Raw genomic sequence first — 57,671 nt, 5'->3', positions numbered from 1 at the left:
ATAGAGTGGAAAAAATCATCTTAAATTGAAGAGGAAAATTAATGACGAAAATGGTTAGGTATCCAGACATGAAAATCAATTTAGGAATGGTCACTTATTTATTGGTCTTTTTGTTATTTGAAAAGGAGTATATGGTCTGGGAGTAAGAATCTATTCGCTTGTTAAATTTTAAAAGGCCGCATTAAGGAATGTAAAGGCTAACAATCTTGAATTGTTGGCCTTTTTGACATGAATATAATATTCATAAGCTACTACACATTATGTTCTGATAAAATGGAATAAAAGGAAATTATTGTGAGGTGGTGGTGGAGTGAATAAAAAAAGACTATTTGAGCTATTTATAGTAACGTTTGTTTTTCTATTCCTTCATGTAAGCACATTTACTAATGAAAAATTTAATGATAAATTGGGTTCCTTTACTTTCTTTGTGCTATTTCTTATGGTTTATATCCATGCTAAATTTATAGACCGGTATTTTGATGATATACAAAAGTGGATTCGAAATATCACATTTTGTTTTGCTTTGTTAGTTGTTATTGGATTATCACTATGGATCGGTTACTTTTAATCCTTACTTAAGAGAATGAGAAGTATGTGATTACAATACATTTAACCCGATAATATTCCTTAGCTACATCGGCTTATATTAATCTTTTCTCTCCTCACTCATGATAAAATGTACAATAGGAAATTTTATGTAAGATAAAGGGGGAAGGTTTATGGTCAACTTGAGTACTTTGATAGCTTTTGCAATTGTTTCGCTTAGCATGGTTTGTTCACCGGGGCCTAATATGATTTATCTCATTTCCCGTTCCATTACGCAGGGACGTATGGCAGGATTTATTTCTTTATTGGGCATCATGCTTGGTTTCGTAATCTATATAATCGCAACAATGTTCGGACTTACAGTTCTTTTCCTTGCCGTTCCCGCTGTCTATGAAGCAGTCAAATGGGCAGGTGCCGCTTACTTGCTCTGGCTAGCTTGGAATTCGATTAAACCTGGTGCTACATCTATTATGGAGCCTAGTACGATTTCTAATGAGCCGCCACGGAAATTATTTTTGATGGGACTCATGACCAATCTTCTGAATCCAAAGATTGCTATTTTGTATGTATCACTTCTACCTCAATTTGAAGATCCTGAGAAGGGATCGTTGCTTCTACAAGGTGCAGTTTTGGGTCTTACGCAAATCACTGTTAGTTTTATAGTCAACCTCCTAATTGTGTTGACAGCAAGTCGGATTGCGAAATGGTTTGGCACACGCCCAACGTGGCTACGAGTGCAGCGTTGGCTTATGGCAAGTGTTTTAACGGGGCTTGCAGTACGTCTTGCTTTTGAACGTCGACAGTAGGCGTATCTAAAAAATTGAAGGTCTTTTTTAATGGTACGGCAGGAATGTCGTATTTTTTTATTTTAAGGGAATTTTATTTTGTATTGCTTGATAGCACTATAAAACCTAAAGCAATATGCTTATATTGTTTTAAGTACTTTTTTTATAATATGATCATATTATAAAAAAGGAGGGAGATGAATGCCTAAAATAGTTGATCAAATACAAAGAAAGAATCAAATCGCCACTGCTACTTGGCGTGTAATATTAGAAAAAGGCATTGATAAAGCTTCCATACAGCAAATCGCTGATGAAGCAAATATTTCGGTCGGGCTTGTTCAGCATCATTTTTCGTCTAAAAATGAATTAATTCATTATGCGATGAATTTAGTGTTGAATCGAATGAAAGAACGAGCAAATACTCGTACAAATGAATTTAAAGGAACGAAAGAAGAAGCACTTAGAAGATTAATGAAGTTTATTATTCCTATTAATAAAGAAGAAATGTTGGAAGGAAAGGTTTGGATTACATTTCTGGGTGTATCCTTTAGTTCCCCAGAGCTTATTGAACTTCGGAAGAAAATGGATGACCATACGAGGTATCTTATGGGAATGATCCTAGATGTAATGGAGGAACTAGGCTACGTCAAACCAGGCTATAATAGAGAGTTTGAATTGGAGATACTGTACGGATTTATCGATGGGCTAGTAATTCATGTCCTTCAAACACCAGAATCATATTCAGAAGAAAAAGTAAATCAGCTTATTAAGTATTACTTAAAAGGAAAAAAGAGGGATTGATCGCATGAATAAAGTTTTTATTATTATTCTTGTAGTCGTTATTATATTGATCATTAGGCAGCTTATCCCTAAGAAGGTAGATAGTTTTGATCTTCTTGCTATACCCATCATGGCTATAATTTGAACTTATATGGGTCTTCCAAATAGATTCGATTTTATTATTACAATTGAATTAATTAGTTTGCTTATATTAGGAGCGAATGAAGAAAAGTACATTAGAAAATGTTTAGATTCAATTGCAAAGGCATCAGAGGCATATAAAGAGCAAACGGAAGTTATAGTTGTTTTAAATCGTTGCAAAGATAAAACAGAGGAAATAGCAAAATCTTATAATTGTATTACATTGAAAAATAACGATAAAAACTTATCTAAAATCCGAAATGCAGGGGCAGAAATAGCTAGTGGAGAAATAATCGTTACTATAGACGCTGATACTATAATGACAGAGTCCGTGTTGTCTAATGTAGATAAATATTTATCTTCAGGTAAATACATTGGTGGTGGGGTGAATGGGAAGTTTGAAAGAATATCTTTAGGAATATTCTTTTCTGCAATGTTAATAATAATCCCCTTACTTTTTAAGTATGGAGCTATATCTGTAGGGATTTTTTTGTGCTATAAAAAAGATTTTATGGCAATTAACGGATTTAATGAAAACATGCTTATGGCAGAAGATGCAGATTTTGCTAAACGATTAAAAGAATGGGGAAAGCGAAATAATAAGAAATTCGGTACCATTAAAAATGGAATGATAACTTCATGCAGAAGATTTGATACATATGGAGACTGGGACTTATTTAAAAATCCAAAAGTAATATTAGCTTATATAAAAGGAAATGATCAAAAATATGCAGATAAGACATATTATGATAATCAAGAAAGGTAACGTTGGAGAAAATCGGCAGGAAATAGTGTGAACAGCTGATTTTCTTATATATAATAGGGCACAACTTAATTTAATAGATACTACAAATAACCATCAATTTGATTTGCTCTTCTTCAAATTAATGGTTTTTATTTTTAAAATAAATATCTATTTTTTATAAAAAATATTTTTTGACCCCCATAAAACTATGTATTCCTCCGAATATATATAGTGAAGAAAAATGGTCATGAAACAACATTGAAGCAGTAATAAAATTGCTAGATAAATTTAGGAATCTGAAATAAAAGGTTGAAATTACCAATGATATAGAGAAGAGTTATTTAAGGATTGCAGATAAAATAGAAAAAGAGCAAGAGAAACAAGAGGAAGAAAATAAGAGGAAGAAAATAAGAAAGTACATTAAAATACAAATTTAACTTTAGTGCCGAGAGAAAAGGAAAATCATTAAGAAAAAGGTGGAAAAAGTTAAATTCGAAAAATATAACTAATAGCAAGAAGACAAGCCCAAAGAAAAGTACGAAGAAAATCTGGTTAAATGGTCACTTGTTTAGTGACCATTTTTCTATTTGAAGGAGGCTGGGAGATTACAAGTGTTGAGTTTAGTAATGAAGATCTTAAGAAAACCAAAAATAGAAGATATCGTATGTAACATACAAAACAACGGAGAAGATAAGGAAGCCTTTATCGTACAGTATCAGCCGTTTATTAGAAAATCAATCTCGTCTGTCTGCCACCGATATATTACAGAACAGGATGATGAATATAGTATTGGACTGTTTGCGTTTAACGAAGCAATTGAACAGTATTCATATAAAAAAGGAAAATCTTTTCTAGCGTTTGCTGATCTTCTTATAAAAAGAGATGTAATTGACTATATACGCAAGGAGTCTAAACATAATCGTGTCTTTTTAAAAGAAGATGAGCAAGAGGAAATGTTAGAAATGCAAGTATCGCTTACGGAGTATATGAAGGAAATAGAGAATAGTAATCGTAAGGAGGAAATTCTTCATTTTCAAAGTGTGTTAGCTGAGTTTAAAATCACATTTTCAGAGCTTGCGAAAGAATCTCCTAAGCATCGTGACACGCGTGAGCATTTAATAGAAATTGTGAAGATTATTATAAAAGAAGAGGAAATGATGGAGGAGCTGTTCCGAAAGAAAAAGTTACCGCTTAAACATATTGAACCGCGTGTTAGGGTAAGTCGTAAAACGTTGGAACGGCATAGAAAATATATCATTGCAATGTGTATTATCTTCGCAAACAACTATACATACATTCTTGATTATATAAGGGGAGGGAAGCATGATGAATAAAGGAATTGTGATGGATATAAAACAACATAGCGTAGTTGTTTTAACACCAAATGGAGAGTTTATTACGTGTAAAAGAAAAGGGGATTCTTGCATGATTGGAGAGGAAATTTCATTTGATGAGCAAGAACAAAAAGCATCGCGTTTTTCAATCCCTTATTTCTTAAAGCCAGCATCATTACTTGTTGTTTGTTTTCTATGTGCGCTGTTATTTTTCTACAACCAACCGGAAGAAAAAGTATTTGCTTACGTCTCAGTTGACATAAATCCAAGTTTAGAGGTGAGCGTAACGAAGGACCTTCGCGTTATAGATTTGCAAGCGTGTAATGATGATGGAAGGCGTATTTTAAAAGAATTGAAGCAATGGGAAAATAAACAATTGCAAGACGTAATACGGACTATTATAAAGCAAAGTCAAGAGGATAAGTACTTAACCAATGATAAGCAAGTCATGCTAACAGCTGTTGCAAAGGACAAGTCGCTAGAACCACAGTTGGAAAAGGCTATGCAGGAATTAAAGAAAGAATATGAGATAAAACATGTTACAGTCGAATATCAAAGCAGTACGATGCAAATACGGGAGGATGCCAAGAAAGAAGGAGTTGGAACGGGCGTTTATATAAAACAAGAGAATGAGAAGAAAAAATCGCTTACTCCATCTGAAACGCCGTCTAATCAAGAGCAACAAAAGTCGTCTTCTGATGCATCATCGGACGCATCTCCTGTAAAAGAAGAAAGCAACGAGAAGAAAGAGTATATAGAACAAAAGCAATCTAAGGAACAACAATCGGAGCAAATAAAAGAAAAGAATAGAAATCAGCAAGAGAACAATGGAAGAGGATCGCAAGGGAATAGTGGACATCAGCAGGATAACAACGGAAGCGGATCGCAAGAAAATAGTGGACATCAGCAAGGGAACAACGGAAGAGGGTCTCAAGGGAATAATGGGTACCAGCAAGGGAACAACGGAAGAGGATCGCAAGGGAATAGTGGACATCAGCAGGATAGCAACGGAAGAGGATCGCAAGAAAATAGTGGCCATCAGCAAGAGAACAACGGAAGAGGGTCCCAAGGAAATAATGGCCATCAGCAAGAGAACAACGGAAGAGGGTCCCAAGGAAATAATGGAAATCAGCAAGGGAACAAAGGAAGGGGATCGCAAGAAAATAGTGGCCATCAGCAAGAGAACAACGGAAGAGGGTCTCAAGGGAATAATGGAAATCAGCAAGGGAACAACGGAAGAGGGTCCCAAGGGAATAGTGGATATCAGCAAGAGAACAATGGAAGAGGATCGCAAGGAAATAATGGGCACCAGCAAGAGAACAATGGAAGAGGGTCTCAGTAAAGAAAGTTCCTATCACATAATATAGAGTGAAAGAAAAATCTATAGAAAAGGGAGGATTCTTTCACTCTGAAGAGATTTTTTAATGTTTTTTTAAAATGACGGACACAAAATCGTATATCCTTTCGAATTATATATATGGATATCGTTAATATTTATATAAAAGGGGAGAAAAAATATGAAAGAAATGTATGAAGAAATCACTGAAGTATTGAAGGTATTAGCACATCCTGTGCGTTTATCATTAGTAAAAATAATGCTTGCAAAAGGTCCTATTAACGTAACGACAATGTATGAAACATTACAAATGCCTCAAAGTACAATTAGTCAACATTTATCTAAACTAAAAGCTACTAAAGTCGTTACAGGTACTCGGAAAGGATTAGAAATTTATTATGAAGTAACGGATAAGCGTACAAAATCAATATTAGCATGTTTAGTTTAAATGCTGATTGTTTAGAGATTAAGAGGAGGATGCTAAAGTAATTCTGTGACTGCAATTTTTAAGATTTTATACAAAAGTAATATGTATAAGTGTATGTGATTTTCTTACTAACATAAGTTGTATGTAGACTGGTTATTAATTTGTTATACTTCTTAATTAGATTATTTTATTTATTTATTTATTTAATAATATTGTATAATCTTCACCTTGTTAAATTTAATATTATTTTATTAAAATTAGTAAGGTGAAGGGTTATTTATGTGCACATGAAATATTTTATAAAGAGTACGACTTTACTCCAAAGTTACATTTTTAGTTTTTTATCTATAGATTTAATACTAAAGGGAAAATAACTGAAATATAAATGTAATTGAAAGGAGTGGAGTAATAATGGAGGTAAGCCTTTTTTTAGGATTTTTTTGGGGTTGGATAACGGTTATCATCTCAGGGATACTTTTTGTGCGACCATCTATACTACGTGAACTGAAAAAATTAGTGGTAGAAGACAGAGGATTTGGAATTATGTATGGCTTTCTATCAATTTTCCTCGGGTTAGGTACTGTTATCCTACATAATGTTTGGACACTTAATTGGCAGGGACTCATTACACTTATTGCATGGCTTGCACTATTAAAAGGGATTTATGTAATTGCATATCCTGAACCATCCAAGAAAACCGATTTTGAAGTAAGGGTACTATCTACTCGTATAGTGCTTGCTATCCTTTGTTCTTTATCTTTATGGATGCTTATCATACTTTATATGAAATAGAGACAAATATTTTTGATCATGAGAGTATGTAGGTGGGGAGTTTTGGGTAGTCCTTTGGAACGGGATTTTATAGTTAACTGTAAATGTAGTGTTTCTTCCCTTGTAGATATGTTTTTATAAATAGTGAGATGGGCAAAACGAAGAGAGTCCTAAATAAATAGGATTCTTTTCGTTTTATAAAAGTGAATTTATCTTGTATCACTAATACAATGGATAATCATTTTTCTGGACTATTCGCAGTTATCTACCTTGTTATACTCAATGTCGGCTATGTGACCATCCGGTCGAATCAAAACGGTATCTATATTTTTCAACTTGGAATCTTGTATTTCTCCTACTATCACCTTTATGTGTGAATCAATATTTATTTTATTTATCTTATCTATATAAGAAGGGTGTATTAATAAGATAAATTTACCATCCTGCATTAATTCAAAGAGTTTATAAATTTTCTTATTTAGAGAAGAAATAGTGAGATTTGTACATCTTTTTCCTATTAATGGATGCCTTTCTGTATCGTGCATCGACGAATACCTAACCCCTAAACCACTTACTCTTTCAGATAAATCGTTATTTATCTCGGGGTATGTAAGTAAGTGCGAAAATAACGCCCTTAATTCCATTCCTGCGTTTGAAAAGTTTATCATTAATTGTTCTTGCGCTTGTACTTCTTTGAAAAATTGTTTTCCCACAGCATGTCGTTCAATATGATAACTTTTTAATAGACTTTCATATTTTTTTTGTTTTATTGCGAGTCCTAATTTCCATCCTATATTAAAAGCATCTTGTAGACCTACATTCAAGCCTTGTCCTCCAGCAGGGAAATGAATATGTGCTGCATCGCCTGCTAAGAATACACGCTTATGTTGATAAGCATTTGCTAGTTTGGTTGCATTGCCAAAACGAGAAAGCCATATTGTGCTCTTAATTTGAATGTATTCACCTGTAATACTATAAATACTATCTATAAATTCCTTTTCTGTAACAGCTACATGAACAGGTATTGTCTGATTCTTAGGATCAACAATTGCAAAACGAAATACATCAGTTGTAATAGGTACCATCATTAATATCCCATTTATATTAGAAGTAGATAAAAATGGAGTATCTGGTATATCTTCTAAAATAACATCACCTAATATAGCAGTAGTTGTTGTGTTTGTTCCATTAAACGGTATATTTGATAATTCACGAACTACACTTCTTGCTCCGTCAGCTCCTATTACATATGGAACTTCTATTTTATATATTGTGTCTCTTTGTTCTATTTCTAGTTGTACGAATGTTTCATACTGTTTTAAGTCTTTTAGAGTATGCCCACGTTTAATGTCTACACCTAATTCTAATGCACGTTCTTCTAATATTTCTTCTGTAATAGATTGGGGAATAAAAAGTGTATATGGAAAATCAGTATTTAAATTTTTAAAGTTTAATCTTGTATCTAAGGCAGCAAAATGACTTGTATTTAATTTCTTTCCTCTAGATAAAAATCGATCTGCAATACCTCTCATAGCCATCAATTCTAAGGAGCGGGGGTGTAGTGTGAGTGCTCTAGAATTTCGTACCCGGTCTAATCTTCTCTCTAAAACAACAACTTTTACGCCTTGGATAGCTAATTCACATGCTGCCATAAGTCCAACTGGACCACCACCAACTACCGCTACATCATAATAATTGTCCATATCATGCCCTCCATCTATTTAATTGTTTAAGAGATAATGTGAAAAATTGTAAATAGATTTATAAATGCTATCTATTGTACATATATAATTATACTTCATTTTAGTTTCCTTGGAAACTAAAATGAAGTTCCTATGAGAAGTCTACATAGTAAGTGTGTAGTTAAAGCTATATAGCGTGTCTGCTGCAGTAGCCATTGGGTAGCATTGATATGTAATGGCGTTTGCATTAAAGGCTGCAGCTTCTTCTGCTTGTGCTATTTTTGCTAAAAATGCTACTGCTATAGTTCCATGTGGGAGTTGTAAAGGTCTTTCCGCTATTCGTAGTTTTATTGAAGTAGTAGTGGTTTTAACTCGACTTCAAATAATTCGCTTTCAATTTCATTAAGTGCATACATTGATACAGGATGTGGAGAGGTATTAGATAAGACTTTTGATGAAAGAAGTTCTCCTGATGATGAGTAAAATGTAACAAACACTTGTGAAAATGGAGGGACCATAATGGTTACACGGTCAGTTTTTTGTAACGTATTAACCAACTCCAAAATAATATAGTTTTATAAAAATCAAAAAACAATAGATAAATATAAAGATGTTATTATGGGTACTTTTCCGATAGTGAATTAATAAATTCTTTATTTCATTGTAAACAGTCTAAGAGCACACATATATGCGTGCTCTTAGATTAGAAAGGTAGTTTTCTATGAGTAGGGATTCCCTATATAATAAAATATGCTTGTCCAATTTAAATGTGAGAAGTTTTTTAATAAAAACGCCATTTGGTAAATATATGTAAAAAAACGCCGTGTACAGGCACTCTTTGCAAAGTGTTTTGTCTACTGTAGTAATTTTAAAAAAGCGATGGAAGTTGTTATCCGACTTATAAAACTAGGCAGTAAGCTCCCAAAAAAAGAAACTCCATCGCCCAGTTACTAGGGTGACAGTTAAGACAAAGAGTAGTATTAAAATAATCATTATTAAAGATGTTACTTTATATGAAGTGAATCCCGAAAACAGGACACATATCAAAAAACCTAAACCATCTATTCCCTAAATTCTTTAGGGGATAGGTGGTTTAGGTTTTCTTGAATTCGCACACGAGTGGAGTCCCTTTATCGCCTATGATTACGGCTAATTATATGGAGCATGTAGAACTAGGATTGAAGAAAGCCTCGATATTTGTGCACATTCCCCTTCAGATTATTATACCGGTAATTTTTATTTGTTGTTGCTATAATTCGCAAAAGGATACATCCATAGGGGGATATTTTAAAAGATTAGCGATGATCAATAAAAGTGTCTGAATTAAATATCAGGTAAAAAGTATAGGATACTTTTGTTATAAAGAGTATTTATAGATGAATGTTATTGTTTTTTACTTCTGAAAGATTTGGGGTTCTAAATTACGAGTTGTTGGAGTCCCTCTAATATAAAATTTCAGTAGAAATATTGAACTACTAATATGAATGTAGAAGATTTAATAAAGACGGTAATGTTCTTTTAGTCATGTAATCTTTTGATCTGATGACCTTTTCCCCATTCAAATAGTTCATTCATAATTTTCATTAAAGATTTTCCGTGCTCACTTAGTGTGTACTCAACCTTTGGTGGTACTTCTTGATATACAGTACGATGGATAATCCCATCAGCTTCAAGTTGCCTAAGTTGTTGTGTAAGAACTTTTTGTGTAAGGTTTGGAATTTCTCGTTTAATTTCATTTGTTCGCATTTTTCCATCCATCAAAACACATAAAATATAAACTTTCCATTTTCCGCCGATAACATCGAGTGTCGTTGCAATTGGGCAGTCATCATTTTGATTCATATAACACCTCCACAGGTACTTTAAGGTTCCTATAGCACTTTAAAGTACGTACTTTTCAATTATATGTGACTCATTCATACTAATACGTAAAGGATTGAATAATTTATAAAGGGGATGGAAGATGATGAAAACACTTGTAATTGTAGCACACCCTCATATTGAAAAATCAAAAATTAATAAAAGATGGATTGAAGAACTTGAGAAACATTCAGATGAAATTACGGTGCATGAATTATATAAAGTGGCACCGAATTGGGAGTTTAATATTGAGGAAGAGCAAAAACTATTAGTAGAACATGACAGATATATATTTCAATTTCCGCTCTATTGGTACAGCACACCACCATTATTAAAAAAATGGTTTGACGATGTATTAACATATGGATTTGCGTACGGATCAAAAGGAGATAAAGTGAAAGGGAAAGAATTTGGTCTAGCTATTTCTATCGGTGGATTAGAAAAAGACTATGAAAATAGCGGAATTACGATGGATGAGTTGACGAAACCATTTCAAGCTACGTGCTTATATACAGACATGAAATTTATACCTTCGTTTTATTTATATGGTGCAGAATATAAACTAAGTGATGAAGAGATTGATAAAAGTGCACCTGAGTATGTACGATATGTGATGAATAAGCAGTATTCGAATATATAAGAGGAAATAGCCATTTACTTGTTAAGTAGATGGCTATTTTTATGAATTTTATATTCACTAAGTGTAATCTTTAGTAAATTAATAGTTAATCTGGTAAAATAAAAAACCTAATATATATAAAGGGGAGTTTTACTTGAGAACGATGCAAAAATTATTACAAAAAAGAGCAATGCAATCACCAAATTTGGAAGCGCTTGTAGGGGGAGAGAAAAGGTATTCGTTTCAGCAGTATAATGAACGAGTAAATCAGCTTGCACACTATTTGTTACATAACGGTGTACAAAGAGGAGACCGTATTGGAATACTATGCAAAAATAATCATCCGTTTCCAAGCGTTATGATGGCAAGTTTAAAAATTGGAGCTGTATTTATTCCGCTAAATCATCAGCTTACTGCTTATGAATTAGAAACGATTGTAAAAGAAGCAAAATTAAAAGTGTTAGTTATTGATGAAAAATTTAATGAAGTTTTATTAAAGATTGATGCTGTTAAAGAAATTCCATATGTAATTGAAACGACAGAAGAAGGTTTTGGTTCATTTGAATTAACATTGCAAGAACAGCCAAGTACAGAACCGAATGTAGAAGTTCATGAAGAGGATGATGCGATTTACTTATTTACTTCAGGAACGACTGGGCAGGCAAAAGCATGTGTAATTGGACATAAAAACTTACATCATTATTTTGCTGAGATTGCGGGCCAAAGAGAATTTCCAGCAGGTGAACGCTTTTTATCCGTGCATCCATTGTTCCATATGAGTGGCGTGCTTTCTATTTTAAATTGCATTTATCATGGCGTTACGATGATTTTCTTAGCTGATTCGAATTCTAATCTCATTTGGGATAAGATTGAAGAAGAGAAAATTACGACGATGCTTGCGTTCCCAGCTGTTTATAGCTACATGCTTGAGGAGCTTAATAAAAAGGAACGAAACATTTCAACTTTTAAAGTAGCACAAAGCGGTGGTACAAAAGTACCAGAAACACTTATTCAAAAATATATGGAAAAAGGGATATATATGGTGCAAGGCTATGGGAGTACAGAAGGTTGGGTTGTAACTTCATGGCATCCAATGATGGGAAAAGAAAAGATGTCTTCTGTAGGAAAAACTCTTAAACATGTAGAATTAAAAATTGTTCATCCAGAAACAGGTGATGAACTAACAACAAATGAAGTCGGAGAAATTCATGTAAGAAGTCCATACATGTTTAAAGGGTATTGGAATAATGAAAAGGCGACAAAGAAGGTAGTAAAAGATAGTTGGTTTAACATGGGCGATGCTGGCATGATAGATAACGACGGATTCCTGCATATTATGGGAAGATATAAAGATGTTATCATACGCGGTGGTGACAACGTATATCCAGATCAAGTAGAAGATGTTATTCATGAAATACACGGTGTTTTAGAAGTTGCAGTAGTTGGAGTTTCAGATGACTTTTGGGGTGAGGTTCCGACAGCGTATATTGTAAAAGATATGCAAACGCCTTTAACGGAAGAAGAAATTATAAAGCATTGTAAAGAAAAACTGGCAAGTTATAAAATACCAGAAGTTGTATTTATGAAAGAATTACCGAAAAACGCTTTAGGGAAAGTGCTGAAGAGGGAATTAAGAGAAGTTGTACTTGTAAAATAAAAAGCGATTAGATGATGAGGAATCCAGTTATGTATAAAGCATAACTGGATTTTTTGTTTAGAACATAATAATTTACTAGATTTTGTATTTTGTGTAAGATAATAAAGAATATTCAATCATTAATTAAAGGAAGAGATATAAATGAAGTTGCCGCCATTACAAATAGAGACAGAGAGACTTATGATTCGTCCGTTTCAAAATGATGATTATGAAAGTTGGTTCGATGGATTTCATAAGAGGCTACCATCGCAGTATAAATATGACGATGGCTATCAAGTTATGGCATCATCAACGAAAGAATGGTTCACGGAATGGATTAGAGGGTTTGATGAAGCAGCACATCGAGATGAGATGTATGTATTAGGTATTTTTCGTAAAGAAGGCGGAGCTAATATTGGAAAGCTAGAGCTTATAAAAATTTTACGTATGGACTATCATTGGGCGATGATGGGGTATGCCATACATAATCAACACTGGAAAAATGGGTACGGTGTTGAAAGTGTGAAAGCTGCATTATCGTTATTTTTTAATCGTCTTCATTTTCATAGAATTGAATTACATATACGTGTTGGTAATGAGCCATCCGTTCGTCTCGCGGAAAGAGCGGGTTTTTCTTTTGAATGCAAGAGAAAGGCGTTTTCTTTAGAGAATGGGAAGTGGATGGATTTTCTTATTTATTTTAAAAATAAGGAGATGGATATATGAGAGTGTTTATTACAGGTGGAAATCGCGGATTAGGGTTACAGTTAGTGAAAGTATTTCATGAAAATGGGCATATTGTTTATCCGTTAGTTAGAACTGAGGCTGCGGTAACACAATTGAAGCAAATGTTTAGTAGTAGATGTTTTCCTATATTGGCAGACTTATCGATTGAGGAGAGTACGGAGCAAATTAAGAACCAGCTCGAAGAATATACAGAGTATTTGGATCTAGTTATAAATAACGCTGGCATTACTGGAAAGGAGACTGAGGTTTTACATACGAATTCAGAAGAGTTAACGGACTTATTTAATATTCATTGTTTAGGTGTAATTCGAGCTGTAAAAGGTACATATGTAGCTTTAGTTAAATCGGATCATCCGAGAATAATAAATGTGTCCTCTCGATTAGGATCATTACATAAAATGGCGAACAAAGAGTTTCCACAAGGTCAGTTCTCCTATTCCTATCGAATTGCTAAAGCTGCACAAAATATGTTAACGCTCTGCTTACAACAAGAGTTTGAGAATAAAGGAATTCGTGTAACTGCCATTCACCCTGGAAAATTAAAGACTGACATTGGTGCCTTTGATGCGAATATGACTCCGGCAGAAGGAGCAAAAAATATATATGATTGGGTAATTGATTCAAATGAGGATGTTTCAGGGAAGTTTATTGAGCCTGGGATAGGAGAATTAAAGTGGTGAAGTACGATCTTACAGTTGTTCAAAGTTTATTTGGTCCTTCGAATAAAGTATTAAATGGTTTACCAAATGCAGTAACGATTGAAGAGATAGAAGAAGATGCCTTTTATAACGTACAAACTTATAAAGAAAAGATAAGTAGATTTGAAGAAATTTGTTTTAACTGGGAGTTAAAAAGAGCGAGTATTGTATTAAATAAAAGGTTTAGTAGTTATAACTCAAATGCGAGAGTGTTACTTGATGCGGATTTTTCTTTACATGCAGCAAAGATAGAAGTGTGTAGGGAGTTAGACGATGTAGAGGCGCTTGAAAAACAATTTACATACCGTTCAATAGAAGAAAGATTATCAGAAAAAGAATTTAAACGCATTTGGGAGCAGTGTATGTTGAATTCAGGAAATCAAACTTCCAATTTAACTATTGATGAGCATTTTTATTCAGTGCAAACAGAGTTAGGTAAAGGTTGGGAGAAGTCATGCATTGTTTTTTATGATAAAAATGAGCCAATTGGTTTGTCCATACCGCATATAGAGCATGGAACAGAAAGTGAAGGACGATTATTTTACTTTGGGGTAATGCCTCATTATCGAGGGAAAGGAATCTCTTCTCAACTGCATCTTCAATCTTTACATATATTAAAAGAAATGGGCGCTACTTATTATATCGGAAGCACACATACTTCAAATGAAAAGATGCAGAAGGTATTTTGGAGAAATCATTGTTCGGTGAAAACGGAGCTAGAGCTTTATTATAAAAATTTTAAAGAAAGTTAGGAGAAAAGAAAATGAAGACTATAAACGTATTTCATTATGACGCATTCACGAATAAACCGAATATGGGAAATCCAGCAGGTGTTGTATTAGAAGCGGATGGATTAACAGAAGGGGAGATGCAGCGTATTGCTGAAAAAGTTGGGTTTAACGAAACGTCTTTCGTTCTTTGTTCAGAAGTAGCAGATATAAAAATTCGCTATTTTACTCCCGGTCATGAAATGGATTTATGTGGTCATGCGACAATAGGGACTATATATGCACTTCATGAAAGGGGATTATTAGAAGGGAATCATAATTTAACAATTGAAACGAAGGCAGGGATTTTACCGATACATATAGGTGCGAATGAAAGTGGAGAGACAGTTATTAAAATGAGACAAGCAACACCCCAGTTTCAAGGTTTTACAGGTTCTCAAGAGGCATTAGCACATAGTATTGGTCTTGAAGTAAATGATTTAGATGGAAAATTACCAATTGTCTATGGAAGTACTGGTATTTGGACTGTAATTGTACCTGTTAAAAATCTAGAAGCATGTGAGAAAATGAAACCTAATAATAATGAATTTCCATGTGTGTTAAAAGAAATACCGAATGCCTCTATTCATCCGCTTTGCATAGAAACATATAATGCAGAAGCAAAAATGCACGGTCGTCATTTTTCATCACCTTATTCTGGAACAATAGAAGATCCAGTGACAGGAACAGCTTCTGGTGTAATGGGAGCGTACTATGCGACGTATTTGAAGAAAGATTTCGATCATGAAATGGAATTAATCGTTGAACAAGGACAGGAAATGAATAAAGATGGTCGTGTAACGGTATATGTAACGAAAGATGTAGAAAATGAGAAGTTAAAAATAGATATTGCTGGAACAGCGGTGTATGTGAAAGAGTTTGAAGTTTCGATATAAAAAAGAAAGCCCGGAATACATCCGGACTTTCATTATCTGTTCAACACTTCAATATACGAAGCGTCTCCAGTTGTTCTTAAAGCAGAGCGGAAATTGTTGTTTTCTAACGTTTTAGCGACTTGCTGTAACTGCTGTGCATCATCATGATGGATAAGTAAGCTATCAGCGCCGCTTTCTTCTATATGAATGTGCTCAACATTTCCAATAGCATCATGTACCGCTTTTAAAAATTCAGGTTTCATAGTGACCTCCTATATGTATGTAGCGTTATTGTTATTATCTCCCTATTTTTGAAATATATAAGTAAATGAATTTTTGTTATATTAAGATTTTGGAAGGGGTTTCCTATTTGTTTGTCAAATAATAGTAAAGTTGTCTTTTAAATTAAGGGAATCTTCGGAATTAAAGGATGAGGGAATGGACATTTCAATAATTGCTACACAACTCGTTAAGGAGAAAGTTATTTCACATGATCCAAATAGCATAAAAGCGTTGAACGGAGGAACGACAAGTACTGTGTATTTGTTGGATGAAAAATATGTAGTAAAGCTGAATGAACCGGACGTAATACGTGAAGAAGCTAATTTTCTCTCGTTTTATGGGGGGAATACTTTATTTTCAAAGCTTTTGTATAAGGAACCTTTCCATACATATTTCGTATATTCTTTCCTTGAAGGTAATACTTCGTGCGAACAAGGATATAAAAGAAGTACGCTTCGTACACTTGTAAAAGAAGTGATCAATAAGTATAAAATTGTTCCGGAGGCAGATGGCTGGGGATGGAAAGAAAGTCCGGTTCAATCTTGGAATGAATTTTTAACGGGAAATGTGAAGACAGCTTATGAAAATGTAAAACGTTACATAAGTGAGGAAGAGTATAGAAAAGTTCTTAAACTAGCAAATAGGGATGCCGGAGTAAATCAGCCATTTTTAATACATGGTGATTGCGGATTTCATAATTTTATATTCCGGCAGAATAAGTTACATGGAGTAATTGATCCGTTACCAGTTCTCGGAGATCCTTTGCATGACTTAATTTATGCGTTCTGTTCAACTCCTGAAGATTTAACGAAAGAAACGATTAATTATGTGATGAAACAATGTGTATTTCAGAAAAAAGAGCGGGATTTGTACGACGAAATAGTCATAGGATTATATTTGCGTATAGATACATGTTTGAGACACCACCCGAAAGATTTAGAAGATTATTTACTAGCTTGGCGTTATTGGATGGGCGAAATTAAGCCGGCTTTATAGTACAAATAGTTTTGGGGAGGTAGTGAAATGAACATTTCAGAAGCAAAAAGAGATTTAGCACAAAGAACGAAAAGAGGATTTCCAGTTATAATAGCTGGTATTTTATTTTGGATTGTAGCAAGTATAACGGGTGTTCTTCTTTCAGAAAAGCAAGTTGTATGGGTGTATTTAATTGGTATGGGTTGTGTATTTCCTTTCGGCTTAATGATAGCTGCTATATTGAAAATTGATATGTTTGCGAAAGGAAATCCGCTAGGGACTTTAGCTGGATTAATTGGCGGGATAAATGTATTAAATATTCCGTTTGTATTACTTGCCTATTTTCAATTTCCAGAGTGGCTACCTTTTGTAGTAGCAATGTTAATAGGAGTTCATTTCGTACCGTACGTATGGATTTATGAAAGTACAAGTTATGGTTTATTGGCAGTAGGGACTGTATTCGTAACGTCAGCTTGCGGGATTCTTTTTGCAGACAATGGATTTACTGTCATTCCATTGTCAGTTACAGTTGTCTATTTACTCAGTCTAATTGGTTTATTAATTGAAAATAAAAAATTAGATCAGTATCAACAAAAATCAGTTTCATAAAAATATCGGGGTAGGGGGAATTATGATGAAAAATTTCGTTTGTACAACGTGTGGCGTACAGTATGCAGCGAGTGTAGAAGAACCGGTAAGTTGTGTTATTTGTGATGAGGAGAGACAATATGTGAATCCGAAAGGGCAGTCTTGGACGACTCTAGAAAACTTGCGAACGAGTGATACATATAAAAATGAAGTGATAGAAGAAGAGTATGGACTTTATAGCATTACGACAAAACCGAAATTTGCGATCGGTCAAACGGCATTTGTCATAAAAACGGATGCCTATCGTTTATTATGGGATTGTATTACTTATTTAGATGAAACGACAATTGAGCAGATAAAAGAGTGGGGCGGGTTAGATGCGATTGCACTGTCTCATCCTCATTATTATTCAACGCAAATCGAATGGGCAGAAACGTTGGATGTACCAATTTATATACATGAAGACGATAAGGAATGGGTAGTACGCGCGAGTAGTCGTATTATTTACTGGTCTGGCGAGTCTTTACAATTAGCGGATGGAATTACTATTCATCGTCTTGGAGGACATTTTAGCGGCGGTTCTGTATTACATTGGGAAGAAGGAAATGATGGGAAAGGTATTTTATTAACAGGTGATATTATTCAAGTCGTAGCGGATAGGCAGTGGGTGAGCTTCATGTACAGCTATCCGAACTTAATTCCATTACCAGCGAGAAAAGTGGAGAAAATGGCGAATCGAGTGAAGCCGTTACAGTTTAATCGTTTATATAATGCGTTTCACGGAGTAGTGAAAGAGAATGCAAATGAGGCAGTGGAACGTTCTGCCGAAAGATATATTAAAGCGGTAGAAGGAAAGTTATTTCATACGTAAAAGAAGAGTTAGTTTTTATGAATACGTTAGTATGCTTCGGTGATAGTATTACAGCTGATGAAAAACGCCAGCATAATAGAACCAATAAAGTAATTGGTCAGTATGCAGACGTAGTAGAGGAAGTGGCGAAGGAAACAGGAAGTTATTTTCTGAATTTATATGCTGAGATGATTCAAGAACAGAGTTATAAAAGATTTGTAGAAGATGATGAAAAAGACGGTTTACATTTTGGCCGACAAGGTTATGAATATGTAGCGGAGTTAATTGGTAAAAAGTTAAAAGGGATTTTGTAAGAAGCAAAGTGTGCGCGCTTTGCTTTTTTGTTCGCGTATTTCCTCCTACAAAGTTGCTGTGTTCAATGCAGTAGCTTTTATTATGCTAAACATGTAGGAAAGAAATGAATAAAGTGGAATATAATTTGTTTCGCTAATGGAATGCATCCAAGACTTAACAGTTGATTAATTGAACTGTAAAGTTTAAAATTACAGTATGGTTTTTAGAAGTGAGTTGCCATCGTTTGTAAAAAATAGATAAATTAAATATATTTTGAATAAATAATATAACGTGTATTTCATTCTAAAATGTAATTTTTTTAAATACATTTCAATAATCTATATAATAATTTAAAAAGTAAAGGAGTGTGTAAAATATGGTGATTTTATATACGACAGCAAGCTGTAGTTCATGCCGAAAAGCAAAAGCATGGCTTGAAGAGAATCAAATTGATTATACCGAAAAAAATATCGTATCCAATTCTCTTACAGTCGATGAACTTAAATCAATTCTTCGTTTAACTGAAGATGGTGCTACTGAAATTATTTCAACTAGATCTAAAACTTTTCAGGAATTAAATATAAATATTGAGGCGCTTTCGCTTAATGAATTTTATAAATTAATAATTGAGTATCCTCAAATGTTACGTCGTCCCATTATGCTGGATGAAAAAAGATTACAGGTTGGTTTTAACGAGGAAGAAATTCGTAAATTTTTACCGCGTAGCGTTCGAACATTTTTGAATATTGAATTGCAAAAAATGGCTAATTAATAAGTAATATATTGAAAGGAGGAAACAAAAGTGATTGAAGTATGTGTCACAGTTAATTATAAAGATAGAAACTATCACACAAATGTTATTGTGAGTAAAGATACGATTTGGACAAAAATTAAACAATTGGCAGAAGAACAAGTTAAGAAACAGTGGACTTTTTAAATTTATTTGCAACTTAAAAAGCTAAATGAAGTTAGGAGATATAGGGGAGTTCTGATAGAATATAAAGGAATTTATTTTTTCATGCTAAGCATGCTTCTTTTATATTTTAACGTTTGACTAACCTATCTGTAATATTTATGGCTACAGTATGTTACGAAGCGAGAAATCATATTTTTTATCGTAGGAGGACAACAATGAACAGCGACTTTACCTTGGCCATTCACAGTTTAACTTATTTAGCTTTACAGCCAGATCGGATGTCAACAAGTAATGCTATTTCCGAAAGTGCAGGTGTTCATCCAGTACGCATTCGCAAAGTGCTAAGTTTGTTAAAAAAACATAAGTTTATACAATCAAAAGAGGGAACGGGTGGAGGTTTTATTTTTGCCCGAGATTTAAGTGAAATTAATCTTTGGAATATGTATCAAATAACCTCTGAAGGGGCATTACAGCCGAAGTGTCCAGAATCAAATGATCAGTGTATTGTAGGTTCGAACATGCGGAAAGTTCTTTTTGCTATTTTCTTAGGTGCGGAAGAACATCTAGGTGAATATTTAAAGAATTATACAATGAAAGAAGTTGTTGACCTTATTAATCAAGAACATTAAGCGGCCTAATTATTATGTAGCCGTGAGTTCTTAAAAAATAACTGTAATGAAAAATATTGCAGTTTAAGTTAGTTTTTATATCTTTTTTATCGTTACAAAAAATATGTATAAGAAGGTGAAAAAGTATGATGTCAAATAATAATCATGTTTTAAAAGTGGGAGATTGGATTCGTGGAATATCAAATGAGGGTGAATTCATAGTTGGTTACATTGTATCACTTGATGAAGTGGAAGATGTAGTTACGGTTAGCATTGTGAAACGTGACGACAAGTACACAATGAACGAAGCGATTTTACTCTTTAGTAAACACGTTAACAAACTCCCTGAATCAAAGGTAATAAATAAGGAGCAAATCCTTTATCTTATAGACCTTGCATTATTAACAGGGGATGAAGAATGGTTTATTGAGCTTTCTGCAAAATTAAACTTGATAAAAGAGCTAGTTAATGAGGGGTTTTAATAGAACCAATAAGCAAAGAAGTTGAAAAATATTATAAGGAACCGAAGCTTTGGTATCGAGGTTCTGAAAAAATAGTTGAAATAACAAAAGACGAAGCAAATTATATTTTCTATGTAACTGTGCAAATTCAAACTTTTGAAGGGGCACACAATCCGCCTTATGGAGAGGGCACAATTACTTTTCGTATAAAAGGAAATGAAATAAAACCCATTCAAAACAAACATAGAAGTATCCCTGAAGAAGAGCTGAAAAAACTAAAATTAAGATGACATTGAAGTGATTCGTTTGCCCACTCCTAACAATGATAATGATGTAAATAAGCTGTCCATATGGGCAGCTTATTTTATTTTTTCGTTTAGCGAAGATTTTTGCGAAATGTTAGCGGTTCTCTTATTGTCATCAAGTTAAAATATGTATTTCCCTAAAAATGTATATGAATGCAATGTTGATAATATATAACCTAAAAATTGGTTTATGCATTTAAAAAGAAATTTCTTTTTAACCACGTTAATTATTTATTAGAATATCTTTTTTAAATCAAAATAAAATTTTTATATAAAGAAGAATATAAATATTTTTAAAATGAGTAGCTTAAATAAACAATATTTTACTGTATTTTATGCTGATTAATTTCGTTATAAGTGATAGGGACAAGGGTTACATGCTAACTGTAAAATATTATCCATGTAAAATTATATCCATTTAATATTTCAGAAAATATAAAAATATTAATTTTATAAATATACACGTTATAATGAGGGCGTCGAGAGAAATTATATTATCTCTGGAGAAAATATAAAAAATGCGATTACTAGTCAGAAAGGTGTGTGGTTAGAGGCGAAATGTATGTAAAGTGCTTCAGTGGCTTGTGTAATCAATACCATAAATGCTGCCGAAGCTATTAAAGTGATGTATAGAATTGAGAAAGAAATGCCTCATAAATGAAGAGAGGCCGGTTTAACTAAAATTACTGTTACAAGTAATTCAGAGAAACCATTAAAGTAATACATTGTTATTAGAAATGTTGCAACGTATTTATGAAGTCTATTCAATATTGTTCTCTTAAGCGGTCTTTATATAAAGAGCGGATAGTACGAGTAAACTTTTTTGTGAACGCTAACATTTATGTTAGGACGCTAACTAGAGAATGTTTCAATTTGGATTCATTATGATGAAGGACATACAATGTGGGGCAACTTGTAAGGAATTCATTATCCAAAAAGGTAAATATTTGTTAGCTATAAAGAGAGACGTAGGAATAGATACAAGGGGGAGTTATTATATGAACGGGAATACTGCAAAGAAAATAGAAGTTCAAGCTGAAAATATCGCACTAGAAAATGAGCAATATGCAGATCCGAAAAAGTGGCATAAGCAGGATACTACATGGGCATTGAGCCTATTTGGAACTGCAATTGGAGCAGGGGTGCTCTTTTTACCGATTAATGCAGATTCAGGTGGTTTATTATCATTACTACTAATTACATTGCTTGCATATCCAGTTATGTATTACTCACATAGGGCACTTGCTAAAATGATATACGCTTCTAATTCTGCTGATGAGGGGATCACAGGTACAATTAGAGAGTATTTCGGAAATAAAGCAAGTATCATTTTTAACATCGTATATTTCGGTTCAATTTATACAATCGTACTAATGTATTCGGTTGCGCTTACAAATACTGCAAGTAGTTTTATCGTGCATCAATTGCACATGCCAGAGCCTCCAAGGGCTATTTTATCACTTGTATTAGTTCTTGGTCTTATCGCTATACTGAATTTTGGTCAAGATATTACTGTAAAGATCATGAGTATGCTAGTGTATCCTTTCATAGCTTCTCTACTGTTTATCGCAATATCTTTAATTCCACAGTGGAATACGTCAATGCTTAGCTTTTCAGCTGTTTCTACTGCTTCAACAGGAACAGGATATTTTGGAACGATACTGTTGATTCTACCAATCATCGTATTCTCATTTAATCATTCACCTATGATTTCATCATTTGTTGTGAAACAGAGAGCTACGTATGGAATAGAAGCTACTGATGCTAAATGTGCGCAAATACAAAAAGTTTGTTATATCATGACATTCGCTGTAGTTATGTTCTTCGTTTGGAGTAGTACATTAAGCTTGACTCCAGAGGATTTAAAAATGGCAAAAGAGCAAAACTTATCAATCCTTTCATATCTTGCTAATGAGCTTAATTCACCTGTAATCACGATTGCAGCTCCAATCATTGCTTTTGTGGCTATTACAAAATCTTTCCTTGGCCATTATATCGGAGCATTTGAAGTAATGCGTGACATGATTATTAAGTTCGGTAAATCACGTGGAAAAGTAATTGAAGAAAAAACAATTAAGACAATCGTCCTTACTTTTGTTGTATTATCATGCTGGTTTGTTGCTTATACAAATCCAAGTATTCTTGGACTTATTGATTCTCTAAGTGGTCCATTAGTTGCTGCTATCTTATGTCTATTACCGATGTATGCGATTCAAAAAGTACCAGCACTAGCTAAATACAAAGGAAAAATGAGTAACGTATTTGTTATTATTGTAGGTGTACTTACTGTTTTAGCAAGTATTAAGTCATTATTCTAATTCACGATTGTTAGTTCTAATATTAAATAGAATGATTTTGGGACAGGCTTCTCCGTTTGGAGGGTCTGTCCCTTTTTAATGCGTTACAGTTTTATCTTATTGATTTTCTGAGATACTTCCGCATAATTGTAGTTAAGGGAGATGATTTCAGGTTGAGTAAACAGAATATTAGTATAACGGTTTCGGGATATATAATTGTTACCCATCTTATTGGCAAGATTAAAACAGATGATGTGTATGAATGGTTTAATGGTTTCGAGCGAGTTTGTCAGCAATTCATTTCCGAGGAGCGGAAATACAAATTGCTGGTGGATAGAAAAGGATACACGCCAGATCATTTTTCTGTTCAAAAATTATGGAAAGATAAGTTTTTCAATGAAACGATTTTGAATCACAGTAAGGCAATTGCTTTTCTCCTTGAAGAAGGAGAGATACTGAATTATTTACAACAATCCAATATAAAAGAATCTGTGAAATTTTTTGATAATTATGAACAATCATTCCTTTGGTTAAATGCATATCCTATATAAAACTTTTAGTGAACCAGTTGCTTAAGCAACTGGTTTTTTTATGTTTGCAAGTAGTATCCGGAAGAAAACTTCTATACGAAATGTTTAGCATTAGAGGACATACATTTTTAGTGTGTTAAATATAATTCATAATAGCACCAGGAAGAAGAGTATACGCTTTACAGTAGAAAGGTCGTCCGATAGAGCCATAGAAATTCAAAAATATCAATGTGGCATAAAGTGAGTAAGGGGGATAAACATATGAGTACTTTAAATTTGAATGAAATCAGTAAACAAATTTTAATAGAGGAGGAAACACTTCAATTTTCCTCTTTTACAAATGAAGATGCTTTGCAAATAGGTTTATTTATCGTTGAAACAGCGAGGAAAGAAGGGAAATTGATTGCTGTTGATATAGCGAAAAATGGTGTGCAACTATTTCATTTCAAGATGACAGGGACAACTGCGGAAAATACACAATGGATTGAGCGTAAAAAACGAGTTGTTTCTTTGCATAATCATAGCTCGTATTATATGCAGATACAAAGTGAAATAACGGGCATTCCATATAATGAAAAGTATCTTTTAGATAGTTCGGATTATGCTGCGTTTGGTGGCTGCGTTCCTGTCCAAATAAAAGATGTAGGGGTTATTGGAATGATAACAGTTTCAGGATTACCACCAGAAGAGGATCATGAATTAGTTATAAGGGCAGTTAAAAATCATTTGAAACAATAATAAAAAGGCAAAACCAAACAAGAATATGTTCGGTTTTGCCTTTTTATTATTCAGTTCATGAACATATTTCTAATAAGATGTTACGGAATAAAAATCTTTAATTCGAGACACTTTTCTTGACGATTATAATCTATGTAGTTAATATGGTAGACATAACGTAATTAAATTACTAAAAGTAATTAAGTTATTTTATATAAGTTAAGGTAGGTAAGTAGCATGTGGTAAAAATGCTTTGAATTGCCAATATTAATATTGGGGACAATTAGAAAGCGACAAATATAAAAAATTAGAAGTTAAGAAGTAAGATTGGATCAACAATAGTAGTAGCTTCTGTACAATGCATTTTTACTAAGGTGACAATGACTATACATCACGAGGGGGACTGAAATTGGAATCAATGACCTTTGTTTTATTTGGAGCGACAGGGGATTTAGCTAAAAGGAAAATTTACCCCGCGCTATATAACTTATATAGAGATCAAAAGCTTCCAAAGCCAATATCCGTTATTGGGCTTGGAAGACGTGAAGTATCTCATTTAGATTTTCAAAAAAGAATAAAAGAGTCCATAGAAACTTTTTCGCGTCGCAGAGAAGAAGGTACTCCGAAAATAGAAGATTTTTTAGAGTATTTTCGTTATTGTCCGTTAGATGTAAATAAGCCAGAAGATTATAAAAGGTTATTACAAGTAGTTCGTGAAAGGGAAGAAGAACAAAACATACAAGGGAATAGAATGTTCTACCTTTCAGTTACTCCTGACTTCTTTGAGACAATTGCTTTAAATATTAAAGAAAGTGGACTGGATAAAACGGATGGATGGAAGCGCCTGATGATTGAGAAACCGTTTGGTCATGATCTTACATCTGCTCGAGAGCTGAATGATAGGCTTAGTCGAACGTTTGAAGAAGACGAAATATACCGTATTGATCATTATTTAGGTAAACCGATGATTCAAAACATTGAAGCACTTGAATTTGCAAATCCTGTTCTTCAATCGATTTGGAATAAAGAACATATTGCGAATGTACAAATAACAGCTAGTGAAACGGTTGGGGTAGAAGAAAGGGCAGCATATTATGATCATGCAGGAGCCATTCGCGATATGGTTCAAAATCATATGTTGCAAATATTAATGATGACTGCTATGAATCTGCCCGAAAAGATAAATGCATGTGAAATTCGTGAGGAAAAACGAAAGGTAATGGAAACTCTTCGTAAAGTGAAAAAAGAAGACGTTCAGAACCATATCATTCGCGGACAATATGCTTCAGGGGAGATAAAAGGACAAGAAGTTGTAGCGTATAGAGAGGAGCCAGGAGTAAATCCTTCTTCTCAAACAGATACATATGTTGCGGCTCGCTTATGGATTGATAACCCATTTTGGACGGATGTTCCTTTTTATATACGAACAGGAAAAAGAATGAAAGAAAAGTCTACTCGTATTGTAATTGAATTTAAAAATACGTTAAAACAGCAATATCAAGATAGTAATCCTAATGCAGAGCCTAATTTGTTAATCATTGAAATTAGCCCAAATGAAAATGTTTCACTCCAATTAAATAGTAAAAATCCATTGAACAATGGAGAGCTTGAACCGATCCGTATTCATTTTACTTGTGAGCAAACAGGAGTGGGAATACCGGAAGCTTATGAAAGACTCATTTATGATGCTATATGTGGAGATTCTACATTCTTTGCTCACTGGAGAGAAGTTGAATTGTCATGGGAATGGGTACAGCCAATACTTGAAGCATTCGAAGAAAACTTGTTACCACTTCATGAATATGAGTCTGGCTCGTATGGTCCGGATGCTGCTCATGCTCTATTACAAGAAAGTGAATTTAAATGGTGGTTAGATGAAGGATTGAAAAAATAAGTACATCCTTATAAGTAAAGAAATATGACAAAAAGATATTCATAATTTTATTAATGTGTATTTATGATGAAAGGTAATTCAAGGAGGAATTATATTATGAGAGTAGGATTAATTGGTTTAGGTAAAATGGGATTAAATTTAGGGAAGAATTTAATTGATCATAAACATGAAGTAGCGGCATTTGATTTAAATACGAGTGCGGTGGAAGAAATGAAAGAGTACGGTGCTTCAGGTACATCTAGTTTAAACGAACTTGTTCAATCATTAGAGTCACCAAGAATTCTTTGGGTAATGGTTCCGCACGCTGTTGTTGATTCTGTTATTAATGAGATTACTCCGCTTTTATCAAAAGGGGATATTTTAATTGAAGCTGGTAATTCACATTATAAAGAGTCTATTCGCCGATATGAGCAATTAAAGAAAGATGGTATTCACTTTATGGATGCAGGAACTTCTGGCGGAATGGAAGGTGCTCGTAATGGTGCTTGTTACATGATCGGAGGAGATCAAGAAGCTTGGGACATCGTTGAACCTATCTTCCGTGATACAGCTGTAGAAAATGGATTCTTATATGCAGGAAAAGCTGGTAGTGGTCACTTCTTAAAAATGATTCATAACGGAATTGAATACGGAATGATGGCTGCTATTGGTGAAGGATTTGAGGTTTTAGAGAAGAGTGAATTTGATTACGATTATGAAAAAGTATCAAGAGTATGGAACAACGGTTCAGTTATTCGTTCATGGTTAATGGAATTGACTGAAAACGCATTTTCTAAAGATGCAAAACTGGATGAAATTAAGGGCGTTATGCATTCTTCTGGTGAAGGGAAATGGACAGTAGAAACAGCATTAGACCTTCAAACAGCAACTCCTGTTATCGCAATGTCTCTATTAATGCGCTACCGCTCATTAGACAATGATACATTTACAGGGAAAGTTGTAGCAGCACTGCGCAATGAATTTGGTGGACATGCGGTAGAAAAGAAATAATATAACTCGTTAACGTTAAAAAATGGAGGGAATAAATCATGAAGTTTTTTATTGATACTGCAAATCTTGAAGACATAAAAAAGGCATATAAACTAGGTGTCTTAGCTGGCGTTACAACGAATCCTTCTTTAGTAGCGAAAGAGGGCATTAAGTTTGAAGACCGTATTACAGAAATTTGTCAGGCAGTGCCTAACGTTGAATCTGTTTCGGCAGAAGTAACGCCAGATGCTGTTACAGCCGAAGAGATGATCGCTCAAGCAGAAGAACTGATTAAAATTAACGGTGGCGATGAAAAAGTTACGATAAAACTGCCGATGACACTAGCAGGATTAGAAGCTTGTCGTTACCTTACTGAAAAAGGTGTGAAAACGAACGTTACGCTTATTTTCACTGTGAACCAAGCTCTTTTAGCTGCTCGAGCAGGTGCAACGTACGTTTCTCCATTTTTAGGCCGTTTGGATGATATTTCTGAAGATGGCGTACTATTAGTTGCTAAAATTGCTGAATTATTCGATATTCATCTATTAGATACACAAATTATTGCGGCTTCTGTTAGACACCCAGACCATGTAACTCGTGTAGCGATGGCAGGTGCACATATTGCTACAATTCCTTATAAAGTCATTGAACAACTTGCTATGCACCCACTAACCGATCAAGGTATTGAAAAGTTTGCTGCGGATTGGGCGAAAGCGCCTAAGTTATAAGGAAGTAAAGTTTTCACAAATTGCTTTTTCACGAGAGGACCAATCTCTATGTAACTTCATCCTGTAAAATAAATCTCGAGTTTGGCACCTTATAACGTGAAAGCAGAAATATGAAAAGACACCATGCATTTTCAAAACAGCACAATGGTTATAAAAAGGAGCCCCTTATGCGAGTGAAGTTTATGAAAACATAGCTCTCATAAGGGAGCGTCTTTTTGTATACATCATGGTGCTCTTTTGTTATAGGAATAATTTGAAAGGGGTTACATAGTGAGCTCGAAATATATGATTGGTGTAGATATTGGGACAACTAGTACAAAATCAGTTTTGTTTTCGATCGATGGATCTGTTATTGCAAGCCATGGGATTGAATATCCTTTGTATTCACCCGCGCAAGAAACAGCAGAACAAGATCCAGAAGAGATTTTTCAAGCGGCCATACATACGATTAAAGAAACTATACAATCAAGTAATGTGCAGCCAGTTGATATTCTTTGTGTTTCTTTTAGTTCGGCAATGCATAGTGTCATTGCTGTAGACGAAGCAGGGAAGCCGTTAACGAGATGTATTACTTGGGCAGATAATAGAAGTGCAAGCTGGGCAGAAAAAATAAAAAATGATATGAATGGTCATGAAATTTACCTTCGTACTGGAACACCAATCCATCCTATGTCACCGCTTTCAAAATTAGTTTGGCTTAAAAATGAACATGCTGAGTTGTTTGCAAAGAGCTATAAATTCATCTCTATTAAAGAGTATGTTTTCTATAAGTTATTTAAGGAATATGTAATTGATTATTCTATAGCATCAGCAACAGGAATGTTTAATTTGAAATCTTTAAAATGGGATGAGGAAGCTCTTCGTGTTGCAGGGATTTCTGATGAAAAGCTTTCTAAACTTGTTCCAACGACGCACAGCTTAATAGGATTAGATGAAGAACTTGCAAAAGAGATGAATGTACTTGTTTCTACACCTTTTGTAGTAGGAGCGAGTGATGGAGTACTATCGAATTTAGGTGTGAATGCAATAAAACCTGGGGTTGTTGCTATTACAATTGGTACGAGCGGTGCAGTACGAGTTGTAACAAATCAGCCTGTAACGGATCCGAAAGGTAGGACTTTTTGTTACGCGTTAACTGAGGACCTTTGGGTAATTGGTGGACCGGTTAATAATGGTGGCATGATTTTTAGGTGGGTTCGCGACCAATTATGTGCGTTAGAAGTTGAGGATGGGAAGCGTTTAGGGAAAGATCCTTATGAATTGCTTACGGAAATAGCAGCAAAAGTGAATCCTGGATCGGATGGTTTGTTATTTCATCCATATTTAGCAGGGGAAAGAGCACCTTTATGGAATGCGAATGCGCGGGGATCTTTCTTTGGACTTGGACTACATCACAAGAAAGAGCATCTTATCCGTGCTGTTTTAGAGGGAATCATTTATAACTTGTATACAGTTCTTCTTGCTTTAAAAGAGCTAATTGGTGAACCGAAAAAAATTCAAGCGACAGGCGGTTTTGCAAGATCGGAACTTTGGAGACAGATGATGGCAGATATTTTTCATCAAGACGTATATGTTCCGGAAAGTTTTGAAAGCTCTTGCTTAGGAGCTGCGATCCTCGGTTTATATAGTTTAGGTGAAGTTGATACGTTACATGTAGTTTCTGAAATGGTAGGTGCAAATTTTTATCATGAGCCAAACATGGAAAGTGTGGAAAAATATAAAGATTTAACACCAATCTATATTCGTCTGTCCCGTCAATTGGAAGAAGAATATGAAAGTATAGCAGCGTATCAAAAAAAGTGGGTTTAAAGGCTATTTAGCAGGGAAATATGGTAACGTATAAAGAGGTACTCCAATTTTTTAGGATACTCTTTCAACATAAAATATTTTAAGAAGTATGATGAACAATATAGGGAGAGAGGGTTATGAAAATGAAAGATAACAAAGAGTTTATTGGATATGTTGGAACGTACACGAAAGAAAATAGCGAAGGAATATATACGTTTACTTTAAATACGGAAGCAAAGAAAATTAGTAACGTAACACTTGCGGCCAAGCTTGATAACCCTACATATGTAACGATTAATCGAAATAATGAATATCTCTATTCTGTTGTTAAGGAAGGCGAAGCTGGTGGTGTAGCTGCTTATTCGATTAATAGTAAAACTGGAGAGCTAAAGGCAGAAAATAGACAAGTAGTAGAAGGGGCTTCTCCTTGTCATATTAGTGTTGATAGTGGAAATCATACAGTAGTTACAGCGAATTACCATAAAGGAACGATTGAGTCTTTCTTAGTAAATGAAAAAAATGGAACTGTAAATCCTGCCGCCTCTATTATGGCACATGAAGGTTCAGGTCCAAATAAAGAAAGACAAGAAAAACCACATGCACATTACGCGGGATATACTCCTGATGAAAAATATGTGGTGGGTGTTGATTTAGGGATAGATAAATTAATTACGTATGAAATAAAAGATAGTGTATTAAAAGAAGTGAATAGCTTATCTGTAAACCCAGGAAGTGGTCCGAGACATATTACTTTTCATCCAAATGGAAAGTATGCGTATGTGATGACGGAGATTAGTTCAGAGGTTATTGTGTTAACATATAATCCGGCAGAAGGATCCTTTACAGAATTACAGTATATTTCTACTGTTCCTAAAGCATTTGATGAAAATAATCAAGGAAGTGCGATTCATATTTCTTCTGATGGCAGTTTTGTATATGCAGGCAATCGCGGTCATAATAGTATCGCTGTTTTCAGCGTGGATCAAAACTCAGGCCAGCTTACATTTGTTGAACATACATCTACAGAAGGAAATTGGTCGAGGGACTTTGTATTAGATCCTACTGAAAAGTTCCTTGTTGCTACAAATGAAAAGTCGCATAATCTTGTACTATTTTCAAGACATGAATCTACAGGTAAGTTAACACTTATCCAATCTGATGTTGTTGTGCCAGAGCCTGTTTGTGTTAAATTTTTAAATATTTAAGTTGTGTTGAAGCTGAATGGGTATAGAGATGTCGTTATTTGTCAGTAAGTCGATATCCTTTGTCGAAACGTCGATATATTGAAAAAATCGTTGATATATTTGAAGTTGTGTTCGATATATTTGAAAAATCGTTGATATAATTTCAGCTGTCTAAAAAAGCAAAGCGATATCGCTTTGCTTTTTACTATTTCTTTTTCGGTCTACGTACTAACTCGCCGCCGCAGTTTGGGCAAACGTTTTGTCTTTCTTCTGTACACGGTGCACAAAATGTACATTCATACACACAAATGTAAGCTTCAGAATCTTGTTCGAGAGATTGATCGCAAATTTGACAGTTTGTTTTCATTTGTAGTGCCATAGTAATTCTCCTTTTAGTTTGAATTTTTATAATTTAATTATAATTCATTAGATAGAGACTGTCTTTTTCAATTGAAAGGAAATCGAATGATAAAGTTGTGATTTGAAATGAAAGATGCCAATTTATTTTAAAATTGATTATTTAGTGCAGTTGGAATATTATGAAATAGTCAAAAGACAACAGGGGGTATACATTTTGACTAATCATAACGATCATTTAAAAGCAAACTGCGAAAAATGCTTCGGTTTATGTTGTGTAGCGTTACCGTTCGCAGCATCGGTAGATTTTGCAGTGAATAAAGATGGTGGTAAACCATGTGCCAATTTACAATCAGATTTTAAATGTAGTATACATAAAAATCTTAGAGGAAATGGCTATAAAGGCTGTACAGTATTTGAATGTTTCGGTGCTGGACAAAAGATTTCTCAAGTTACGTTTAAAGGGATTGATTGGCGGAAAGATGCCGGGCATGCAAGAAAAATGTATGATGCTTTTCCGGTTATGCATCAGCTCCATGAAATGCTTTGGTATTTGAATGAAGCTATTCTTTTAAAGGCGACACAATCGATTCATAAAGAACTAAGTAAAGCGATTGAAGAGACAGAGCGACTTTCGAATTTAACTGCGGACGAGTTAATGAAAATACATATTCCATTACACCGTGCAGAAGTGAATGTTTTACTTTTAGAAACGAGTGAGCTAGTTTGGAAGGAAATGAATGCAGCGCGTAAGAAACGAATTAGTCACCGCGGAGCAGACCTTATGGGAGCAAATCTGAAAAAGAAAAATTTACAAGGGGCGAATTTAAGAGGAGCTTACTTAATTGCGGCTAACTTAAATGGAGCAAACTTAAGAGGAGCAGATCTCATCGGAGCAGATTTACGGGATGCAGATATTCGCGGGGCCGATTTTACAAATAGTATTTTTCTGACGCAAGTTCAAATTAATGCGGCGAGAGGGGATACACATACGAAATTGCCGGAATTGTTGTCCCGTCCATCGCATTGGAGTGCGTAAAGAGTATATACGAACAGGCAGAGATTAAAAATCTCTGCCTGTTTTTTCATTTCTTTTCAAACGTAGTAATGAAAACACTACATATAATAAGAATACCACCAATAAAAAAGTTGATATTTAATGTTTCATTTAAGAGTAGCCAACCAAGCAATGATCCGACGATAGGTTGGAAGAAGAAAAATAATGAACCGATGCTAGCATCTATTAATTCTAATCCTTTATTCCAAAGGAAAAAGGCACCTGCTGTTGAGATGATTCCTAAATATAGTACGCCTAATACTACATACATGTTCAAATCTTCAATCGGGTTTGTTTGAAATTCCCATACCATAAAAGGTGTAATAAAAAAGAGTGAAAAGAATATTGCGTACGTTGTAATAACTAAAGATGAAAATTTGGCTGAAGCAATCTTCACATAAATGGATAGTAAAGCCCACGTAATAGCGGCCCCGACTAATATGATTGTTCCGATAAAATAGGAGCCAATTTCAATATCCCATCCGATTACGATAATGACACCGATTGTCGCTACGATAGTAGATAACAATCTACGAGCGGTTAGTTTTTCTTTTAAAATAAGCGCTGCAAATATAACCATAAATGCAGGTGTAGCTGATGTTACTAAAGAGCCTGTATGAGCGTCGGATAATTTTGTTCCGATGAATTGACATGTGATCGAAATGAAATATCCGATAAATCCAATCCAAGCGAATAAAAGCCAGTCTTTTTTGCGAATGGTTACTTTTTTCTTTTGCTTTTTCTCAGCTATTTTCAAAATGAAATATAAAACAACGAAAGCGATAATAAAACGTAGCCAAACGAGTGTTAGTGGTGGAATAAAGTCGAGTACATATTTGCTAACAACGTACATACCGCCCCATATACTTGCTGCGAGTGATAAACATATAGCTCCTAAAATTGTTTGTTTCATGTTAAAGTACCTCCGTCTATTTTTAGGGTAATAGTAGTTCCCTAAGACGAGGCATAGTGTATGTGTTATATGATTGCCCGTCTTAGTTTATAGACGGCCTACAGGTTGATCGTTTTCGAATGAAGTGTTGTAGTACATGCGTGCATTCCCCCTTCATATTTTATAATGATATTATAACTTAATTTTCAGTTTATTGGGATGATTATTATACGGAGTGGATTCTTTAGAAAATGGTGGTTGTTTAAGAAAGTATAGTATATAGAAGCTAATTCTTTAATTTGTACAGATTGACTAGAAGCGATATTGATTGTGCCAGTAACGTCGTGTTCTAATACTGTTACGAGAGCATCAGTGACGTCATCCACATGGAGAAAATCTCTCGATTGTTTTCCAAGTGTACAAAATCCACCGGCAAGAATAAAAGCTTTCATTTTTTCCTCTCAATTAAAAAGAATTTGATATCGATGTTATTATGATATGTATTTAAATTAGAAAGGAACGGGCAATTTCATAGTTATATTTTGTTCGTTTTGGTTTTTTGAATTTGAGTATTTTGCTATATAGTTAAATTAATAAGTTAGGTCATATAAGATAAGGCGATAAATTTTGTATAAATTATGAATAATAAACCGTCACGTTTGACTGTACAGTTTATGTATTGTATGATGTTAGTAATATAAACAAGGGGGGAAGATCGTTGGGAAGGTGTATCGAATCGGACAGTTGGCTCTCATGGCTCACGTGTCGAAACGCACGATTGATTATTATACGAATCTAGGAATCTTAAAAGCGGAGCGATCTCAATCTAATTATCGCTATTACGATGAAACAGCATTTGAGACATTACAATTTATTGAGAAGTGCAAAGAAATGCATATGCCGCTTTGTGAGATTAAAGAGAAAATCGAGGAGAAGAAGAAGCTGCTCGGTATCAATGAACACGTTTCGAAACAAGTGAATGAAGTGACAGACCATATTCATCGATTAGAAGCAGAGTTAACGGAGTTAAAGCCGCTTTTAGATGGATTGACTGATTCACAACGTGAAAAAATATCGAAATCTTTATCTGGTCAAACGACAGCTTTAATACAGACACTTGTTCTATTATTATAGAAAAAAGTGAAATCCGACCTCTTTAATTTTTGTATCGGGCTATGTTTTCTAATGAACAAATAAGAAAACATTATAGTATACAGGAGGTGGACACCTTAGTTTTTTAAACTAAGGGGATTCATTGGAAATATTTAATTTAGTCATGGTTGCGATTTTAATCGCATTTACTGGATTTTTCGTAGCAGCAGAGTTTGCGATTGTAAAGGTACGTTCAAGTCGTATTGATCAGCTTGTTGCGGAAGGGAAACGCGGTGCTTTAGCAGCGAAAAAGGTAACAACAAATTTAGATGAATATTTATCTGCTTGTCAATTAGGTATTACAGTTACAGCTATGGGATTAGGTTGGTTAGGTGAACCGACAATTGAAAAGTTATTACACCCGTTATTTGAGAAATGGAACATAAATCCTTCTATCTCATCAGTATTAACATTTGGTCTTGCTTTTATGCTAATGACGTATTTACACGTTGTAGTAGGGGAATTAGCTCCGAAGACGATGGCAATTCAAAAGGCTGAACAAGTAACGTTGTTATTGGCAGGTCCGTTAATGATGTTTTATAAAGTCATGTATCCATTTATTTGGGTATTAAACGGTTCAGCTCGTGTTGTAACTGGCTTATTCGGTTTAAAACCAGCTTCAGAACATGAAGTAGCTCATACAGAGGAAGAATTACGCCTTATCCTTTCAGATAGCTATGAAAGTGGTGAAATTAATCAGGCTGAATACAAGTATGTAAATAACATTTTTGAATTTGATAATCGTATTGCAAAAGAGATTATGGTACCGCGAACAGAAATCATTGGTTTCTACCTGGAAGATTCAGTAGAAGAACACATGAAAGTAATCCAAAATGAACGATACACACGTTATCCGATTTTTGGAGAAGATAAAGATGATATTATCGGTATGGTCAATGTAAAAGATTTCTTTATTCGATATATGAACAACGATAAAGAAGATTTATCATCGATTCGCACGTATATGCGTCCGATTATTGAAGTGATGGAAACAACTCCAATTCACGATTTATTACTTCAAATGCAGAAGAAGCGAATTCCGATGGCTGTTTTATATGATGAGTACGGAGGAACAGCTGGAATTGTAACGCTTGAAGATATCTTGGAGGAAATCGTCGGCGAAATTCGTGACGAATATGATGAAGATGAAGCACCACCAATTCAGCATGTGAATGAGCACCATAAAATCGTTGATGGAAAAGTGCTTATCTCCGAAGTGAAAGATTTATTTGGATTACACATTGAAGAAGATGATGTGGATACAATCGGTGGCTGGATTATGATGCAAAATCATGAAATTGAAGAAGGACAACATGTTGAGGCGGAAGGTTATGAATTTAAAGTGTTAGAAAAAGACGCTTACCAAATTAAACGTGTTGAAATTCGTAAGATGGAGCAAGAACAAGAAGAAGAGAAAGCAGCAACTGTGTAAGTTGCTGCTTTTCTTCTAAAGTATAAAAAATGCGAAATTAGGAGCGGATATTTTGATTCAAGCAGCCTTACGTGTATATCGATTACAATTGTATGCGATCTTTAGTGGTTTACTACTTATGTGGACGATTACTCCGTTTGGAAAACAAGTAACAGGGTTTGGTATCGGATTAGCTGTAAGTGCATATTGCCTTTGGTTATTAGCTCGCAGAGTGGAGAAACTTGGGAAAAGTATCGTCATGAAAGAAAAGGCTCCTGGATTAGGAGTTCTAAACCGATTTGCAGCAGCCATTTTAGGGGCTATTATTATGTATGAAATTGAGCATGAAATGGAAATGTGGGCATTCGGTACAGGTATTTTAGGTGGTCACTTTTTAATGATTGCGAATTTAGCTTATGCAAATGTGCAGTTAGTGAAAGAAGAAGAGAAGCAAAGAGAACAGGCTTCGAAAAACATAGGGCTATGATGAAAGGGACCTAGTGGGGTTCCTTTTTTGAGTTTAAGCAAGCTAATGAAGGGAATCAAATTAACGACAAATATAATACGCTTCTTTTTTGCGTTTTTCAATAGTATGAAAAATAATGTAAAAAAATTTAAAAACCCATCGATTTCTAAAGGTTATGTATGTTATTATGACAAAAGACTTTTTGAAAGAGGTGGATACCAATGTTACAAGCGTTACTTATTTTTGTGCTTCAAATTATTTACGTTCCAATTTTAACAATCCGTACGATTTTGCTTGTAAAGAATCAAACAAGATCCGCTGCTGGTGTTGGATTGTTAGAAGGAGCTATTTACATTGTCAGTTTAGGTATTGTGTTTCAAGATTTATCAAATTGGATGAACATCATTGCCTATGTCATTGGCTTTAGTACGGGACTATTATTAGGCGGTTATATAGAGAATAAATTAGCAATTGGATATATTACGTATCAAGTTAGTTTGCTAGACCGTTGTAATGAATTAGTAGATGAACTACGTCACTCTGGATTTGGTGTTACAGTATTTGAAGGCGAAGGAATTAATTCAATACGTTATCGCTTAGATATCGTTGCAAAGCGTTCTAGAGAAAAAGAACTGTTAGAAATTATTAATGAAATTGCACCGAAAGCGTTTATGTCTTCTTATGAAATCCGTTCATTTAAAGGCGGATATTTAACGAAGGCGATGAAGAAAAGAGCATTAATGAAGAAGAAAGATGAACATGTATCGTAAAGAAAAGGGAGTTATGCAGCTTTAAAAGCACGGCATAATCCCCATATAAAAAAGAGAGGAATCTATATTGAAAAAGATTCCTCTCTTTTTTCTGCGTTATTTTTTTCTACTTTTTCTCAGATTAACAAGTAACCATACAACCTGAATAATTAGTGGTAATATAAATGCAATTAATAAAACGATAAAGGCTATTAATTTCAGCTTAGGTGTTTGAGTAACACCAGTCCCATCAACCTCTCTTAGCCAAATGATAGCTGTCAATATCCCGAAAGTTATAATCCAAAATATGTTACCAATCCACCAATAAATCCATCTTCTTTTCATGCTAGCACCCCTTACATTTACCCTCTGTTAAAAGTAAATTTTCGTTCGTTACATTTATAATGAAATACCTATAAAATTAATTTTTTTTAACTGTATATCTAACTTGTTTAAACGTTACCATTTCTCCGTCTTTATCATCATCCTTATTCTGTAAAAGTTGAACTCGTGGCTTGTAGTCTGTCCTATGAGCATCCTCGATATCTGTAATATCAAGTTTGTAGGATTCACCATTCTTTATTTTTTGTTCGAATACTTTTTTATTGGCAACATAAATAAAAGTTACTTTATTTTCATCAATGCCTTCAGTCTTAAATTCTAATTCGTTATCTTTTGTTGTAATCGTCGGTGTTAATAATTCAATACTGCCATTTTCAGTTTCTAAAGAATTTTCTACTATAGTTGAACATCCGGATAATGTGATTCAGAAGAATAGAAAAGCACTTAATTTCTTTCTCATAACATCCCCCAATTTCAAGTGATTTTTGATTTTGGCATTGCTAGACTGCTAGTGCGAAACGTAAATGTTTAGTTAGCACTCTTCTTAATTGTACCATAATATGTAAATTAAAATAGTCTGTATATCCAATTTAAGGGGTTTGAACAGTTTACTTATTGTTTTAAATCAGTATCTTTACAGTAGAGTAGGTATATATTTTCTGTAGAAAGGCGAAAGAACTTATTTTTATGGAAATTACAATTTTTTCATATTAAAATAACGATATGGAATAGATGAATTCATTCACTTCGGAGGTAGTTATTTGAATATTAACGAGAAGGCAATTGAAATGTTTGAACAAAATGAATATGAGAAAGCAATGGAACTGTTTCACCAAGCAGTACAGGAATCTAGAGGTGTACAATCTCTCAATAATCTTGCTTGGATGTACTTTTATGAGGAAGAGAATGTTGATAAAGCTCTGGAATTAATAAAGGAAGTTATTAAGTTGAATCCTTCCTCATACTTTCCTTATAACATCTTAGGGGACATTTACTTGAAACAAGAAAAGTGGGCAGAAGCGAAAGAAGTATTACAAAATTCTATTTCGATGCAACCATCCGATGAAGCATATCACAATGTAGCTGTAGCTCATTATAACCTTGGAGAGCTGGAAGGAGCTTCGGAATTTTTCTTGCGAGTTGCAGGGGATTCGGACTATATAATGTATAGCTATGTAAAATGTTTAATTGATTTAGGGCGAACGACAGAAGCGAAAGAGAAGTTAGATGCTTTTAACAGGAAATCTGATAATTTTTTAGGAGAAATTAATGTAGCAGATTTATATGTTGAGTTGCATTGCTATAAAGAAGCAATTGAATGGTTCGAAAAGGGATACAAAGAATGCTGGAAAAGTCCCAATTGGATTAGTAGATTTGTGTATGCTCTATATAAAGCTAATAATTACTCCCGTATGAATGAAGTTATACGGGAATCTATTGAAGCGAAAACAGAAGAAATAGAAGACGTTCAGAATGAAGAAGTAGAAGAAAACTGGACAGAAAAAGATAAGAAAGAGTTAATTGAGGAATATACAGAAGAGAATAATTGTTATAAAACAATGATAGAACGTATCAAATCTGGATACGTTCCAGGGTTAGAATTTGAAACGGATTATATAGGGGGGTGCTATTTATTTGGCTGTAAAAGACATAATCATCTTGAATATGAAGAATAAAAAAATCGGCTGTCAAATATGACGGTCGAATTTTTTTATTATAGGCCGGTTGTCTAAAGGTACCATCTCAATTGTAATGTGTTAAAGCTGTTTCGTATTATTACATAGGTATATATCTTCTTTAGGTAATCCTTTTTTAATATTTAAAATATGTAGTGAAATAAAACCAATAAGTCCTATTCCACCGAAAATAAGCCATGGTGTATACATTCCGCCTAAGTTGGATGTAAAAGATGTACCGGTATAATTACCGATGATAAAACCAAATGCGAGTGATAGTTGATAAAATCCGAAGTAAGTAGCTGTATATGATTCGTTACTGTAATTTGCAATAGCAATATCAGCGTTAGGTAATACGAGTGTTTCGCCAATTGTAAATAAAATTACACAAATAAATAGCCAATACGGGTGTTGAAATAAAGGAATGAGTAAAAAGGAAATACTCATTAATAAAACACCGTATTTAATAATCGAAAGTGTATTGTATTTATGAAATAGTTTTTGAAATAATACCATAAATATGACGCCTGTTATTGCATTTATCGTAATAACTAGTGTAGCAAGCTGGTTGCTATTACTAATGTTTTTCATATGAAGTGGAAGTGCGACAGTAAGCTGAGTAAACATAATATAGAAGAAAATCATAATAAATGAAAACAAAAGGAAAGATTTGTTTTGTAAGAGAGCCTGTAGCCCTAATGTAATAGACGTATTTTCAGTAGTGACTTGGAAGTGATTTTTAAGTAAGTAAAAGATAAAAGCAAATAACAGCATAAGAGATCCTGTTAGAGAAAAAGCATAGATTGGATCGAGTAAGAGTAAGAACCCTCCTGCAATTGGTCCAATTATTGCACCGCAATTAAAACTAAGGTTTAAATATGTAAATAAATTTTTTCTCATATGAGCTGGTTGTGAGCCGAATATGGCGCGCGCAGCAGGTTCGTAAAATGCGGTTCCGAAGCCAATAAGTGCAGAAGAAATAGAAATTGTATAGAAATCAGAGCATATTCCTAAAGCGATAAATCCGATTCCTCTTAAAAATAATCCGGCTATCATCATAATGATATAGCCTATTTTGTCAGCAATTAATCCTGAGAATAATGGGACAACTCGTGATGTGATTGTCATAACCGTCAACACTGTTCCTACTTGAACAGCAGAAAAATGAAGAAAGCTTAATAGATAAATAGCTAAAAATGCGTATACTGCAAAATACCCAAAAGACATAAAAAATGAAGAAATAAGCATGAAACGTATCGGTATTGAGAAACTTTTCATAGAACTCCTCCTAATATTGTAACCAGTAAAATTATTTAATGGTTAACTATTTTATATTATAATTATACATAAAGTCAGAAAAAAGTAAATTTTAAGAAGAAGGTGGATGGAATTGAATCAAAACGCACCAAATGAATTAGAATATATTCGGGAATTTTTAAATACATGGAAAATACCAAACGATACGAGAGAGCCAATTGATATGCTGCAAACAGAAGAGGATATAAGGCTCTTTATGAAAAAATATTTTCATGAAGAGGTTCCATTTCATACGATAGAGGAATTAAAAAGTTTTCGAGAAGATATTCGGTTAACCGTTGAAGGCGAAGGATCATTGCAAAAGTGGTTAGAGAAATACCCATTTCATGTACATGTAAAAGAAGATATGAAAGGTATTACATATGAGCCTGTGCACGAAGAGAATGTATATACAAAAGTATTAAGCATTGTGTTAATGTCAATTCAAGAAAATTTGTGGGGGAGGTTAAAAGCATGCCCAGATTGTCGCTGGGTATTTTATGATCATTCGCGAAATGGAAGTAAAAGATGGTGCGGTATGTATGCTGTAGAAACAGGAGGAAGAGCGTGCGGTACGATTGCGAAAGTGAAAAATTACCGGGCGAAGAGAAAAGGGAGATCGGGTTATAATGTGTAATTTATATTAGGGGAAGAAAATTGGATGGGGGAATGTAGAATATGAAAGGTACACAAATGCTAGCTTTAAATAAAAAGTGCTGGGATACAGTTGCACCTTATTTCTTTCAAGTGGATTGTTTACCGAAATATGGTCCGTATACAGCGTCTGAAGATGAGATTCATTTGTTCGATTCAATCAGAAATAAGAAGGTTCTTGATATTGGATGTGGAAGTGGGCATTCGTTGCAATATATGGCAGAACACGGGGCAGAGGAAGTGTGGGGTCTTGATCTTTCAAGTGAGCAAATTAAAACAGCGAATGAAACGTTAAAGAGTTGGAATCCAAAGTTAATATGCGGAGCAATGGAAGAGGAAGGGGATATTCCGAAAGGGTATTTTGATATTGTATATTCCATTTATGCATTAGGTTGGACTTCGAATTTAAGAAAAACGTTGGAACTAATTTATTCATATGTAAAGCCAGGGGGAAGTTTTATTTTTAGCTGGGAGCACCCAGTATATTCAAATTTACAGTATGGTACAGAAGAAATTGCTTTTAAGTCTTCTTATCATGAGGAAACCCCTATTACGTTTGAAACATTTAAGGGAGAAAACGTAGAAGCAACATTATATAAGAGAAAAATAAGTACATACATAAATGAGTTAAATAGAGCGGGATTTACAATTGAGAGAATAGAAGAGCCTGAACCATCGAGCTCATTTGCTGAAGAACGAGCTGAACCTTCTACGAAGTATTATTCTTTATATAAAGCGAGAATGGTGCCGACTACTTTTATTATTAAGGCGAGGAAGTAAATTGTTTTATAAAAAGAAGCCTATCATTTCAAATAATTGAAATGATAGGCTTCTTTATTTTTTGAAAAATGAGGTCAGAGGTGTACTTTTCTTATAAAAATGCATTTCATATAAAAGGTGTAATTATTTTGGGGAAGGGGGATTGTTGTGCGTCATCATAGAAAGTGCAAAAAATTTGGAGTGGCACTGCCTCTTCCGCTTATAGGAGCAACTGGCCCTACTGGTAATAGTGGTTCAACTGGTCCAACTGGAGGGCATGAAGGTCCAGTCGGGCCTCCTGGAATCACTGGATCTAGAGGAGCAACGGGTCCACAAGGTCCTCAAGGTATTCAAGGCATACAAGACCTGCGAGGGACAACGGGAGTTCAAGGAATACAAGGTGCCATAGGTGATACTGGAGAGCAAGGGATTACTGGTCCAGTTGGCTTACAAGGTCCTCAAGGAGTAATTGGAAATCAAGGGCCAACGGGTGATATTGGAGTACAAGGATTAGAAGGGGTACAAGGAGCAATTGGCCCTGCCGGTAGTCAAGGAATACAAGGCGTCCAAGGAATACAAGGAGAGATAGGCGAACGAGGGCAAACGGGCGCGCAAGGGATGCAGGGAGAAATAGGTGTAACCGGGATAACAGGTGTAACAGGTCCCCAAGGCCGCCAAGGGGCGCAAGGAATACAAGGAGAGGACGGAACTACAGGTATACAAGGAGAAGAAGGTCCACGAGGAATACAAGGAATTACTGGAGAGCAAGGACACCAAGGTGATCAAGGGATACAAGGTATAACTGGCCCAACTGGCTCTACTGGAATACAAGGAACTCAAGGGATAAGTGGAATAAAGGGGATAACAGGTGTAATAGGTCCTCAAGGTCCACAAGGTGTTCAAGGAATACAAGGAACAAACGGATCCACAGGTTTTCAAGGAGCAAAAGGAGTACGAGGGATAACAGGAGCAACTGGAAGTATTGGTACACAGGGCCCAGAAGGACCACCCGGTGGTCCGACGGGAATAACTGGTCCAATTGGTCCATCTAGTGGAGTGACTGGTCCATCTGGCCCACCCGGTCCACCTGGGGGACCAACAGGTCCAACGGGTGTAACTGGTGCGCGGGGTGTAACAGGGGGGACTGGTGCAATAGGAGTGCAAGGGTTACAAGGTATAACTGGTCCCACTGGCGCTCAAGGTGTAAGGGGAGCACAAGGTTCTCAAGGGGTAATTGGTGTAGTTGGCGTACAAGGTGCACAAGGTTCTCAAGGTAACCAAGGAATAACAGGAGCAACCGGTGCAGAAGGTCCAATAGGAATACAAGGTCTGCGGGGAGAAATTGGTCCAACTGGTGCAGAAGGTCCTAAAGGTATACAAGGAATGCAAGGAGTAACAGGTCCAACAGGAGCGCAAGGCATACAAGGGTTACAAGGAATAATAGGTCCCACAGGCACAACGGGAGCGGCAGGAGTTCAAGGTGCACAAGGAATACAAGGAGCAACCGGTCCAGCAGGAGCACAAGGCATACAAGGTACACAAGGAATCCGAGGAGAAACAGGGGCAGCTGGAGTACAAGGAATACAAGGAGTTCAAGGGATACAAGGGATAACGGGATTGACAGGTCAGCAAGGTGCACAAGGTCCTCAAGGAGTGCTAGGAATAATAGGGCCGACTGGAGCTATTGGTTTGCAAGGAACTCAAGGAATACAAGGTATAGTAGGCCCAACAGGAGCGCAAGGCTCTCAAGGTATGCAAGGAATACAAGGAATAACAGGGCAGGCAGGTGCACAAGGAATTAGAGGTCCCCAAGGGAATCTTGGAGAAAACGGGATAACAGGTCCTCAAGGGGTGCAAGGTGCACAAGGTATTCAAGGACCCGAAGGACCACAAGGAAATGTTGGAATTACGGGTGTAACTGGAGAAACAGGAGCGACTGGAGCAACAGGGGCGACCGGAGTACAAGGTATACAAGGCGTTCAAGGGATTATGGGGATACAAGGAAGTACAGGAAGTACAGGACCTACCGGAGCAACCGGAGTAACTGGAATACAAGGTGCTCAAGGTATTCAAGGTTTGCAAGGCCCAACTGGAGTAAGTGGAATGACAGGGGCTAGTGGTAGTCAAGGGCTGATTGGAGCTGTGGGACCTACCGGAGCCACTGGTAGTATAGGGGCTATAGGTTCCTTAGGAATAGTAGGTGCAACAGGGGCAACTGGCTTGCCTAGCGGGGGCGGCTATTTCTTTTCTACTTCAACGAGTGCAATTGCAGCGAATGCACTAATACCAATCAATTCAGGATCTACAATTTTTGGTTCTGGTGTTAGTTTGACAAATGCAACAACTGTAACGTTAAGTACGCCGGGAATATATTTAGTAAGTTATTATTTTCAGGGGGATCCGACTGGGGGGAATGAAACGATTTCCGTAAGGCTTACTTTAAATGGAACGCAAGTCGCAGGGAGTTTTATTTATTATGTTACAGGAGGTACCTTTGTATTAGAACCAGCGATTTCTAATACGATGGTCATTAATGTTGCTTCTTCAAATGCTACTTTATCTTTGCAAAATGGTCCATTAGCTATTGGGCATGTAACGACATTATCTGGAGTGATAACAGCTAGTTTAAATGTATTAAAAATAGTTTGACACGTTAGTTATAACGGGGGAGATGCTTGTGAAGGATCAAGATAAGTGTAGTAAGTTTCAAGCACCTATTCCTTTTCCGGCGTCAGGTATTACGGGACCAACTGGTCCAACGGGTCCGACAGGAATTCAAGGAGTGCAAGGGGTGCAGGGAGAGATTGGTCCACCTGGTCCAACTGGCTTAACAGGACCACAAGGTGCTCAAGGTAGTCAAGGTCCGATGGGAGAACAAGGTCCACAGGGAATTCAAGGTGTTCAAGGTATTCAAGGCGAAAGGGGTCCGACTGGTCCAACAGGTATTCAAGGGATACAAGGAATACCTGGACCAATGGGAGAAACAGGTCCAACCGGAATACAAGGTATACAAGGAGTGCAAGGAGAAATTGGTCTAACCGGCCCAACCGGAATACAAGGTATACAAGGAGTGCAAGGAGAAATCGGTCCAACTGGAAATACGGGTATACAAGGTGTTCAAGGTAATTTAGGGAGTAGTGGTTTACAAGGGGTAACAGGAATACAAGGCATTCAAGGGCCGATTGGTCCAACTGGTCCAACAGGTTCTCAAGGAATTCAAGGTCCACAAGGGCCAATGGGATCAACAGGGGCAACTGGCGTTCAAGGTTTACAAGGTCCACAAGGTGAGATGGGTCTAACAGGTCCAACAGGTTCTCAGGGGATACAAGGAGTGCAAGGAGTAATAGGACCAACAGGGGCAACTGGCTTGCAAGGGGATCCAGGTTCAACAGGCTCGACAGGTCAGGCGGGAGTAACTGGTCCAACTGGATCTGCAACCGGTCCAACAGGAGCAACTGGTCCAACCGGTCCGCCAGGAGGCCCAACCGGTCCAACCGGACCAGCAGGATCACCGGGGGGTCCAACCGGTCCGACTGGAGCAACTGGGGCAACAGGGGCGACCGGAGCAACAGGAGCGACTGGAATTCAAGGAGTGCAAGGAATACAGGGACCGACAGGGGCAACCGGTTTAACAGGTTTGCAAGGAGTACAGGGACCGATGGGGGCAACTGGTCCAACGGGTGACCAAGGAATTCAAGGTCCACAAGGAGTAATGGGAGCAACCGGTCCAACCGGATTACAGGGTTTACAAGGAGTACAAGGACCGATAGGAGCAACTGGCCCGACCGGTCAACAAGGAGTGCAAGGGGCACAAGGTCCAATTGGGCAGGCAGGCCCGCAAGGAATACAAGGAATACAAGGTGAGCAAGGAGTAATGGGAGCAACTGGACCAACAGGCTTACAAGGTCTGCAAGGAATCCAAGGTCCAATCGGGCAGGCCGGTCCTCAAGGTTTACAAGGAGTGCAAGGGATAAGTGGTATAACAGGTCCAACTGGTCCTCAAGGAATCCAAGGAATTCAAGGTCCACAAGGAGATATAGGTCCAACCGGTGCGACTGGAATACAAGGAGTGCAAGGTCCAGAGGGGCCAACTGGTCCAACGGGTGCAACAGGCCCGCAAGGAATTCAGGGAATACAAGGAATCCAGGGGCCAACTGGTCCACAGGGCATTCAAGGTCTGCAAGGAATACAAGGTCCGATTGGGCAGGCAGGCCCAACTGGACCTCAAGGAATACAAGGAATAACCGGATCAACAGGTCCAACCGGTCTAACAGGGGCAACAGGACCGACGGGAGCAACTGGTCCACAAGGAATCCAAGGAATTCAAGGTCCACAAGGGGTAACGGGGCAGGCGGGAGCAACAGGACCGACGGGAGCAACTGGTCCACAAGGGGTGCAAGGAATCCAAGGTCCACAAGGGATAACGGGGCAGGCGGGAGCGACCGGACCGACGGGAATAACAGGCCCACAAGGAATACAAGGAATCCAAGGTCCACAAGGTGTGACGGGGGCAACCGGCGCAACAGGAGCGACGGGAGTGACTGGTGCGACCGGCCCGACAGGGTTACAAGGGATAAGAGGAGCAACCGGTGCGACTGGTCAGGCGGGAGTGACAGGTCCAACCGGTCCGACGGGAGCAACCGGCGCAACAGGTCCTACTGGATCGTCTGCCATATCAACAGGTGGTGGCTATTTCTTCTCTACCTCAACAAGTACAATTGCAGCAAATGCCAACATCCCAATTAATTCTGGATCAACTGTATATGGAACAGGTGTATCTTTAACTAGTGCTACAACTGTCACAGTATCCACACCAGGAATATATTTAGTAAGCTACTATTTCCAAGGGGACGCGACTGGTGGGAATGAGACAGTATCCGTTAGGTTGCTATTAAATGGAACACAAGTAACAGGGAGTTTCATACAAAATGTGACGACATCAACGGTAGTAATCGAACCAGCCATTTCAAATACACTTCTTGTGAATGTAACGAGTGCCAATTCAACATTAATATTACAAAATGGCCCGTTAGGTGTAGGGCATGTGACGACTATAGCAGGTGCGATTACGGCAAGTTTAAATGTAGTGAGAATACTATAAGGAATATAAAAAACACAAGGAATGTCTGTATAGACACACCTTGTGTTTTTTTCTTTATCTTTTCAGTTGAAAAATATGTTGAAAGAAGTATTTGTGATGTAAGTTATCTACAACTTTATTAGCTTGATATGTGCGATGTTGTTCGAGTCGAAGTCTTTGCTCCATCATTTTTATTGCGTGATCAGATAAACGTAACATTATACATGTCTCCTTTTCTATAAATATAGGTGTCTATTGGTATCGATCCCATATTTATAATTAAGGAGGTACACTGTGTAACATAGGCAAAAAGCACCTTCCTCTCCCATTACGCTTACGAGGTTAGCTGTCGGACTCGGGAAGTGAGAGTTTCCCTACTTAAATAAGATTCGCCCCAAGTAGCATGGCTACAAAAATGGTTCCCCCGCTCCAAAATTTGGACTCAGCAAAAGGATTTATAAAGTAAAGGATAACATAAATAAATTGATGAGTCAAACTATTTTATGTTTTCTGATTTTTTGAGTGAGGTTAAAACCACTCCATCGGGTAATATAATATCATTTATTTTAATAAATCCATGTTTTTTATATAAAGACAGAGCAGGTGTATTTTCTTTCCCTGTTTGTACAATATATGTTTGTGAAGGGGAGAACATGTCAAATACATAAAGGAGTAGTTTTGTGGCGATGCCTTTATGAAAATGATCGGGGGATACTACTAAACGATGAATATCAACTTCCTCTTCATCCATTTTAAAAGAAATAAACCCAGCAAGTGTATCTTCATAAAAATAGCCGTAAAAAATTTCATCACATAATTGAATATCGGCTACAGTATCATAAAGACGAGGAATAGCCGTACTATTTATATATTTTGCTTCAATTTCATAAGCGGGTATTTGAATGTTTAAAATAGAAGTAGCGGTGTTGTGAGAAGTTGTTACTAATTTTTGAATCATAGGGTAAAATCTCCTTGTAAGCTTTATTTTCATAGATTTGACAAGATTTTTCTTTATTGGATATAATAATTATAATAGTTACATAACAATTTAGTATCAAAAAGAAATACACTATAATAGAAATGGAGGACTAAAAATGGGATGGATTATCACATTAATAGTTGGTGCTATTATAGGTGCAATTGCAGGTTCTATAACGGGTAAAAATTTTCCGGGTGGTATGTTTGGAAATATTATCGCAGGTTTGTTAGGTGCTTCATTAGGTGGTAGATTATTTGGATCTTTTGGGCCATCATTTGGTGGGATTCATGTCGTGCCAGCATTATTAGGTGCAATCGTATTAATTCTTATTGTATCATTTGTAGTGAAAGCTGCAAGAAAATAAAGATATAGATAATGATGAAAAGCCCTGAATAAGGGCTTTTCATCATTCGAAGAGGTGGTTTCATTGGAGAAATTAAATATTAGAAAAAGAGATAAGTTGAAAAAGTTTTTTAGAGAACAAAATTATTTAGCGGTGTTACTCGGCTTTGCGTTATTGTTTATTAACATATTACTGCTAACGAAAATTTCTTTTGTGTTTACTCCGTTTATCGTCTTTTTAAAAACAATTTTCTTCCCTGTATTATTAGCGGGTATGCTATTTTATATATTGCATCCATTCGTTTCGCTTTTAGAAAAGAAAGGTGTTTCAAGAATCGTATCAATCGCTTCTATATATATAATAGTACTAGGATTATTTGTATTTTTAGTTGTAACAGTAATCCCGATTATTAAAGATCAAATTGATGCATTAATAGATAACTTACCGTATTTCGGTCATGAAGTTGAACGAGCAGCACGTAGATTCGGGGAAAGTAATTTACTAGGCAAAATTCAAGAGAATTTAAATATTGATGTAGCGAGTATGGTAAAAGACTATACAGTTGATTTTACGAAGTCGCTATCATCAGTAACTGGAAATGTAACTGGATTTTTAAGTACTGTTACAGAGGTCGTTTTAACGTTTGTAATGGTTCCGTTTATATTGTTCTATCTTTTAAAAGATGGTGAACAATTACCGAACCACTTTTTAAAGTTTATTTCAGAGCAAAGACAACCAGCAGCGATGAGAATACTAGATGATATGCATTATGCGATTAGCTCGTATATTAGAGGACAAATTATCGTTAGCTTGTTTATCGGTATTATGCTATTAATCGGTTACCTTATTATTGGTATTAAATATGCGGTATTACTCGCTATTTTGGCAATGATTGTAAATATCGTTCCGTACGTAGGACCAATCATTGCAATTACACCAGCATTAATTATCGCATTTATTGACTCGCCATCAATGGTGTTAAAAGTAATTATTGTAATGATGGTCGTACAATTAGCAGAAGGTAAATTTATTTCTCCGCAAGTTATGGGGAAAAAGCTAGATATTCACCCGATTACTATCATTTTTATTATTTTAACTGCCGGAAATTTATTTGGAATTATGGGGATTATTTTAGCAATTCCAGGATATGCGATATTAAAAGTGTTGGTAACGCATAGTTATAGATTTGTTAAGTTAAATACGTAGGAAAAAGAGTTAAAACAGATAAAACTGTTTTAGCTCTTTTTTATTTATACTCTTGTTATAGTAAACAAATTCACCTTATGCGTAGGCTTTTAATTCAATAATAGGTAGATTGCTTTCCTTTAGTTTGTAGTCAAATATTAAATCGTCCATTCGAAAATTAGCATCTACTTCAAGAGAAATGAAGGTACCCCCGATTTCTACTTGATTTCCGTTCTCATTTTCAAAAGTGAGCGCACCGTCAAATGTTTCTATGTACTCATCGCAGGTGTATAAATATATAGCGATAGGTGTGAAATGTATAATTACCCCTAAAGTATCATCGTTCTTAAATACATCAATCTTAAACGTATCATCCTTTTTAGTAAACCAACCCATGACATCACCTCGTTTTTGTATTACAAATCGATTCTATATATATTGATTATATATCGTTCGGAATAAATTGGTAATAACTATTGTTAAAACTTAATAAAAATAGAAAATTCAGTTTTGAGAGAACGGGAAATGTGATAAACTGTAAAAAATAAAGAAAAGCAATGAAAGAGAAGAGTACATATTCGAAACTTTGCAGAGAGCTGATGCGTGGTGGAAATCAGTAAGGGATGAATATGGAATGGGCTCCGGAGCTTCTAGCTGAAATGAGTAGGCAAAGACGGTTACTTCACGTTAAGAAGTTGAAGTGAGCTATAATGATAGCTAATGAAGGTGGTACCGCGGGAGTCTCTCGTCCTTTTTATAGGATGAGGGGCTCTTTTTATTTTAAGGAAGGAGGAGTTAGGGTGAGCGAAAAAATAATGTTAACAGGAATTAAGCCGACAGGTTATCCTCATTTAGGAAATTATATTGGTGCGATTAAACCTGCATTACAAATGTCAAAAAAGAATGAAGGAAAAGCACTATATTTTATAGCGGATTATCATGCATTAAATGCTGTACATGATCCAGAAAAGTTCAGTAGTTATACGAAAGAGGTAGCAGCCACTTGGTTATCACTTGGACTTGGAGAAGATGTTATTTTTTACCGACAAACAGAAGTGCCGGAGATTCTAGAATTAGCTTGGATATTAGCTTGTCTAACTCCGAAAGGGATTATGAACCGTGCCCATGCATATAAGGCGAAGGTGGAGCAAAATAAAGAAGCAGGTTTAGAGGTAGATGCAGGCGTGAATATGGGATTATATACGTATCCTATTTTAATGGCAGCTGACATATTACTATTTCAAGCTACTCATGTACCTGTCGGAAAAGACCAAATTCAGCATATTGAAATCGCGCGTGATATTGCGACGTATTTTAATCATACATTTGGTATGACATTTACGCTTCCGGAGTATGTCATACAAGAAGAAGGTGCCATTTTACCTGGTCTTGATGGAAGGAAGATGAGTAAAAGTTACGGGAATGTAATCCCATTATTTGCAGAACAAGAAAAACTACGAAAATTAATATTTAAAATCAAAACAGATTCTTCACTTCCAAATGAACCGAAAGAACTAGAAACATTATTTATGATATATAAAGAATTAGCGACAGAAGATGAAATTCAGTCATTACGTGAAAAATATAGGACTGGAATAGGATGGGGCGATGTGAAAAAAGAGTTATTCCGCGTTGTAGACCGTGAGTTAGCAGTACCTCGGGAGAAATATGCAATGTATATGCAGGAGCCAAATTTATTATATGAAGCGTTAGAAAAAGGTGCTGAGCGGGCGCGTGCTATTGCGAAGGTAAATTTAGCGGGAATTAAAAAACGGATTGGGTTTGAGAGGGGACGCTGAGCGTTCCCTTATTTTCCAATATAAATTTTAATTATTTCTTCGTCATTTCGTTAGGTGAAGTAAGTAGTTCACATTTCCTTTCAAAACTTATTAGTTGCACATATTAAAAAGTATGCTAATATAGGGATACTTATTAAATGTGTTTAATAAGTAGGGCTCATTCGATAACAAAGGAGATGATTATATGAAAACAGAGAAAGAAAAGATGTTAGCGGGAGAAATGTATATTGCGGATGATGAAGAATTAGTGGCTGATAGGGTGGAGGCAAAACGTTTAACACGCCTTTATAACGAGGCGATGGAGACAGGAGATGAAAGCCGATTTACCTTGTTAGAGCAGCTTTTAGGTTCTTCAGCTGACGGAAAAACCCACATTAATCCTGATTTTCGTTGTGATTACGGCTACAATATCCATGTTGGAAAGAGCTTTTTCGCAAATTTTAATTGTGTAATTTTAGACGTTTGTGAAGTTCGAATCGGTGATAATTGTATGTTTGCACCTGGTGTCCATATTTATACGGCCACTCATCCTTTACACCCGGTAGAGCGGAATTCTGGCAAAGAATATGGAAAGGCTGTAAAGATTGGTAACAATGTTTGGGTTGGCGGGGGCGCTATTATTAACCCTGGTATTTCAATTGGTGATAATGCTGTAATTGCCTCAGGGGCAGTTGTGACAAAAGATGTACCTAATAATGTAGTTGTTGGTGGTAATCCAGCTAAAGTTATTAAAGCGATAGACGAAACGCGGAGCTAAATAAGGATTGCATGCAGCGGAACTATATCATCTCTATTGCTTTAGAAAATGATGTATGATATATTGTCAACGCAACTTATTAAAAGGGTTTAATAAGTATGCTGATTAAGGTGGTGAGCGATTTGAGTGAACAATTTGCTACTCAAAAATCGATTAAAGAGACGATCCTTCGCGGCATTCGTACAGCTTTACTAGAGCGAGGTAGTGCAACGAAAGTTGAACTTAGTAATACATTAGAAATTAGTTTTCCAACGATAAGTAAATTTATAGAGAGTATGAAACAAGATGGTGAAGTCACTTTAGTCGGTTTAGATGATTCAAGTGGCGGAAGAAGAGCGAAACGATATGCGTATAATCCGGAATATATGTTAGGATTAGCGATATTTTTAGAGAAAAATGAAACAAACTATACCATTTTTAACTGTTTAGGGGAAGTAAAAGAACAAGGAAGTACTTCAAGTGTATTAATGGATACTGGCGTGAATCTATTATCAAAACATATTGAAAATCTTATCGCTACATTCCCGAAAATAAGCTCTATATCAATTGGTGTGCCCGGTTCGGTTGATAATGGTCGTATTTTCTATATTCCTGGATATGAAAAGTTCCAAAATTTCAATTTGAAAGGTCACTTGGAGGATCTGTTTTCAATACCTGTAGTAATAGAAAATGATATGAATGCCGCAGCGCTTGGTTATTATAAAGGCACTGGAAATAACGACAATTCATCTCTTGTATATTTGTATTCAGGTCAAAATGGCCCAGGGGCAGGGATTATGATAAATGGAGATGTAGTGCGAGGAAGCACCTTTTTCTCAGGAGAGATATCTTTCGTTCCGCAGTATGATAATAAAAATTTCTTACAAGCTTTGAGAAGTGAAGATTCGAATAATCCAGAGGAATATAATATAGATGCTATTACTCGTTTAATAGCTACATGTATAGCTATTATTAACCCTCATGCCTTTATCTTCTGTGATGATGAAGTGAATCAATTCGTAATAGAGCAAATTGTAAAAAGTTGTCCGCAGTACATTCCAGCGGAACATATTCCGAAAATAACAGTGAGTAATTGGAAAGAAGATTATTTATTTGGATTGAAAAGCCTTGGACTTGATCTGATGATAACAAGAACAAGCAAAGAAAATTAAATATCAAATTGTTGGTTGAATACTGTAAAAGAAAAGGTGTCGATTATGAAAATTGAGCATGTAGCAATTTGGGTAAATGATTTAGAAGGTATGCGTGATTTCTATAAACAGTACTTTGGTGGTGAAGAAAATAGCTTATATCACAATCCGAAAAAACAGTTTAAATCTTATTTTATAACTTTTGAAGGTGGAGCACGTCTAGAACTTATGAGGCAAGTAGGGATAGACGATAATACACAAACACAAACAATAGGATATGCGCATATTGCTTTTTCTGTAGGTAGTAAAGAAAAAGTGAATGAATTAACCAATACATTAAGAGAAGCAGGATACCCTGTGTTAAACGGCCCACGTACTACAGGGGACGGTTACTATGAAAGTGTAGTAAGTGACCCGGAAGGAAATCAGATTGAGATAACAATCTAACTATTAAGGGGATAATTAGGATTTACAGTGAAATAAAACAATCTCATTTCGCGTTATAATAACGGGAAATGAGGTTGTTTTATTATGTAATGTTTTTTAATTGGAGTGCTGAAACTCCTTAATAATTCTCTCAATAACAGGAGGAAGATTACTAGGTAACTTATCAAGTGAAAAGAAGCGTAATTCTTTCGATTCCGTTTGGTCGCATACAAGCTCACCATCGAATTCTCGGCAAATATAAACAACGAGTACACCGTGTACTTGATCGCCATTTGGATAGATTTGAAAGAAATCTGGTCCTGAGTATGTACGGAATAGTTCTGGATTTTTGATGAAAAGTCCAGTTTCCTCATATACTTCTCGCTTTAAAGCGTCTTCTAACGTTTCGTTATATTCTAAGGCGCCGCCAATAATACCCCAGCGCTTAAAATCTGTACGTAGCTGCAGTAATATTTCATTTTTCTCATTTAATATAATGGCGTGTGAACCTATTAAAATAATTGGATGATTTCCTACTAAATTTCTCATGTCTTCAATATAACCCATGTTATTTCTCCTTGCTTTTAATAATAGTTAGGAAGCTCTTTTAACGTTCTTTCTGTTTTACGTGCTGTATAGGCTAAGTTATGATCATCTTTCGTTCTGAAAAATAATGTGCGTAAAAAGGTTTTAATGTTGGCACATAATATACAATACTCATTAAGCGAAAGGCGTTTTCTAATTTGAGGAAGCCTTTTTATTTTTTTATAAATAATTGAAATTAACTCATCTTGCGGAAAATCATGATATAGCATTGATAGTAACGGTGTAACAATTCGTTCATCTTCATTATTATGAAATAGATCCGATGGGATAAAAATTTTATTTAATAAACAATGAATTAATTCTTCATACCACTCAAAAGTCGTATAGGAATTGTGAACAATTTCAGTAAAGGCATCAGATACGTGGGCAAGACAATGAGCCCATCCTTTATTTTCAATATAGCCTCGAAAATCCGTTTCTAAGTTTGTGTATGTAATGAGTTTGTTTTTTATTTCTTCGATATCCTCTTCTGTAAAAAAATAGTGCGAGTTAGCGAATTGTAGTATTAACGCAAGTAACGAAACCGTGTAAGAACGTGTGAAAACCCCATCTGTATGCGGTGTGTAAATGTCACAATATAAATACTCATCACTTAAACAAGTTTGTAGAAGTAATTTTAGCTGATCATTCATAAGAAATTCATGATGAATGAAATGCGCAAAACATTTATAAATAAGTTGGTAACGAACGTAACTATCAGTCGTTCCGATATACTGAAGCATGTTCAAAGTTAACTCATTTATATTTATATGATGCAGTTGCGTATAGTCATTTTGTTGTATAAGCTCTAACTGTTGTTGCAATGCTGTAATATCCAATGGAGAACCTCCTCCGCACTTTAAAGATGCGATGTTTTCTAGTATTCTATATATTCAAGGACAATCCTGCTCATGCAAGGAGAACAAGTAGAAATTCGAGTATGACATAGATGAGGGAAGTATATGATGACTATAGAACAGTTAGAAAAACATTTTAAAATAAGAAGAAATGCTTCTTCTATAATAATAAAAGAAAATAATGCAGAGCCTTTTACAGAAGAGGAATTAAAGGAAATCATGCAATATTGTGTTGCTGAGGCTGAAAAAGAGGGAATAGAAAACTTACATTTTGAAATTTCTTCAAAAAGCCCAAACTATGATGTGTATAAGAAATGTTTCGAAACGTATTCATTTGAATATGCTACTGAAAACATAATTGTGTTTAAGGATATATATGAAGTAGAGGATGTAGAAAGTGAAATTGATTTTAAGCTTATTGAAGAGATAGGCGAAGACGTTTTTTATTCACTGTGGAATGAAGTGACGGGAGAACAAATCGATTATGATCACTTTGTACATATGATGCTACAAGAAATTGGTGAGCAATGGAAAGAGCATTGTTTAACAGCGAGTGTAGGTGAAGAGCCGATAGGAATTGTAATCCCGCATATTGAGAGTGGTACGTTAGAAGAAGGAAAACTAATGTATTTCGCAGTTGCTCCAAATATGCGAAATAAAGGGTATGAAGCAGCGTTCTTTACAGGGGCAATGTTTGTCTTAAAAGAAATAGGCGCATCTTATTATATTGGCGAGACAAATGTACAAAATGAGTGGATGAAGGATGTTTTTGAAAAGAACGGATGTCAGTTGTTAAGTTGTACTGAGCGATATGTGAGGAAGTGTTAGGATATACTCTGACAATCATCTAGTGAGAATCCATGTGCAAATTTTGAACAAGTAAAAGAACTTTTTGCCTGTTTGTAAGATAAAAAGAAAAATGAGAACGACAAAATAGATATTCCTATAATACAATAGAGAAAGATTCGATTATACGAGAAAGCGTTGGTGAAAGAATGGAGCAGCAAAGAAATTGGTTACAAGCAACTGTAGAAAGAAATGAAGATCATACGTTACAAATAAAGTGGGAAAATAATATAGAAAAAGTTCGCATTTATTGGAGTACTTCACCAGATCATATTGAAGAAAATGGAGAATTACTTGCAACGGTAAATGGAGAATCATCATATACAATTGAAAACCCGAGCGAAAATGAGCGCCCATATTTTAGACTAGTAGGTAGTAATGGACAAGCAGTGACAGTAGCTGAGCGTAGATTGCCATTACAAGGCGCGTTTAACTTCCGTGATATGGGCGGATATGAAACGACTGAAGGCCGTAAAGTAAAATGGGGCAAGTTGTACCGTTCTGAAGAATTAGCAGGACTAACAGAATGGGACATCGACTATTTACAAAAGTCTGGCTTAAAGTTAATTTGTGACTACCGTACAGACTTTGAAGTGAAGCATAAGCCGAATCCAGAGATTACGGGTGCTCGTCAAGTATGCTTACCAGTTATGCAAGACTTGGCGAAAGACTTGAACATAAATGAATTTTTCCAAGTTGGTGATCTTTCTATGTTAGGGAAACCAGGCGAGTATCTTGTGAAAATGAATCAAGATTTCGTAAGTGGTAATGAAGCATTCGTGAGCTTCTTAAACTTAGCGCAAAACCCAGAAAACTTACCGTTAGTAAACCACTGTACAGCTGGAAAAGACCGCACTGGATTCGGATCAGCACTATTATTACTTTTACTAGGTGTACCGGAAAAAACAGTAATGGAAGACTATTTACTAAGTAACGGTTTCCGTGAAAAGCTAAATGAAAAAATGATGGCCTTTTTAGGTGCAAAACTACAAAACGATGAAAGTAGAGCAATATTAGGCGCAATGTTTGAAGCGCGCGCTGAATATTTACAAGCTGCGATTGATGAAGTGAAAAAGCAATACGGTTCAGTTGAAGCGTATGCTGAAAAAGCACTTGGCTTTACGAAAGAGTCGTTAGAAGAAATGAAAGTGTTATTGCTAGAGGATAAATAATGAGGAGGGAGGCTAATTGGATTAGCCTCCTGCTTCTATTATGAAATTTTTCGTTGCCTTATGATTCCTATGACAATTGGAATAACTGTACCAATTAACAATATCGGTAAAAATAATTTTCCAAAACCGCCGCTCCAATTTAAAGCGATTGAAATTGTTTCAAATTGGATGAAAGCAAAAATAAGTAAACAGACATTTTTTAATTGATTAAGCATTTTTCTGCTATTTAAATAAAACAGCGGAGCATTCGATTCATTCAGTCTTTGTGGGTAGTTATGAACTTCTGGAAACTTTTCTAAAGTTTGCATTAAAAGGAGTATGAATGCCCCAATTCCTGGTAGAAGCAAAAGTTGCCACTTTGATCCCCAGCGATCTACAGCCCCATATGCGTTATAATGTGTGGGTACTTCCTCGGGTAATCTTCCCCAAATGATAATCAAAAACATGATTGATCCAAAGAATAATGAATATCCAATGATATCTCCAACCCATTCACTTTTTGTTTTTGGGATTTGTATTTTAGGTCTTCCCCATGAATTTACTATGTCTTTCCGCCCCTTTCTATT

At 35.7% G+C, this 57,671-nt stretch carries 62 protein-coding genes, 4 pseudogenes, 1 riboswitch and 1 other annotated feature (1 of these 68 running past the window's edge); of the genes and pseudogenes, 51 read left to right on the top strand and 15 right to left on the bottom strand.

Features of this window, described 5'->3' with window-relative positions; genetic code table 11:
* From QCI41_RS07320 to QCI41_RS07280, 10 genes and pseudogenes are all read left to right on the top strand, one after another.
* Positions 1-24, top strand: the final stretch of a protein-coding gene (locus QCI41_RS07320; RefSeq protein ID WP_041184859.1) for a hypothetical protein. The gene continues 366 nt to the left of window position 1, outside the view; the window shows 24 of its 390 coding nt (coding positions 367-390); its start codon lies beyond the left edge, outside the window; it ends in the stop codon at positions 22-24.
* 286 nt (positions 25-310) lie between these two features.
* Positions 311-568: a DUF3963 domain-containing protein gene (locus QCI41_RS07315; protein WP_242256264.1), complete on the top strand. Its 258-nt coding sequence runs from the start codon at positions 311-313 to the stop codon at positions 566-568.
* Positions 569-719: 151 nt separating this feature from the next.
* Positions 720-1,352 carry a LysE family translocator gene (locus QCI41_RS07310; RefSeq protein ID WP_353837784.1) on the top strand — a complete coding sequence of 211 codons (633 nt, stop codon included), beginning with the start codon at positions 720-722 and terminating at the stop codon, positions 1,350-1,352.
* A 180-nt stretch (positions 1,353-1,532) separates the two neighbouring features.
* Positions 1,533-2,132 carry a TetR/AcrR family transcriptional regulator gene (locus tag QCI41_RS07305; protein ID WP_353837786.1) on the top strand — a complete coding sequence of 200 codons (600 nt, stop codon included), beginning with the start codon at positions 1,533-1,535 and terminating at the stop codon, positions 2,130-2,132.
* A gap of 4 nt (positions 2,133-2,136) precedes the next feature.
* Positions 2,137-2,613: pseudogene (locus QCI41_RS30655) on the top strand (glycosyltransferase family 2 protein); the annotation flags it as partial.
* Positions 2,614-2,685: 72 nt separating this feature from the next.
* On the top strand, positions 2,686-3,018 hold the full coding sequence (locus tag QCI41_RS30650) for a galactosyltransferase-related protein (RefSeq protein WP_483299066.1): 333 nt from the start codon (positions 2,686-2,688) through the stop codon (positions 3,016-3,018).
* 590 nt (positions 3,019-3,608) lie between these two features.
* Positions 3,609-4,331: an RNA polymerase sigma factor SigI gene (gene sigI, locus QCI41_RS07295; RefSeq protein ID WP_353837789.1), complete on the top strand. Its 723-nt coding sequence runs from the start codon at positions 3,609-3,611 to the stop codon at positions 4,329-4,331.
* The gene (locus QCI41_RS07290) at positions 4,324-5,673 is read left to right on the top strand and encodes an anti-sigma-I factor RsgI family protein (RefSeq protein ID WP_353837790.1); all 1,350 of its coding nucleotides are present in this window, start codon (positions 4,324-4,326) and stop codon (positions 5,671-5,673) included. The genes sigI and QCI41_RS07290 overlap by 8 nt, the downstream gene beginning before the upstream one ends.
* A gap of 175 nt (positions 5,674-5,848) precedes the next feature.
* The gene (locus QCI41_RS07285) at positions 5,849-6,115 is read left to right on the top strand and encodes an ArsR/SmtB family transcription factor (RefSeq protein WP_098209187.1); all 267 of its coding nucleotides are present in this window, start codon (positions 5,849-5,851) and stop codon (positions 6,113-6,115) included.
* Between the two features lie 390 nt (positions 6,116-6,505).
* The gene (locus QCI41_RS07280; protein ID WP_075309500.1) at positions 6,506-6,886 is read left to right on the top strand and encodes a hypothetical protein; all 381 of its coding nucleotides are present in this window, start codon (positions 6,506-6,508) and stop codon (positions 6,884-6,886) included.
* A 230-nt stretch (positions 6,887-7,116) separates the two neighbouring features.
* On the opposite strand, the gene QCI41_RS07275 is transcribed toward QCI41_RS07280, so the two are convergent.
* Positions 7,117-8,568: an FAD-dependent oxidoreductase gene (locus tag QCI41_RS07275; protein WP_353837791.1), complete on the bottom strand. Its 1,452-nt coding sequence runs from the start codon at positions 8,566-8,568 to the stop codon at positions 7,117-7,119.
* Between the two features lie 1,497 nt (positions 8,569-10,065).
* Positions 10,066-10,389: a winged helix-turn-helix transcriptional regulator gene (locus tag QCI41_RS07270; RefSeq protein WP_046957878.1), complete on the bottom strand. Its 324-nt coding sequence runs from the start codon at positions 10,387-10,389 to the stop codon at positions 10,066-10,068.
* Between the two features lie 124 nt (positions 10,390-10,513).
* Here QCI41_RS07270 and QCI41_RS07265 point away from each other — a divergent pair, with 124 nt between their 5' ends.
* From QCI41_RS07265 to QCI41_RS07240, 6 genes are all read left to right on the top strand, one after another.
* Complete coding sequence (locus QCI41_RS07265; RefSeq protein WP_353838854.1) at positions 10,514-11,047, top strand: NAD(P)H-dependent oxidoreductase; 534 nt, start codon at positions 10,514-10,516, stop codon at positions 11,045-11,047.
* A gap of 133 nt (positions 11,048-11,180) precedes the next feature.
* Positions 11,181-12,683: a class I adenylate-forming enzyme family protein gene (locus QCI41_RS07260; protein WP_353837792.1), complete on the top strand. Its 1,503-nt coding sequence runs from the start codon at positions 11,181-11,183 to the stop codon at positions 12,681-12,683.
* Between the two features lie 141 nt (positions 12,684-12,824).
* Positions 12,825-13,388: a GNAT family N-acetyltransferase gene (locus tag QCI41_RS07255; protein WP_353837793.1), complete on the top strand. Its 564-nt coding sequence runs from the start codon at positions 12,825-12,827 to the stop codon at positions 13,386-13,388.
* Positions 13,385-14,089, top strand: coding sequence for an SDR family NAD(P)-dependent oxidoreductase (locus tag QCI41_RS07250; RefSeq protein WP_353837794.1), 705 nt, complete (start codon positions 13,385-13,387; stop codon positions 14,087-14,089). The genes QCI41_RS07255 and QCI41_RS07250 overlap by 4 nt, the downstream gene beginning before the upstream one ends.
* Complete coding sequence (locus tag QCI41_RS07245; protein WP_353837795.1) at positions 14,086-14,859, top strand: GNAT family N-acetyltransferase; 774 nt, start codon at positions 14,086-14,088, stop codon at positions 14,857-14,859. The genes QCI41_RS07250 and QCI41_RS07245 overlap by 4 nt, the downstream gene beginning before the upstream one ends.
* Positions 14,860-14,870: 11 nt before the next feature.
* Positions 14,871-15,770 (top strand): PhzF family phenazine biosynthesis isomerase, encoded by a 900-nt coding sequence (locus QCI41_RS07240; RefSeq protein WP_270672993.1) that lies wholly within the window; start codon positions 14,871-14,873, stop codon positions 15,768-15,770.
* 32 nt (positions 15,771-15,802) lie between these two features.
* Here the strand turns inward: QCI41_RS07240 and QCI41_RS07235 are convergent, their stop codons facing one another.
* The gene (locus tag QCI41_RS07235; RefSeq protein ID WP_000801653.1) at positions 15,803-16,012 is read right to left on the bottom strand and encodes a hypothetical protein; all 210 of its coding nucleotides are present in this window, start codon (positions 16,010-16,012) and stop codon (positions 15,803-15,805) included.
* Between the two features lie 175 nt (positions 16,013-16,187).
* On the opposite strand from QCI41_RS07235, the gene QCI41_RS07230 reads away from it, so the two are divergent.
* From QCI41_RS07230 to QCI41_RS07150, 17 genes and pseudogenes are all read left to right on the top strand, one after another.
* Positions 16,188-17,027: a phosphotransferase gene (locus tag QCI41_RS07230; RefSeq protein ID WP_353837796.1), complete on the top strand. Its 840-nt coding sequence runs from the start codon at positions 16,188-16,190 to the stop codon at positions 17,025-17,027.
* 27 nt (positions 17,028-17,054) lie between these two features.
* A complete protein-coding gene (locus QCI41_RS07225; protein ID WP_349303087.1) occupies positions 17,055-17,615 on the top strand; it encodes a DUF7010 family protein in 561 nt (186 codons plus the stop codon).
* Between the two features lie 25 nt (positions 17,616-17,640).
* The gene (locus QCI41_RS07220) at positions 17,641-18,465 is read left to right on the top strand and encodes an MBL fold metallo-hydrolase (RefSeq protein ID WP_353837798.1); all 825 of its coding nucleotides are present in this window, start codon (positions 17,641-17,643) and stop codon (positions 18,463-18,465) included.
* Positions 18,466-18,521: 56 nt separating this feature from the next.
* Positions 18,522-18,758: pseudogene (locus tag QCI41_RS07215) on the top strand (esterase); the annotation flags it as partial.
* A gap of 356 nt (positions 18,759-19,114) precedes the next feature.
* Positions 19,115-19,510: a transcriptional regulator SpxA gene (spxA, locus tag QCI41_RS07210; RefSeq protein ID WP_353837799.1), complete on the top strand. Its 396-nt coding sequence runs from the start codon at positions 19,115-19,117 to the stop codon at positions 19,508-19,510.
* Positions 19,511-19,540: 30 nt separating this feature from the next.
* Positions 19,541-19,675 carry a BA3454 family stress response protein gene (locus QCI41_RS07205; protein ID WP_193672876.1) on the top strand — a complete coding sequence of 45 codons (135 nt, stop codon included), beginning with the start codon at positions 19,541-19,543 and terminating at the stop codon, positions 19,673-19,675.
* 194 nt (positions 19,676-19,869) lie between these two features.
* A complete protein-coding gene (gene saiR, locus QCI41_RS07200) occupies positions 19,870-20,283 on the top strand; it encodes an Rrf2-family transcriptional regulator SaiR (protein ID WP_098209330.1) in 414 nt (137 codons plus the stop codon).
* Positions 20,284-20,408: 125 nt separating this feature from the next.
* Complete coding sequence (locus QCI41_RS07195) at positions 20,409-20,744, top strand: IDEAL domain-containing protein (protein WP_353837800.1); 336 nt, start codon at positions 20,409-20,411, stop codon at positions 20,742-20,744.
* Positions 20,738-21,013 (top strand): annotated as a pseudogene (locus QCI41_RS07190) (DUF3888 domain-containing protein); the annotation flags it as partial. The gene QCI41_RS07195 and the pseudogene QCI41_RS07190, both read left to right, overlap by 7 nt.
* 1,013 nt (positions 21,014-22,026) lie before the next feature.
* Complete coding sequence (locus QCI41_RS07185; protein WP_353837801.1) at positions 22,027-23,346, top strand: aromatic amino acid transport family protein; 1,320 nt, start codon at positions 22,027-22,029, stop codon at positions 23,344-23,346.
* Between the two features lie 56 nt (positions 23,347-23,402).
* The gene (locus QCI41_RS07180; RefSeq protein ID WP_353837802.1) at positions 23,403-23,876 is read left to right on the top strand and encodes an STAS/SEC14 domain-containing protein; all 474 of its coding nucleotides are present in this window, start codon (positions 23,403-23,405) and stop codon (positions 23,874-23,876) included.
* 240 nt (positions 23,877-24,116) lie between these two features.
* Positions 24,117-24,593 (top strand): heme-degrading domain-containing protein, encoded by a 477-nt coding sequence (locus QCI41_RS07175; protein WP_353837803.1) that lies wholly within the window; start codon positions 24,117-24,119, stop codon positions 24,591-24,593.
* Positions 24,594-24,981: 388 nt separating this feature from the next.
* Positions 24,982-26,466 carry a glucose-6-phosphate dehydrogenase gene (zwf, locus tag QCI41_RS07170; RefSeq protein ID WP_353837804.1) on the top strand — a complete coding sequence of 495 codons (1,485 nt, stop codon included), beginning with the start codon at positions 24,982-24,984 and terminating at the stop codon, positions 26,464-26,466.
* Between the two features lie 96 nt (positions 26,467-26,562).
* Entirely contained in the window at positions 26,563-27,456 is an 894-nt protein-coding gene (gene gnd, locus QCI41_RS07165) for a phosphogluconate dehydrogenase (NAD(+)-dependent, decarboxylating) (protein ID WP_353837805.1), read from the top strand.
* Between the two features lie 38 nt (positions 27,457-27,494).
* Positions 27,495-28,163 carry a fructose-6-phosphate aldolase gene (gene fsa, locus QCI41_RS07160; RefSeq protein WP_353837806.1) on the top strand — a complete coding sequence of 223 codons (669 nt, stop codon included), beginning with the start codon at positions 27,495-27,497 and terminating at the stop codon, positions 28,161-28,163.
* A 267-nt stretch (positions 28,164-28,430) separates the two neighbouring features.
* Positions 28,431-29,972, top strand: coding sequence for a gluconokinase (gene gntK / locus QCI41_RS07155; protein WP_353838857.1), 1,542 nt, complete (start codon positions 28,431-28,433; stop codon positions 29,970-29,972).
* A gap of 116 nt (positions 29,973-30,088) precedes the next feature.
* Complete coding sequence (locus QCI41_RS07150; protein ID WP_483299055.1) at positions 30,089-31,156, top strand: lactonase family protein; 1,068 nt, start codon at positions 30,089-30,091, stop codon at positions 31,154-31,156.
* Between the two features lie 184 nt (positions 31,157-31,340).
* Here QCI41_RS07150 and QCI41_RS07145 read toward each other — a convergent pair whose 3' ends face one another.
* Entirely contained in the window at positions 31,341-31,514 is a 174-nt protein-coding gene (locus tag QCI41_RS07145) for a DUF1272 domain-containing protein (protein ID WP_060631633.1), read from the bottom strand.
* A 195-nt stretch (positions 31,515-31,709) separates the two neighbouring features.
* Between QCI41_RS07145 and QCI41_RS07140 the strand changes: the two genes are divergently transcribed.
* Positions 31,710-32,531, top strand: a complete 822-nt coding sequence (locus tag QCI41_RS07140; protein ID WP_353837807.1) for a pentapeptide repeat-containing protein — start codon at positions 31,710-31,712, stop codon at positions 32,529-32,531.
* Between the two features lie 46 nt (positions 32,532-32,577).
* On the opposite strand, the gene QCI41_RS07135 is transcribed toward QCI41_RS07140, so the two are convergent.
* The gene (locus QCI41_RS07135; RefSeq protein ID WP_353837808.1) at positions 32,578-33,462 is read right to left on the bottom strand and encodes a DMT family transporter; all 885 of its coding nucleotides are present in this window, start codon (positions 33,460-33,462) and stop codon (positions 32,578-32,580) included.
* A 221-nt stretch (positions 33,463-33,683) separates the two neighbouring features.
* Positions 33,684-33,863, bottom strand: a pseudogene (locus QCI41_RS07130) (NAD-dependent epimerase/dehydratase family protein); the annotation flags it as partial.
* A 304-nt stretch (positions 33,864-34,167) separates the two neighbouring features.
* On the opposite strand from QCI41_RS07130, the gene QCI41_RS07125 reads away from it, so the two are divergent.
* The 4 genes from QCI41_RS07125 (at position 34,168) to QCI41_RS07110 (ending at position 37,240) form a co-directional block, all read left to right on the top strand.
* A complete protein-coding gene (locus QCI41_RS07125; protein WP_000285638.1) occupies positions 34,168-34,575 on the top strand; it encodes a MerR family transcriptional regulator in 408 nt (135 codons plus the stop codon).
* A gap of 121 nt (positions 34,576-34,696) precedes the next feature.
* Positions 34,697-36,025 (top strand): hemolysin family protein, encoded by a 1,329-nt coding sequence (locus tag QCI41_RS07120; RefSeq protein ID WP_046957914.1) that lies wholly within the window; start codon positions 34,697-34,699, stop codon positions 36,023-36,025.
* A gap of 52 nt (positions 36,026-36,077) precedes the next feature.
* Complete coding sequence (locus tag QCI41_RS07115) at positions 36,078-36,491, top strand: ATP synthase subunit I (protein WP_353837809.1); 414 nt, start codon at positions 36,078-36,080, stop codon at positions 36,489-36,491.
* Positions 36,492-36,691: 200 nt separating this feature from the next.
* Positions 36,692-37,240 (top strand): DUF2179 domain-containing protein, encoded by a 549-nt coding sequence (locus QCI41_RS07110; RefSeq protein WP_000938437.1) that lies wholly within the window; start codon positions 36,692-36,694, stop codon positions 37,238-37,240.
* Between the two features lie 96 nt (positions 37,241-37,336).
* On the opposite strand, the gene QCI41_RS07105 is transcribed toward QCI41_RS07110, so the two are convergent.
* Both QCI41_RS07105 and QCI41_RS07100 read right to left on the bottom strand, forming a co-directional pair.
* On the bottom strand, positions 37,337-37,564 hold the full coding sequence (locus tag QCI41_RS07105; protein ID WP_353837810.1) for a DUF3923 family protein: 228 nt from the start codon (positions 37,562-37,564) through the stop codon (positions 37,337-37,339).
* Positions 37,565-37,640: 76 nt separating this feature from the next.
* Positions 37,641-37,985, bottom strand: a complete 345-nt coding sequence (locus QCI41_RS07100) for a hypothetical protein (RefSeq protein WP_353838859.1) — start codon at positions 37,983-37,985, stop codon at positions 37,641-37,643.
* A 337-nt stretch (positions 37,986-38,322) separates the two neighbouring features.
* Between QCI41_RS07100 and QCI41_RS07095 the strand changes: the two genes are divergently transcribed.
* Positions 38,323-39,237, top strand: coding sequence for a tetratricopeptide repeat protein (locus tag QCI41_RS07095; protein ID WP_353837811.1), 915 nt, complete (start codon positions 38,323-38,325; stop codon positions 39,235-39,237).
* 81 nt (positions 39,238-39,318) lie between these two features.
* Here QCI41_RS07095 and QCI41_RS07090 read toward each other — a convergent pair whose 3' ends face one another.
* Positions 39,319-40,515 carry an MDR family MFS transporter gene (locus QCI41_RS07090; RefSeq protein WP_353837812.1) on the bottom strand — a complete coding sequence of 399 codons (1,197 nt, stop codon included), beginning with the start codon at positions 40,513-40,515 and terminating at the stop codon, positions 39,319-39,321.
* A gap of 112 nt (positions 40,516-40,627) precedes the next feature.
* Between QCI41_RS07090 and QCI41_RS07085 the strand changes: the two genes are divergently transcribed.
* The 4 genes from QCI41_RS07085 to QCI41_RS07070 all read left to right on the top strand — a co-directional run bounded on the left by QCI41_RS07085 (position 40,628) and on the right by QCI41_RS07070 (position 47,047).
* Positions 40,628-41,170: a CGNR zinc finger domain-containing protein gene (locus QCI41_RS07085; RefSeq protein WP_353837813.1), complete on the top strand. Its 543-nt coding sequence runs from the start codon at positions 40,628-40,630 to the stop codon at positions 41,168-41,170.
* Positions 41,171-41,211: 41 nt separating this feature from the next.
* Positions 41,212-41,967 (top strand): class I SAM-dependent methyltransferase, encoded by a 756-nt coding sequence (locus tag QCI41_RS07080; protein ID WP_353837814.1) that lies wholly within the window; start codon positions 41,212-41,214, stop codon positions 41,965-41,967.
* A gap of 147 nt (positions 41,968-42,114) precedes the next feature.
* Positions 42,115-44,595: a collagen-like protein gene (locus QCI41_RS07075; RefSeq protein WP_353837815.1), complete on the top strand. Its 2,481-nt coding sequence runs from the start codon at positions 42,115-42,117 to the stop codon at positions 44,593-44,595.
* Positions 44,596-44,617: 22 nt separating this feature from the next.
* Positions 44,618-47,047 carry a BC_3345 family exosporium-associated protein gene (locus QCI41_RS07070; RefSeq protein WP_353837816.1) on the top strand — a complete coding sequence of 810 codons (2,430 nt, stop codon included), beginning with the start codon at positions 44,618-44,620 and terminating at the stop codon, positions 47,045-47,047.
* Positions 47,048-47,101: 54 nt separating this feature from the next.
* On the opposite strand, the gene QCI41_RS07065 is transcribed toward QCI41_RS07070, so the two are convergent.
* Both QCI41_RS07065 and QCI41_RS07060 read right to left on the bottom strand, forming a co-directional pair.
* Positions 47,102-47,245, bottom strand: a complete 144-nt coding sequence (locus QCI41_RS07065) for a hypothetical protein (protein ID WP_353837817.1) — start codon at positions 47,243-47,245, stop codon at positions 47,102-47,104.
* A gap of 96 nt (positions 47,246-47,341) precedes the next feature.
* A riboswitch (cyclic di-AMP (ydaO/yuaA leader) is annotated at positions 47,342-47,484 on the bottom strand.
* A gap of 38 nt (positions 47,485-47,522) precedes the next feature.
* The gene (locus QCI41_RS07060; RefSeq protein WP_060487765.1) at positions 47,523-47,984 is read right to left on the bottom strand and encodes a GNAT family N-acetyltransferase; all 462 of its coding nucleotides are present in this window, start codon (positions 47,982-47,984) and stop codon (positions 47,523-47,525) included.
* A 136-nt stretch (positions 47,985-48,120) separates the two neighbouring features.
* Here QCI41_RS07060 and QCI41_RS07055 point away from each other — a divergent pair, with 136 nt between their 5' ends.
* Complete coding sequence (locus tag QCI41_RS07055; protein WP_000539721.1) at positions 48,121-48,369, top strand: GlsB/YeaQ/YmgE family stress response membrane protein; 249 nt, start codon at positions 48,121-48,123, stop codon at positions 48,367-48,369.
* Positions 48,370-48,432: 63 nt separating this feature from the next.
* Positions 48,433-49,554: an AI-2E family transporter gene (locus tag QCI41_RS07050; protein ID WP_353837818.1), complete on the top strand. Its 1,122-nt coding sequence runs from the start codon at positions 48,433-48,435 to the stop codon at positions 49,552-49,554.
* A gap of 75 nt (positions 49,555-49,629) precedes the next feature.
* On the opposite strand, the gene QCI41_RS07045 is transcribed toward QCI41_RS07050, so the two are convergent.
* Complete coding sequence (locus QCI41_RS07045; protein WP_088092301.1) at positions 49,630-49,929, bottom strand: hypothetical protein; 300 nt, start codon at positions 49,927-49,929, stop codon at positions 49,630-49,632.
* Positions 49,930-50,081: 152 nt separating this feature from the next.
* Positions 50,082-50,289 (top strand) — a binding site (T-box leader).
* A 5-nt stretch (positions 50,290-50,294) separates the two neighbouring features.
* Here QCI41_RS07045 and QCI41_RS07040 point away from each other — a divergent pair.
* From QCI41_RS07040 to QCI41_RS07025, 4 genes are all read left to right on the top strand, one after another.
* The gene (locus tag QCI41_RS07040) at positions 50,295-51,332 is read left to right on the top strand and encodes a tryptophan--tRNA ligase (protein WP_353837819.1); all 1,038 of its coding nucleotides are present in this window, start codon (positions 50,295-50,297) and stop codon (positions 51,330-51,332) included.
* Between the two features lie 184 nt (positions 51,333-51,516).
* On the top strand, positions 51,517-52,089 hold the full coding sequence (locus tag QCI41_RS07035; RefSeq protein ID WP_353837820.1) for a maltose O-acetyltransferase: 573 nt from the start codon (positions 51,517-51,519) through the stop codon (positions 52,087-52,089).
* Positions 52,090-52,211: 122 nt separating this feature from the next.
* The gene (locus tag QCI41_RS07030; protein ID WP_353837821.1) at positions 52,212-53,240 is read left to right on the top strand and encodes an ROK family transcriptional regulator; all 1,029 of its coding nucleotides are present in this window, start codon (positions 52,212-52,214) and stop codon (positions 53,238-53,240) included.
* A gap of 45 nt (positions 53,241-53,285) precedes the next feature.
* Positions 53,286-53,666 carry a VOC family protein gene (locus tag QCI41_RS07025; protein ID WP_353837822.1) on the top strand — a complete coding sequence of 127 codons (381 nt, stop codon included), beginning with the start codon at positions 53,286-53,288 and terminating at the stop codon, positions 53,664-53,666.
* A gap of 96 nt (positions 53,667-53,762) precedes the next feature.
* Here QCI41_RS07025 and QCI41_RS07020 read toward each other — a convergent pair whose 3' ends face one another.
* Both QCI41_RS07020 and QCI41_RS07015 read right to left on the bottom strand, forming a co-directional pair.
* Positions 53,763-54,212, bottom strand: a complete 450-nt coding sequence (locus QCI41_RS07020; RefSeq protein WP_353837823.1) for an NUDIX hydrolase — start codon at positions 54,210-54,212, stop codon at positions 53,763-53,765.
* Between the two features lie 17 nt (positions 54,213-54,229).
* Positions 54,230-55,069 carry a DUF2785 domain-containing protein gene (locus QCI41_RS07015; protein ID WP_353837825.1) on the bottom strand — a complete coding sequence of 280 codons (840 nt, stop codon included), beginning with the start codon at positions 55,067-55,069 and terminating at the stop codon, positions 54,230-54,232.
* Positions 55,070-55,192: 123 nt separating this feature from the next.
* On the opposite strand from QCI41_RS07015, the gene QCI41_RS07010 reads away from it, so the two are divergent.
* Positions 55,193-55,915 (top strand): GNAT family N-acetyltransferase, encoded by a 723-nt coding sequence (locus tag QCI41_RS07010; protein ID WP_353837826.1) that lies wholly within the window; start codon positions 55,193-55,195, stop codon positions 55,913-55,915.
* A 167-nt stretch (positions 55,916-56,082) separates the two neighbouring features.
* Positions 56,083-57,105: a tyrosine-protein phosphatase gene (locus tag QCI41_RS07005; RefSeq protein WP_353837827.1), complete on the top strand. Its 1,023-nt coding sequence runs from the start codon at positions 56,083-56,085 to the stop codon at positions 57,103-57,105.
* A gap of 38 nt (positions 57,106-57,143) precedes the next feature.
* On the opposite strand, the gene QCI41_RS07000 is transcribed toward QCI41_RS07005, so the two are convergent.
* Positions 57,144-57,617 carry a DUF1648 domain-containing protein gene (locus QCI41_RS07000; RefSeq protein WP_483299067.1) on the bottom strand — a complete coding sequence of 158 codons (474 nt, stop codon included), beginning with the start codon at positions 57,615-57,617 and terminating at the stop codon, positions 57,144-57,146.
* Between the last annotated feature and the right edge of the window lie 54 nt (positions 57,618-57,671).

Source organism: Bacillus cereus group sp. MG4, from assembly GCF_040460055.1.
GTDB lineage: Bacteria > Bacillota > Bacilli > Bacillales > Bacillaceae_G > Bacillus_A > Bacillus_A wiedmannii.
Note: the sequence above shows the minus strand (reverse complement) of the source record. Positions and strands in the feature narration are given on the sequence as shown.

What these genes read in the sequence shown, in the direction of transcription:
- QCI41_RS07055 (WP_000539721.1), top strand. Translation starts at nt 48,121, where the DNA reads ATGGGATGGATTATCACATTAATAGTTGGTGCTATTATAGGTGCAATT.
- QCI41_RS07305 (WP_353837786.1), top strand. Translation starts at nt 1,533, where the DNA reads ATGCCTAAAATAGTTGATCAAATACAAAGAAAGAATCAAATCGCCACT.
- gnd (WP_353837805.1), top strand. Translation starts at nt 26,563, where the DNA reads ATGAGAGTAGGATTAATTGGTTTAGGTAAAATGGGATTAAATTTAGGG.
- QCI41_RS07105 (WP_353837810.1), bottom strand. Translation starts at nt 37,564, where the DNA reads ATGAAAAGAAGATGGATTTATTGGTGGATTGGTAACATATTTTGGATT.
- spxA (WP_353837799.1), top strand. Translation starts at nt 19,115, where the DNA reads ATGGTGATTTTATATACGACAGCAAGCTGTAGTTCATGCCGAAAAGCA.
- QCI41_RS07265 (WP_353838854.1), top strand. Translation starts at nt 10,514, where the DNA reads ATGAAAACACTTGTAATTGTAGCACACCCTCATATTGAAAAATCAAAA.
- QCI41_RS07185 (WP_353837801.1), top strand. Translation starts at nt 22,027, where the DNA reads ATGAACGGGAATACTGCAAAGAAAATAGAAGTTCAAGCTGAAAATATC.
- QCI41_RS07230 (WP_353837796.1), top strand. Translation starts at nt 16,188, where the DNA reads ATGGACATTTCAATAATTGCTACACAACTCGTTAAGGAGAAAGTTATT.
- QCI41_RS07235 (WP_000801653.1), bottom strand. Translation starts at nt 16,012, where the DNA reads ATGAAACCTGAATTTTTAAAAGCGGTACATGATGCTATTGGAAATGTT.
- QCI41_RS07135 (WP_353837808.1), bottom strand. Translation starts at nt 33,462, where the DNA reads ATGAAACAAACAATTTTAGGAGCTATATGTTTATCACTCGCAGCAAGT.
- QCI41_RS07110 (WP_000938437.1), top strand. Translation starts at nt 36,692, where the DNA reads ATGTTACAAGCGTTACTTATTTTTGTGCTTCAAATTATTTACGTTCCA.
- QCI41_RS07010 (WP_353837826.1), top strand. Translation starts at nt 55,193, where the DNA reads ATGATGACTATAGAACAGTTAGAAAAACATTTTAAAATAAGAAGAAAT.
- QCI41_RS07045 (WP_088092301.1), bottom strand. Translation starts at nt 49,929, where the DNA reads ATGGGTTGGTTTACTAAAAAGGATGATACGTTTAAGATTGATGTATTT.
- QCI41_RS07310 (WP_353837784.1), top strand. Translation starts at nt 720, where the DNA reads ATGGTCAACTTGAGTACTTTGATAGCTTTTGCAATTGTTTCGCTTAGC.
- fsa (WP_353837806.1), top strand. Translation starts at nt 27,495, where the DNA reads ATGAAGTTTTTTATTGATACTGCAAATCTTGAAGACATAAAAAAGGCA.
- QCI41_RS07025 (WP_353837822.1), top strand. Translation starts at nt 53,286, where the DNA reads ATGAAAATTGAGCATGTAGCAATTTGGGTAAATGATTTAGAAGGTATG.
- QCI41_RS07250 (WP_353837794.1), top strand. Translation starts at nt 13,385, where the DNA reads ATGAGAGTGTTTATTACAGGTGGAAATCGCGGATTAGGGTTACAGTTA.
- QCI41_RS07020 (WP_353837823.1), bottom strand. Translation starts at nt 54,212, where the DNA reads ATGGGTTATATTGAAGACATGAGAAATTTAGTAGGAAATCATCCAATT.
- QCI41_RS07035 (WP_353837820.1), top strand. Translation starts at nt 51,517, where the DNA reads ATGAAAACAGAGAAAGAAAAGATGTTAGCGGGAGAAATGTATATTGCG.
- QCI41_RS07005 (WP_353837827.1), top strand. Translation starts at nt 56,083, where the DNA reads ATGGAGCAGCAAAGAAATTGGTTACAAGCAACTGTAGAAAGAAATGAA.
- QCI41_RS07270 (WP_046957878.1), bottom strand. Translation starts at nt 10,389, where the DNA reads ATGAATCAAAATGATGACTGCCCAATTGCAACGACACTCGATGTTATC.
- QCI41_RS07195 (WP_353837800.1), top strand. Translation starts at nt 20,409, where the DNA reads ATGATGTCAAATAATAATCATGTTTTAAAAGTGGGAGATTGGATTCGT.
- QCI41_RS07060 (WP_060487765.1), bottom strand. Translation starts at nt 47,984, where the DNA reads ATGATTCAAAAATTAGTAACAACTTCTCACAACACCGCTACTTCTATT.
- QCI41_RS07070 (WP_353837816.1), top strand. Translation starts at nt 44,618, where the DNA reads ATGCTTGTGAAGGATCAAGATAAGTGTAGTAAGTTTCAAGCACCTATT.
- QCI41_RS07255 (WP_353837793.1), top strand. Translation starts at nt 12,825, where the DNA reads ATGAAGTTGCCGCCATTACAAATAGAGACAGAGAGACTTATGATTCGT.
- QCI41_RS07290 (WP_353837790.1), top strand. Translation starts at nt 4,324, where the DNA reads ATGAATAAAGGAATTGTGATGGATATAAAACAACATAGCGTAGTTGTT.
- QCI41_RS30650 (WP_483299066.1), top strand. Translation starts at nt 2,686, where the DNA reads ATGTTAATAATAATCCCCTTACTTTTTAAGTATGGAGCTATATCTGTA.
- QCI41_RS07040 (WP_353837819.1), top strand. Translation starts at nt 50,295, where the DNA reads ATGAGGGGCTCTTTTTATTTTAAGGAAGGAGGAGTTAGGGTGAGCGAA.
- QCI41_RS07065 (WP_353837817.1), bottom strand. Translation starts at nt 47,245, where the DNA reads ATGTTACGTTTATCTGATCACGCAATAAAAATGATGGAGCAAAGACTT.
- QCI41_RS07275 (WP_353837791.1), bottom strand. Translation starts at nt 8,568, where the DNA reads ATGGACAATTATTATGATGTAGCGGTAGTTGGTGGTGGTCCAGTTGGA.
- QCI41_RS07240 (WP_270672993.1), top strand. Translation starts at nt 14,871, where the DNA reads ATGAAGACTATAAACGTATTTCATTATGACGCATTCACGAATAAACCG.
- QCI41_RS07175 (WP_353837803.1), top strand. Translation starts at nt 24,117, where the DNA reads ATGAGTACTTTAAATTTGAATGAAATCAGTAAACAAATTTTAATAGAG.
- QCI41_RS07145 (WP_060631633.1), bottom strand. Translation starts at nt 31,514, where the DNA reads ATGGCACTACAAATGAAAACAAACTGTCAAATTTGCGATCAATCTCTC.
- saiR (WP_098209330.1), top strand. Translation starts at nt 19,870, where the DNA reads ATGAACAGCGACTTTACCTTGGCCATTCACAGTTTAACTTATTTAGCT.
- QCI41_RS07220 (WP_353837798.1), top strand. Translation starts at nt 17,641, where the DNA reads ATGAAAAATTTCGTTTGTACAACGTGTGGCGTACAGTATGCAGCGAGT.
- QCI41_RS07285 (WP_098209187.1), top strand. Translation starts at nt 5,849, where the DNA reads ATGAAAGAAATGTATGAAGAAATCACTGAAGTATTGAAGGTATTAGCA.
- QCI41_RS07080 (WP_353837814.1), top strand. Translation starts at nt 41,212, where the DNA reads ATGAAAGGTACACAAATGCTAGCTTTAAATAAAAAGTGCTGGGATACA.
- QCI41_RS07090 (WP_353837812.1), bottom strand. Translation starts at nt 40,515, where the DNA reads ATGAAAAGTTTCTCAATACCGATACGTTTCATGCTTATTTCTTCATTT.
- QCI41_RS07150 (WP_483299055.1), top strand. Translation starts at nt 30,089, where the DNA reads ATGAAAATGAAAGATAACAAAGAGTTTATTGGATATGTTGGAACGTAC.
- QCI41_RS07225 (WP_349303087.1), top strand. Translation starts at nt 17,055, where the DNA reads ATGAACATTTCAGAAGCAAAAAGAGATTTAGCACAAAGAACGAAAAGA.
- QCI41_RS07280 (WP_075309500.1), top strand. Translation starts at nt 6,506, where the DNA reads ATGGAGGTAAGCCTTTTTTTAGGATTTTTTTGGGGTTGGATAACGGTT.